Here is a 55,713-nt window from a genome sequence, read left to right as displayed (position 1 = left end):
CCAGGTCGCCAGCCGGCCGCGCTGCGCCGCCTCGCTGTCACGCGCACAGGCCGCAAGCGCCGCCAGACACAGCACCGCGCCAAGGGGGCGGATATGGCGCTGCAGGGCGGTCATCCCCTCACTCGAACTCCATGATCACATCGTCCACGGCAAGGCTGTCGCCCGGACCCGCGTTGATCCTGGCCACCACGCCCTTGCGCTCGGCGCGCAGGATGTTTTCCATCTTCATCGCCTCCACGGTGCAGAGCGCCTGCCCCTCCTGAACCTCCTGCCCCTCCTCGACATTGATCTTCACGATCAACCCCGGCATCGGGCAGAGCAGCAGTTTCGATGTATCAGCGGCAAGTTTCTCGGGCATTAACGCCGCCAGTTCCGCCTGACGCGGTGTGCGCACATGCACCTTGAGATCGGCCCCGCGCGCGCGGATGCGGAACCCGCCCGGGATCTTGCCGACCTTGAGAACAAGCGGCGTGCCGTCAACGTCAAGCCGCGCCAGTTGATCCCCCGGCGTCCAGTCACTCGTCACCCGCATCCCGGTCCCGTCCGCGAACCGGATGGTCGAGCCGTCGCGGTCGGCGGCGATGGTCACCGGATAGCTCTCGCCCTGAAGGGTCACCACCCAGTCCTCGCCGACGTGGCGTTCGTGGTTGTCCATCCGCCCCGAAACCCGCGTGCGTCGGATTTCCGCCACCCGGTGCATCGCGGCCGAGGCGGCAGCGATGCGGCGCAGCATGTCCTCGGGCAGGGTCACGCCCTCGAACCCTTCGGGATATTCTTCCGCGATGAAGGCCGTGGTCATGTCGCCCGCGACGAATTTGGGATGGTCCATCACCGCGCTCAGGAACGGCAGGTTATGGCCGATCCCCTCCACCTCGAAAGCGTCGAGCGCCACGCGCATCCCCTCGATGGCCGCCGCGCGATCCTGCCCCCAGGTGCAGAGCTTGGCAATCATCGGATCGTAATACATCGAGATTTCGCCGCCCTCGTAAACACCGGTATCGTTGCGCACGGCCCCGTCCCCGGCGGGTGCATCGCCCTGCCATTTGCCGGTATCCAGCAACGGCCCGGCGGCCACTTCGGCAGGCGGGCGATAACGGGTAAGCCGCCCGATCGAGGGCAGGAAGCCGCGATAGGGATCTTCGGCATAAAGGCGGCTTTCCATCGCCCAGCCGGTCAGTGTCACGTCGTCCTGGGCAAAGGACAGCTTCTCGCCCGCCGCCACGCGGATCATCTGTTCCACAAGGTCCACCCCGGTGATGAGTTCGGTCACCGGATGCTCCACCTGAAGGCGTGTGTTCATCTCGAGAAAGTAGAAATTCCGCGCGCCATCGACGATGAATTCCACCGTGCCCGCGCTCGCATAGCCGACCGCATGGGCCAATGCCACGGCCTGCTCGCCCATGGCGCGGCGGGTGGCCTCATCCAGAAACGGGCTCGGCGCCTCTTCGATCACCTTCTGGTTGCGACGCTGGATCGAGCATTCGCGCTCGCCCAGATAGACGCCGTTGCCATGGGTATCGCACAGCACCTGAATCTCGATATGACGGGGTTGCGTCACGAATTTCTCGATGAAGATGCGGTCATCGCCGAAACTGCTGGCCGCCTCGTTCTTTGACGACTGGAACCCCTCGCGCGCCTCCTCGTCGTTCCAGGCGATGCGCATCCCCTTGCCGCCGCCGCCGGCGCTGGCCTTGATCATCACCGGATAGCCGATCTCTCCCGATATTTTCACCGCCTCATCGGCATCGGCGATCAGGCCCATATAGCCCGGCACAGTGCTGACCCCGGCCTCCTGTGCGATCTTCTTCGAGGTGATCTTGTCGCCCATGGCTTCGATCGCCCCCACCGGCGGGCCGACGAACGCCACGCCTTCGGCCTCCAGCGCCTTGGCAAAGCGCGGGTTCTCCGAAAGAAAACCATAGCCCGGATGCACCGCCTCGGCGCCGGTCTCGCGGATTGCGGCCATCACCTTGTCGATCACGATATAGCTCTCGGACGCAGGCGACGGACCGATATGCACCGCCTCGTCGGCCATCTGCACATGCAGCGCATGACGGTCGGCATCCGAATGAATCGCCACCGTGGCGATGCCCATCTTGCGGGCGGTCTTGATAACGCGGCAGGCGATCTCGCCCCGGTTGGCGATCAGGATCTTCTTGAACATCAGACAGGTTTCCTTTCCTGGGCACCGTGCCCCCGGACCACCGGGTCCGGGATCACAGGATTGAGAGTTTTTGTGACGAATGTGTGAAAACACTTTTTAATCAAGCGCTTACAAATATTCGTGCAGCACGGCCTCGTGATGCCCGCGTGATCGAAAGCCCTGCCAGTCTGCGCATGGGCACATGCGGAGGCCACTCTCCGGAACCGATGCCCGTCAACAGCAGCACTATCGTGAGGAGAGACCCAATGAAACGAGGAATACCGGCCCTGCTCGGGGCCGCGGCAGTGATCGGCCTTGGCCATGCCAGTCCGGCGCTCGCACAAAGTGAATCGGACCTGCGCGACCAGGTGCGCGAATTGACCGATCGTCTGGAAAAGCTGGAAGGTCGCGGTCATGTCAACGTCGCCCCCGGCACGACACTGACCTTCGGCGGCTATACCAAGCTCGACCTGATCTTCGACGTCGACCAGGGTATGGGCGATACCACCAACGTTCTGGGCCTCAATCCCGACGCAAGGGACGATGGCGGGTTCCGGGCACATGCGCGGCAAACGCGGTTCAACTTCAAGTCCGAAACCCAGACGGAACGCGGCCCGCTGATCACGTTCTTCGAGATCGACTTTTTCGGCACCGCCAACAATCAGGTGTTGTCCAACTCGAACGAGCCGCGCCTGCGCCATGCCTATGGGCAGTGGAACGGATGGACGGCGGGCCAGACATGGTCCACCTTCATGCCGATCGAGGTTTATCCCAACACGGTCGATTTCCAGGGTCCGACCGGCCTGCCCTTCATCCGGCAGGCACAGTTGCGCTACACGTTCAACGCGACCCCGAACCTCAAGATCGACCTCGCGCTCGAAAACTCCGAATTCTCGGGCCGCGGGATGGTGTCGGACGGGATGGGCTTCAACGTCCAGAATATCGGGCAAAGCATTCCGGGCACCTTCTCGGGCTTCAACTCGGATTTCGACAGCGCGCCCGATCTCGTGGCGGCCGCCACCTACAAATTCGGCGAAACCATCCTGAAGGGTGCAGCCGTGCTGCGCTTTCTCGATGCGCCCTCGGGTCTGGGCGGTGACGACGAGATCGGCTGGGGCATCAACCTTGCGGCGGGCACGCCGCTCTGGGAGGGCGGGCGCCTTGTCGGCTCGTTCACCTATGGCGACGGGGTGGGCCGCTACATCATCGACGGGCCGGGGCAGGACGGGTTCATCGACCAGAATGGCAACCTCGACACGATCGAGGCGTTTGGCTTCGGCGGGCAGATCACCCATCAGCTCACCGAAAAGGTCAACCTCGGCCTGGCCTATGGCTACTACAAGGTCGATGACACCTTCTTTGCCACCGATACCGAAGAGCTTCAGACCGTGCATGCCACGCTGTTCTGGAAACCGGCCAAACGCGTGACGGTCGGCGCCGAAGTCAGCTGGGTCGAGCGCGAGCTTGCGAATGGCCGCAGTGCCGACGCGACCCGGCTCCAGGGTTCTGTCCAGTTCAGCTTCTGACACCCTGCCGGGGCGCGCCTGCAAGGTGCGCCCCGCACACTCCGGCCGCCAAGCCGACACATCCCTCAGCGGAAAAAACCGGGCGGCCGGTGTCCGGTAACCGAACCGCCCGAGAGGGGAAGGGTAACGGGACAGACCTCTGGGGGAAGGGCCGCCGCTCCACGCCTCAGGGTTGCATGCGCGATACCCCCTGCCAAGCCATGGCACCCGCGCGGTCACGCCTCGGCAAGGTCCCGCGCATCGGGCAGCGCCTTGCGCGGAAACGCGCCGACGAAAGGCGACCGGATTGCTCACCGGGGGGCCTCGTCGCCAAAGATCTCGGGAAAGGAAGCGCGCGCAGACTCGACATCGAGCACCAGCAGCGCCTCATAGCTTTCAGGGTCGAACGGCTCTTGCGCGGGCTTCACCTCGCGCCCGAACAACCAGCTCAGCCGTCCGGCATCGAGGTTGCCGCGCTCAAAGGGCTGATCTCCGAAACACTCCCAGATCGCGCGAAGGAATTCCTTGTCGGCGCGTCGGTCGATGGGCTTTCGATCGCGATACCTCTCTCGCGCGACGAGAGGCGTGACCCCCTTGGGGTTGGCCCTGCGAATCGTGAACTGAAAGTCAGTCCCCGGCAGACGACCGGGAAAACCGCGATGCTTCAGCATGCTGCACCTCCCGGATGACAGAGGCGCGGCGCTGTATCGAGCAGCGAGGCGGGCGCTAGCACCCGCCTCGCGCCAAGCCCAAAGGGCTTACTTGTACTTTCCGGTCTGGACCGGTTCGGTCGTGACCGGCTCGACCACGACGAATTCTTCTTCTGCCGGCTGCGCACAAGCGGCGACGACGGCGATAAAGCCCAGGGCGAGAATGCTCTTGAGGGTCTTGGACATGTAGATCTCCTGTCTCTCGTATCTTCGATAAGCGGCGCGCGCAGGCACAATGCCTTGGCCCGCCAGGTTGGCGAGGTAAAGGTCGCTTTGGTGCGACCTTGATCAACGCTAGCGGAAATCGAGCGATTTGAACATATTGAATGCATGATCGCGCGGAAATGTGTCCGCAAAGCCGCACCCACCCCCGGCTCGGGCCCGCCCGCGACAAAACCCTGTGCGCCCATCTCAGAACATCTCCTGCATACAGGCCCCGCCCTTTGGGCGATAGGCCTCGAAAACCTGTGTCACATCAGGATCATAGACCCCGAAATCCGCCTCGCGATCCGCCAGCGAGATTACCACCAGCCCCGGCTGCGGCCCGATATTCGAGATCCGCGGCAGCACATGGTTCTCGCAAAGCCAGCTCAGGTCCGCGTCGAGCCACTCAAGCTGCTCGGGTCCCGCATCAAACCCCGCGGCCACATAGCGGAACCGGTAGATCAGACCGCCCCCCTCGGGCCGGTCGGTCAGCACCTCGAAAAGCCGCGCGGCAAGCCCCGAGGGCAGCCGCAGCGCCTCCTCCTGCGCTGCGGCTGCAAGGCCAAGCACAAGAGCGGGCACGAGCGCGGCCCCCCTCATCGCGCCTGCCCCATCCAGCGTGCCCGAAGACCGGGATCGGCCAGCATGTCGGCGATCCGCGTCGCGGCCAAGGGCGGCACGCGCCCCGGAACGGCCCCGCCCGCCACAACATGCACCCCGTGCCCGACGCGCCGCACACGCACTGCGGGCGCAAAGCCTCGGAGATGCCTCAGCATGCGCCACAGGTCCTGCCGAACCAGATGCGCCAGCCTGCGCCGCCCGACCGCCCCGGCAAGCACCGTCTCGGCGGCCAGATCGAACCGCACGGGCAGCCGTCGCGCCAGCGTCAGCGCCCCATCCTCCTCGATCACATGCCATCGGTCGCGACCCATCCTCGTGCAGCCTCCGGTTTCATCTTGCCCGAAATACTCCGGGGGTCGCCAGTGCCGCGCCATCGGAGACAGCGACAAAGGCGACGGGCTGTTCCCCGATCCGCCCTGACCGCTCAGAGCGGAATGTTGTCGTGCTTCTTCCAGGGGTTGGTCAACTTCTTGTTGCGCAAGGAGGCAAAAGCCCGGCTTACCCGCAACCGGGTCGAGCGCGGCTGGATCACCTCGTCGATAAAGCCCCGCTCGGCGGCAACGAAGGGATTGGCAAAGCGGCCCTCGTAGCTCTTCGTGTGCGCCGCGATCTTGTCTGCATCGCCCAGATCGGCGCGATAGATGATCTCGGTCGCGCCCTTCGCGCCCATCACCGCGATTTCCGCCGTAGGCCAGGCATAGTTGAAATCGCCGCGCAGATGCTTGGAGGCCATGACGTCATAGGCGCCGCCATAGGCCTTGCGGGTGATCACCGTGACCTTCGGCACCGTCGCCTCGCCATAGGCAAAGAGCAGCTTTGCGCCATGCTTGATCACGCCGCCATATTCCTGGCCCGTTCCGGGCAGGAAGCCTGGCACATCGACGAAAGTCAGGATCGGAATCTCGAACGCATCGCAGAACCGCACGAAGCGCGCGGCCTTTCGGCTCGAGTCGATATCCAGACAGCCCGCCAGCACCATCGGCTGATTGGCCACGACCCCTACGGTCTGACCCTCAAGCCGGATAAAGCCGGTGATGATATTCTTGGCAAAATCCTCCTGGATCTCGAAGAAATCCCCCTCGTCCGCGACCTTGAGGATCAGTTCCTTCATGTCATAGGGCGTGTTGGGATTGTCGGGGATAAGGGTATCAAGGCTCGGCTCGACGCGCCCGGGCTGGTCGAAGAAAGGGCGCACGGGCGGCTTCTCGCGGTTGCTCAGCGGCAGGAAGTCCACCAGCCGACGCACCTCGGCCAGCGCCTCTACATCGTTTTCAAATGCGCCATCGGCCACGCTTGATTTCTTCGTATGTGTCGAGGCCCCGCCCAACTCCTCGGCCGTGACAACCTCGTTGGTGACGGTCTTGACCACATCTGGGCCGGTCACGAACATGTAGGAACTGTCGCGCACCATGAAGATGAAATCGGTCATCGCGGGCGAATAGACTGCGCCGCCCGCGCAGGGCCCCATAATCAGCGAGATTTGCGGCACGACACCAGAGGCCATGATATTGCGCTGAAAAACCTCGGCATAGCCTGCCAGGCTCGCCACGCCCTCCTGGATGCGCGCGCCTCCCGAATCGTTGATGCCGATCACCGGCGCGCCGTTCTGCACCGCCATATCCATGATCTTGCAGATCTTCTCGGCATGGGTTTCCGACAGAGAGCCGCCGAACACGGTGAAATCCTGCGAAAAGACATAGACCATGCGGCCGTTGATGGTGCCCCACCCGGTCACCACCCCGTCACCATAGGGGCGGCTCTGCTCCATGCCGAAATCGGTGCAGCGATGCGCCTTGAACATGTCGAACTCTTCAAAACTGCCCTCGTCGAGCAAAAGCTCGATGCGCTCGCGCGCGGTCAGCTTGCCGCGCTTGTGCTGCGCCTCGATGCGCGCGGCGCCCCCGCCAAGCCGCGCGTCGGCACGGCGGTTCTCGAGTTCCTGAAGGATGTCTTTCATGGCGCTCCCCTAGCATCTGTGGCGCGCACCATAGGGCGGCGAAGGCAAGTAACCAAACAGATTTCCGCAAATTTGCAAAAAATTGGAAACTATATTTTGAAAATTTGTAAACCCGCAAACACATCGACGGAACAACCCGCTCTTGTGCCCGCACGTCTGGACATTGCACCGCACCGCGCCTAGCCATGATCCATGACACCCGAAGGCCCGGTCCGTTTTTTCGACCGCACCACCCCGCCACATATTGCAACGCTGATCCTCATGGCAGGGCTTTCGGCGCTCGCAATGAACATATTCCTGCCCTCGCTGCCGGGGATGGTGGCGCATTTCGACACCGAGTATCGCCTGATCCAGCTTTCGGTGGCACTCTATCTGGCGGTCAATGCCGGGCTGCAACTGCTGATGGGGCCACTCTCGGACCGCTGGGGGCGTCGCCCGGTGGTGCTCTGGGGGGTGGGGCTGTTTCTTGTGGCTACGTTGGGCTGTCTTTTCGCCCCCGATGTGACCACTTTCCTCGTCTTCCGAATGTTGCAGGCGAGCATCGTGGTAGCGATGGTGCTTTCCCGCGCCATCGTGCGCGACATGGTTCCGCAGGACCGCGCCGCCTCGATGATCGGCTATGTGACCATGGGCATGGCGGTGGTGCCGATGATCGGCCCGGCCTTTGGCGGGATTCTTGACGAGATCTTCGGTTGGCAGGCGAATTTCTGGGCGCTTTTCGTGCTGGGCGCGGGGCTTTTCTGGCTATGCTGGCGCGATCTGGGAGAAACCGCGCCGCTTTCGGGGCGCACGCTGATACAGCAATTCCGCGATTACCCGGCGCTGCTGACCTCCTACCGCTTCTGGGGCTATGCGCTGGCGGCGGGTCTGTCGTCAGGCTCGTTCTTCGCCTATCTTGGCGGCGCGCCCTTCGTGGGTGATCAGGTCTTCGGGATGACGCCTGCGGCGCTCGGTCTCTATTTTGGCGCGCCCGCCATCGGCTATTTTCTCGGCAATTTCGCTTCGGGGCGGTTTTCCACACGCATCGGCGTCAACCGGATGGTGCTCTGGGGGGCGCTCTTCAACGCGGGCGGCATCGGCCTGAACCTCTCGGTCTTTCATCTCGGCCTCGGCACACCGCTCAGCTTTTTTGGTCTGATGGCGCTCATGGGGCTTGGCAACGGCATGGTCATTCCCAACGCGACCGCCGGCGCGCTCTCGATCCGGCCAGACCTCGCGGGCACGGCAAGCGGCCTTTCGGGCGCGCTCATGATCGGGCTTGGCGCGGCGCTCTCGGCACTCGCGGGGCTGCTGCTCACGCCGGGCAGCGGCGCCTTCCCGCTTTTGTGGCTGATGTTTCTCACCGGGGTGGCCGGGGTGGTGACGATCCTGCTGGTGATCCACCGCGAACGGCGACTGCGCATGGAGTGACGGAAATCTCACGCTCTCTCACATAAGCTGCAGCTCCTCTGGCCCTTCCCGCAGCAAGCCCCCACCTCGGGAGAACAGCCACAGAAAGGAGCCACACCATGTCCCGCCGCAAGACCGACCCGCGCTTTCCCCGCCCCCCCTGGCATCGCCGACCACTGCCCTTCCGCTTTACCGACTGGGCCGCAATCTGAGCGAAAAGGCCACACTTGCGGATTTTCACCGTGCTCTCACCGCGTTTTGATTTTCGCACCCGACCATCGGCATCTTTAATCGAGACCAAGGACTTTCGGAGGCCAACACAATGATTCATCGTCGTTCCTTTGTCATCACCGGCGTCGCCGCGCTGGCCGCACCGTCGCTGACCCCAACCCGCGCCCGTGCCTTTGCCCTCGACCCCAAATTCTTACCGCAGGACGTGCGCTTTGCCGGGGCCTACGGGCCCGGCCACCTCGTCGTCGTGCCGCGCGCGCATTTCCTCTACTTCGTCACCGCCCCCGGCGAAGCCCGCCGCTATGGCGTGGGCGTGGGGCGCGCGGGGCTGGAATTCACCGGCACCGCCACCATCGACGTCAAGAAGAAATGGCCCACATGGCGGCCCACCAACGAGATGATCGCCCGCGACCCCCGCGCCTATGCCAGGTTCATCGACAATGATTATGTGCAGCCCGGCGGACGCGACAATCCGCTCGGTTCGCGCGCGCTTTACCTGTTCCAGAACGGACGCGACACCTATTACCGCATCCACGGCACGACCGAGCCGCAATCCATCGGGCGCTCGGTTTCCAACGGCTGCATCCGCATGATCAACGAGCATGTGCAGGACCTCTACGAGCGCGTTCCGATCGGCACCGTCGTCACCGTTCTTTGAAATCAACATGCCCGCGCACGATCTGCCCTTGTGTTTGGCGCGCGCAGGCTCCATATTGTTTTCGCTAACGTTAAAGCTATCGACTCTCTGTCCTCCTACGGCTCAGTCACTCGATCTAACTTGACGGGCCGGGCTGCCGCACTTCCGCGGGCAGCATATCTAGAGGAGTTCAGAGCTATGGCATCTGGCACCGTAAAATGGTTCAACACCACCAAAGGCTTCGGCTTTATCGCGCCTGATGGCGGCGGCAAGGACGTTTTCGTTCACATCTCGGCAGTCGAGCGCGCCGGCCTCACCGGCCTCGCTGATAACCAGAAGGTGAATTTCGACATCGAGGCAGGCCGTGATGGCCGCCAGTCGGCAAGCAATCTTTCGCTCGCCTGATCATCGATCCGATATGCCGGAACCGGGCCCCTTTCGGGGCCCGTTTTCATTGGGCCCCCTCGATGAGTTCCACAACATGCGGCCCCAGACTCTCGACAATCCGCGCCACGCCTTCGGCATTGGGATGGATGCGGTCGGGTTGAAAATACGGCTGAAGCACCGCCGGATCGCCCTCTCCCAACCCCTCGAAGAAGTCCGGCGCATAAAGCGCGCCATGCGCCGTGGCAAGCTCGGGGAAGATCGCGTCGAACGCCGTCTTGTACTCTGCCCCGTAATTGCCCGGCGCGCGCAGCCCCACGAGCAGAACCCGCACCTCTCGTGCTGCCGCTTCCTCCAGAATGGTCGCGATATTGCGGCGGCTTTCCGCCGGGTCGATCCCTCGCAAGAGATCATTGCCGCCAAGCGCCACGATCATCGCGTCCACCTCGGGGGTCAGGCTCCAGGCCACCCGCGCCGCACCGCCCGCCGTGGTATCGCCCGAGACGCCGCCATTGATCACATCCGCCGCGATGCCCCGCGCCGCCAGCCAGCCGCGCAGCTGCGGCACGAATCCCGCCTCCTTCGGCAGCCCGTAACCCTGTGTCAGGCTGTCCCCGAGCGCCAGCACCGTAACCTTCTCCCCTGCCATCGCAGGGCTGACAAGCCACAGAAAACATGCCACCACCTTGCCCAGCCAGCGGGCGGCCCCATATGTCCGAAAACCGATGCAAAACAGGCGCAAATCCATGAGCTCTCCCCTTTTGTCCCTCAATGATGCGCGTCTTGCGCTTGAGGGCAATGCCGGTCTCATCGAGATACTTCACGGGATCACGCTCGATGTCCACAGCGGCGAGACGGTCGGGCTTGTCGGCCCCTCGGGTTCCGGCAAATCCTCGCTCTTGATGCTCATGGGCGGGCTGGAGCGCGCGACGGGCGGCACGGTGCGCGCCATGGGCCAGGATCTCGGCGCGATGAACGAGGATGCGCTCGCGCGGCTCAGGCGTGCGCATGTCGGCGTGGTGTTCCAGTCCTTCCACCTCATCCCGACCATGACCGCGCTTGAAAACGTCGCAACCCCGCTTGAGCTTGCCGGTCGCCCCGATGCCCGCACCCGCGCGCTGGAGGAACTGGAGGCTGTGGGGCTGGCCACCCGCGCGAACCATTACCCTTCGCAGCTTTCGGGTGGCGAACAGCAGCGCGTGGCGCTCGCCCGCGCCGCCGCCCCGCGCCCCGCGCTCATCCTCGCCGACGAGCCCACGGGCAATCTCGACAGCGCCACCGGCGCAGCCATCGTCGATCTGCTCTTCGGACTGCGCGACCGGCACGGCGCGACACTGGTGCTTGTCACCCACGATCCCGTGCTTGCGGCGCGCTGCGACCGGGTGATCGCGTTGCGCGACGGGCGGATCGAAACGGCGGCGGCGGCATGAGCCTGAGGATCGCGGCACGGCTTGCACGGCGCGAATTGCGCGGGGGGCTGAGGGGTTTTCGCATCTTTCTGGGCTGCGTGATCCTTGGCGTCGCCGCCATCGCCGCCGTCGGCACCCTGCGAGAAAGCGTGCGCGCGGGGCTGGCCACCCAGGGGGCCGAGCTTCTGGGCGGCGATGCCGAGATTGAATTCACCTACCGTTTCGCCACCGAAACCGAACGTGACTGGATGGAGGCGCATGCCACCCGCGTCTCGGAGATCGCCGATTTCCGCTCCATGGCCGTATCCGGAGACGGGCGGCGCGAACTCACACAGGTCAAGGCGGTGGATGCGTCCTATCCCCTTGTCGGCGCCGTCGGACTCACGCCTGACATGCCGCTGGCCACGGCGCTGGCCGGGGCGGACGGCCTTCCCGGCGCGGTGATCGAGCCGGTGCTCGCCAACCGCCTCGGCATCGCGCCGGGAGAGACGTTCCGCCTCGGCGAGCAAGGCTTTCGCCTGATGGCGCTGATAACCCGCGAGCCGGACCCCTCGCGCGCGGGCTTCGGCCTCGGGCCGCGCTCGATCGTGGCACGCACGGCGCTTGACGGGTCGGGCCTGCTCGCCCCCGGCTCGCTTTTCACCTCGCGCTACCGTCTGACCCTGCCGCAAGCCAGCGATCTCGACGCGCTCGCCGCCCGTGCCGAGGCCGCGCTTGACGGCACCGGCGCGCGCTGGAACGACGCCCGCAACGCCAGCCCGCGCGTCGCCGAATTCGTCACCCGGCTGGGGGCCTTCCTCGTACTCGTGGGCCTCTCGGGCCTCGCTGTCGGCGGGGTCGGCATCTCGGCGGCGCTGCGCGCCTATCTCGCCACCAAGGTGCAGGTCATCGCCACGCTGCGCACGCTCGGCGCCGATCAGCGCACGATCTTCCTGACCTATTTCCTTCAGGTGGGTCTGCTTGCGCTCCTCGGTATCCTCGGCGGGCTGCTCCTCGGCGTGGGCCTGCCGGTGGCGCTCGGGCCGCTCATCTCGGCCCGCCTGCCCGTTCCGGCGGTCTTCGCCCCTTACCCCGCGCCGATGATCGAGGCTACGCTCTACTCGGTTCTGAGCGTGCTCATCTTCACTCTCTGGCCGCTCGCCCGCGCCCGCGAGGTCCGTGCCGCCGCGCTTTACCGCGAGGCGGCAGGCGCGCGCCACGGCTGGCCGGGCTGGCCCTGGGTCGTCCTCACGCTTGCGCTGCTCGCGCTGCTTATCGGCGCGGCGGCAGTCTTTTCCGGCAATCTCAGGCTCACGCTCTGGACGGCGGCCGGCATCCTCGGGGCGCTCGCGTTCCTCACCCTCGCCGCGCTCGGCATCACCCGCGCCGCCCGTGCGCTCCGCCCTCGCCTCAGGGGGCAGCCCGCGCTGGGCTGGGCACTCGGCGCCATCGGCGGCCCCGGCAGCACGGCAGGCCCGGTCATGCTCTCGCTCGGCCTCGGCCTCTCGGTGCTTGCCGCCGTGGGACAGATCGACGGCAACCTGCGCCGCGCCATCGCGGGCGACCTGCCCGAACGCGCGCCCTCCTTCTTCTTCGTCGATCTGCAAAAAGAACAGATTCCATGGTTTCTCGACCGCCTCGCCACCGACCCGGAGGTAAGCCGCGTCGATCATGCACCGATGCTGCGCGGCTTCATCACCCGCATCAATGACCGCCCCGCGCGCGAGGTCGCCCCCGGTCATTGGGTGGTCGAGGGCGACCGCGCCGTGAGCTACGCAGGCGCGCTCCCCGCCCGCACCGAGATCACCGAGGGCACATGGTGGGGCGAGGGCTATGACGGCCCGCCCCAGATCAGCTTTTCCGCCGAAGAGGCGGCAGAAATCGGGCTCTCTCTTGGCGACGCAATCACCGTCAACATCCTCGGGCGCGATCTCACCGCGCCGATCACCTCGCTGCGCGAGGTGGATTTCTCCAGCGTCGGCATGGGCTTCGTCATGTTGATGAACCCCTCGGCGCTGGCAGGCGCGCCGCATACCTTCATCGCCACCGTCTATGCCGACAGCCCCGGGGCCGAAGAGGCGATCCTGCGCGATGTCACCGACCGCCACGCCAATATCACCGCCATCAGTGTGCGCGACGCGCTTCTGCGCGTGAGCGACCTTCTCGCCAGCCTCGCCTCGGCCACCTCCTGGGGGGCCTCGGTCACGCTTCTGACCGGGTTCCTGGTGCTGATCGGGGCCGCAGCCGCCGACCAACGCGCCCGCAGCTACGAGGCCGCGATCCTCAAGGTTCTGGGCGCCACGCGCGCCCGCATCCTCTGGGGGCTTGCGCTGCGCGCCCTCCTCCTCGGGGCCGTGGCCGGGCTGGTCGCACTCGGCGCAGGGATTGCCGGGGGCTGGGCGGTCAGCCATTTCGTGATGGACACGCCCTTTGTGGTGATCTGGCCCTCCGCGCTCGCCATCGTTGCGGGCGGCATAGCCGTCACGCTTCTCGCCGGACTCGCCTATGCCATCGCGCCACTCGCAACCCGCCCCGCCCGCGTGCTGCGGGGCCGCGAATAGCCGGTTCACTGTTCGTCAAATACTCCGGGGGTCCGGGGGGAACCCCCGGCCTCGGGTCTGGCGACCCGCGTTGAAATCGTCACGTCGCGGTGGCACTTACCCCTCGACACCGAATGGAGAGGCCATGACCGATTCGCTGCCCATCCCGCTCTCGCCGCCGCTCAGCCCCGCGCAACAGGTTGCTCTTGTCAATCTCGTGCGCCGCGCCGCGCGAGCCGAGATCCTGCCGCGCTTTCGCACCATCAGCCGCGCCGAGGCCGACACCAAATCCGGGCCGCATGATCTTGTGACCGAGGCCGACCATGCCGCCGAGGCAATGATCGCACGGGGGCTGCAACGGCTTTTCCCCCATGCCCTCATCATCGGCGAAGAGGCGGTGGCTGCAAAGCCGGAGTTGCGCGACAAGGTCTCCGATGCAGAGCTTGCCATCATCATCGACCCGGTGGACGGGACATGGAATTTCGTCCATGGCCTGCCGCTCTTCGGCGTCATCATCGCGGTCACGCGCTTTGGCCGCCCGGTTCTTGGCCTGCTCTATGACCCCATCGCCGACGACTGGATCCTCGCGGACGAAACCGCACGGGCCCGCCTCGCCCCCGCCCTCGGGGCCGAGCGCCCCATCTTCACCGCCGCCACAAAGGCGTTGGCCGAGATGCAGGGCTATGCCCATGTCTCGCTCATGCCCAAGGCGCAGCAGGAACGTCTGGCCCCCCTCGCCCCGGCGCTCGCGCGGCTCACCGCACTGCGCTGCTCGTGTCACGAATACCGGCTTCTGGCGCAGGGGGCAGTGGATTTCGTCCTGTCGGGCCAGCTCAACCCGTGGGACCATGCGGCGGGGGTGCTGATCTGCCGTCAGGCGGGGGGCGTCGCGCGGATGCTCGACGGGCGCGAGTATGACACGAGCGTGACCGAAGGCATCCTGCTTGCAGCGGCCAACGACACCGCCTGGCAACGCCTTGCCGAGCATTTCGCGCCGATCACCGAAGCTCAACCCACCCGATAGGGCAACACCCCGCGCTCGTCCGGCGTCACCTGAAGGCGACGTTCCAGCGGAGGGACCGAGCGTTGGTGGCACTCGGTGCGTTCGCAGATGCGGCACGAAATCCCGATCGGCTCGAACGCGCGGGCATTGCTCACGTCGAGATCGTCGGCATAGACCAGATCGCCCGCATGGCGCACCTCGCAACCAAGCGCTATGGCGAAGCGCCGCACCGGTGCGCCGAAACTGCCGCCCGGTTTCGAGACATCGCGCGCAAGGCTGATATAGCGCACCCCGTCCGGCGTCTCGGCCAGTTGGCGCAGGAAGCGCCCCGGCGTCTCGAACGCGCGATGCACGTTCCAGAGCGGACAAGCGCCGCCGAAGCGCGCAAATTGCAGCCGCGTGGCGGAATGGCGCTTGGTGATCGTGCCCGCCTGATCGACCCGCACGAAAAAGAACGGAATGCCCTTGGCGCCCGGTCGTTGCAGCGTCGAAAGCCGGTGACAGACCTGCTCGATCGAGGCCCCAAAGCGCAGCGCCAGCACTTCCAGATCGTGCCGCACCTCCTGAGCCGTGGCCAGAAACGCGCCATAAGGCATGAGAGCCGCCCCGGCAAAGTAATTGGCCAGCCCCATCTTGGCGATGGCGCGCGCCGCCTCGGACTGGAACCGCGCGAAATCAAGCGTTGCCTCCAGTAACTGATCCTGCATCAAGAGCGCCAGTTGCAGCAGCAGTTGAAAGCGCCGCGTCTCTGGGGCCGCTCGCGCCGAGAGGGTGAGCGTGCCCCTGGCGCGGTCAAACTGACGCAAAACGGCCGTGTCGGCCTCGGTCACGCTGATCCCCATCTCCGAGAGACGCTGCCGCGCAAGCCCCTCCACCCCGCCGCGCGCCGCCCCTTCGGCAAAACGTTCCGCAGCGCGATCGACCGCGTCGATATAGTTGTCGCAGTAATGGAAGAAGTCGCGCACCTCGTCCCATGGGCTCGACTGGCTGCGCGCATCCTCGCGCCCCAGGGCCTCGTCAAGGCTCGCCAGCCGCTCGTGGGTCTGGCGATAGGCACGGTGCAGTTCCAGAAAGGCCCGCGCCAGCGCCGGCGCGTTCGACGCCGCCAGCCGCAGATCGGCCAGCGGCGGCGGATCGTCGCCAAAGACCGGATCGGCCAGCGCCTCGCGCATGTCCGAGACCAGCCGCTCGGCATCGCCGGTGGAAAGCTCGGTCACGTCAAAACCGAATTCCTGCGCCAGAGCCAGCACCACCGTCGTCGAAACCGGGCGGTTGTTGTTCTCCATCTGGTTGAGATAGGGCAGCGACACGCCCAGCTTGGCCGCGAAATCCTTTTGCGTCAGCCCCAGCCGCTGCCGCGTCTCGCGCAGCTTGGCCCCGGCATAAAGTTTGCGCGTGGCCATGGCGGCGGCCTCCTGTTTGCAGATTAGCTTTTCCCGATCCTATGTTTGCAAAACATGTGAGGCAAGAGGGTTGCCTCTCGAAAGCTGGCGTATGTCGCAGCTGTTCAGAGTCACGATCGGGACGGGAAATTCCAGGTCAACGCAGCACGCTAGTGTTCGCCCCCTGACGCAATATACCCGGTGCAAAGCGGCTGCAAAGTGTCCGTTGATGACCCGCATGGACATTCCCAATTGAGGGATGAGCCGCGCGAGCGCCCGCACGGGGGGCAGGAGGCCAGCGTCAGCGCAAGGCCATTCAACGCCCCTGGCATTCTAGATTCCGCCAACATGGCGCGCCTGCTCAATACCAGGTAACTTATGTCAGGTGGCGAACACTAGACCCCGATTTCCGGCCCCTGACACCAAAGCGGCTCGCGCGAGCGGCGCAGTTCGTAAAGGTCGGTGAGGGTGGTCTCTGCGTCAAACCGCGCCACGAGCCGCCCGTCCAGCCGCTCGAATATCCAGCACTGCGGCTCGGGTCGGTTTTCATAGACAAAACAGATGCGTCCCGCCTCCTCATACCAGGATCCGTCGATGCATTCCCCATCGAGAAAGGACCATCGCACGCGGCGGTTGTCGAGATACTCCTCCGCGCCGTAGGGCGCAGCCCCGTCAGCCCCATAATAGAAGGTCTGCCCGCGTGTGAGCGCATCGAATTCCGCAGCGCCCATCTGGCCAAGGGCCGGCGCGGCAAGACCACACGTGGCCATAAGGACAAGGGAAATCCGGCGCATGCCCTACCCTGCCAGATCGCGTGCCCCCCCGCCAGAGGATTCGCGCCAGCGCGCCGCGCGCCCGTCCATCACCCGCCGCCAGACAGGCGGCACCAGCGCCAGCACCGCCATCACCGGCAGCGAATGGGGCAGCACCGGCATCGCCGCCGGGACAAGTTGCAGCGCCGGATATGGGCGGCGGGGCGTCACATGATGATCCGAATGGCGCGGCGCGTTGAGCGTCATCGCCGAGGAATACCAATGCGGCGCATTCCACGAATGAGCCGGCCCCACCGGCACGAATCGCCCGTCGGCGCGCCGTGCGCGATGCAACCCGTAATGTTGCACATAATCCGCCAGCAGGATCTGGATCTGCGCATGGCCGGCAATCAATCCAAGCGCGCCGATACCGCGCCAGTCCCAAAGCACCGCCACACCCGCCACCATCGCCGCTGCTCCACCCATGTAGAGCGCGTAAGGATGCCGCCAGAACGCGCGCCCGTGCCGCCTTGTCTCGGCCCGCAACCCGGCAAGATACGCCCCCGGCCAGGCCCGCAGCATGTAGCGGTAAAACCCCTCGCCGGGGTGCGCGCTGCTTGGATCGGCGGGCGTCGCGACAAGGGCGTGATGGACATGCAGGTGCGCGCTCGCGTGATGGCCAAAAAGAAGCGACGTATAGATCAGCCGCCCCAGCCACCGCTTGCCCCGCGCACCGCAATGAATGAGTTCATGCGCCACCGGATGCGCGATCTGCCCCGCCACCAGCCCCACCGCAATCGCAAGCATCACCCGCTCGCCCCCCGCAAGGCCACCCGCGCCCGACACGCCCCGCAGCGCCAGCGCCAGCACGACGAAATACCCCAGCCCCAGTGCCACCAGAAGCGTATCGGCGGCGGGAAACTCCGTCTCGGGGTCGGGGTTCGCGACTGCCCGCGCGATCAACCGGTCCAGACAAAACACCAGCGCCGTCGCATACCCGACCGCCAACCACCCCCAGACACCGCCGAACAGCGCGGCAAGCGCGGTCAGCGCCAGCGGCGGGATCGTGGCGAAAGCAAACAGGTGCATACTCTTGGCTCACTTGTCAGGGCGTTCCCATCCGTTATGGTATACCAGAAACCATGGCAGTCCCAAGGCGTAACCGGACAGGATTTGCGACATCGCTTGCGGCGCAACGCATCCAGCGCAGCAAATGTCGCTTTTGATCCGCCCAACCCGCGCAAGGCGCTCTATGGCTTGAGACAACAAAGGCGGGGGGCAACACATGGCACTCGACGAACGCAAGGGCGTGTGGAAATCGGGCAAGGGCAAGGGGCGGCGCACGCCGAAGGGGCGGCAGCTTGACGATACGGCCTGGGACGAGGTGCGCGCGCTTCTGGGTGACGGGCCCCGGCGGCGCGATCTGCTGATCGAATATCTCCACCTCGTCCAGGACCGATTTGGCCATCTCTCCGCCGCCCATCTGCGCGCGCTGGCCGAAGAGATGCGCCTCTCGCAGGCTGAAGTCTACGAGGTCGCCACGTTCTATGCCCATTTCGACGTGGTGAAGGAAGGCGAGCGGCCGCCACCCGCACTGACCATCCGTGTCTGCGACTCGCTCTCCTGCGAACTCGCCGGTGCGCAGGCGCTCAAGGCGGCACTGGAGGACGGGTTCGACCCGTCAGAGGTGCGCGTGCTGCGCGCGCCCTGCATGGGCCGCTGCGATACCGCGCCGGTGCTGGAACTGGGCCACAACCATATCGACCACGCCACCCCGGACAAGGTGCGGGCCGCAATCTTGGCGGGCGACACTCACGCACATATACCGCAATATCAAAAGCTTGCGGACTATCGTTCAAGTGGCGGCTACGACACGCTGCGCACCCTGCGCGCGGGCGGCGATTTCGAGACGGTGCAGCAGACCCTGCTCGATGCCGGGCTACGGGGCCTGGGCGGGGCAGGTTTCCCCTCGGGGCGCAAATGGGGCTTCGTGCGCGCCGAACCCGGCCCGCGCTACCTTGCCGTCAATGGCGACGAGGGCGAGCCGGGAACCTTCAAGGATCGCTTTTATCTAGAACGCTACCCCCATGTTTTCCTTGAAGGAATGCTGATCGCGGCCTGGGCGGTAGAGGCCGAACGCTGCTTTATCTACATGCGCGACGAATACCCAGCCGTGATCGAGATATTACGGCGTGAAATCAAGAATCTGGAAGGCGAAGATGTGATTTCGCCCGGCTTTGTCGAGCTGCGCCGCGGCGCGGGCGCCTATATCTGCGGCGAGGAATCGGCGATGATCGAATCGATCGAGGGCAAGCGCGGCTTGCCACGCCACCGCCCGCCTTTCGTCGCGCAGGTGGGCATCTTCAACCGGCCCACGCTCGTCAACAATGTCGAAACGCTCTACTGGGTCACGCGCGTCCTGCGCGATGGCCCCGAGATCCTGAACGCGGTCGAGAAGAACGGGCGTAAAGGGCTGCGCTCCTATTCCGTCTCGGGTCGGGTCAAGAACCCCGGCGTGCACCTGCTGCCCGCAGGCTCCACCATCCTTGACGTGATCGACGCAGCCGGCGGGATGCTCGACGGCCACAGCTTCAAGGCCTATCAACCGGGCGGCCCCTCCTCGGGCATTCTGCCCGCATCGATGGACGATATCCCGCTCGATTTCGACACGCTGCAACCGCATGGCAGCTTCATCGGCTCGGCCGCCGTGGTCGTGCTCTCGGATCACGACAGCGCCCGCGACGCCGCGCTTAACATGCTGCGGTTCTTCGAGGATGAAAGCTGCGGGCAATGCACGCCCTGCCGGGTGGGGTGCGAAAAGGCGGTGAAACTCATGCAGGCCGAGCATTGGGATCAGCCGCTTCTGGAGGAGCTGTGTCAGGCGATGGCCGACGCCTCGATCTGTGGTCTCGGACAGGCGGCACCCAACCCGATCCGCCTGACAATGCGCCATTTCGCAGGGGAAATCTGAGCCGCCCGAGGCTTCCATCTGCCGCCGATCCGCAGTAGGGGTCGGGAAACCGGCATGGAGGACACATGGCGTTTTTCTCGAAACTCAAGGAACGGCTGTTCAAATCCGCGTCGAAACTCGACGAGGGGCTGGAGGCGATCGTCGAGGACGCGGTGGAAACCGCCCCCGCGCCAGCGCCCGCCCCCGAACGCCCCGGCATTCTGGGACGCCTTGTCGGGCGCGATCCCGCCGAGGCCCCGCGCCGGGTGCTCGACGACGCCATGCTGGAAAGCCTCGAAGACCTGCTCATCAGCACAGACATGGGCGTGAAAACCGCGCAGCGCGTTATTGCCAACCTCGCTGAAGGACGCATGGGCAAGCGCCTTTCCTCTCGCGAGATCAAGGCGTTGCTCGCGCATGAGATCGCCCGCATCATGGCCCCTGTGGCGCGCCCGATGCCACTCTACCCCTCGCGCCCACAGGTGGTGCTGGTGGTGGGCGTGAACGGCTCGGGCAAGACCACCACCATCGGCAAGCTCGCCAGTCAGTTCAAGGCCGCCGGAAAATCGGTGGTGATCGCCGCCGGAGACACCTTCCGCGCCGCTGCCGTCGAACAATTGCAGGTCTGGGGCGACCGGGCGGGCGTGCCGGTGCTGACCGCGCCCGAGGGCTCGGACCCTGCAAGCCTCGCGTTCGATGCCATGACGAAGGCCGAGGCCGAGGGCGCGGATCTCCTGATGATCGACACTGCCGGGCGGCTCCAGAATCGCGCCGACCTGATGGAGGAACTGGCCAAGATTGTCCGCGTCATCCGCAAGAAGGATGCGCAAGCGCCGCACAACACCCTTCTGGTGCTCGACGCCACCACCGGGCAGAACGCGCTGTCCCAGGTCGAGATTTTCCAGAAGCTCGCCGATGTCACCGGGCTTGTCATGACCAAGTTCGACGGCACCGCGCGCGGCGGCGTACTCGTGGCGCTGGCCGATCGGTTCGGCCTGCCCATCCATGCCATCGGCGTGGGCGAGCAGATAGACGATCTGGCCCCGTTTGATCCCGAGGAATTCGCCGCCGCCCTCACCGGCCTTGACAGCGAATGACCCCGGCCCCCGTTTCTTCTGGCCTGAAATATCCCGGGGGGTTTGGGGGGCTGGCCCCCCAATTCTACATGCGGTTTGGGGGGCTGGCCCCCCAATGAGCGCCTGGCTCATCTCGCTCGAAGGCACCGAGGCCGGGCGCACGCTCGCCACGGGTCTTGCGCTTCTCGCCGCAATCCTGCACGCGGTCTTTGGCGCGCTGCAGAAGGGGCGGCACGATCCCTGGCTCAGCCGGGGCGCCATCGACGCCAGCTACTGCCTCATGGCCGCGCCCTTCGCCCTTTTCGTGGTGCCCTGGCCAGAGCCGCATATGTGGCCCATCTTCGCGGGCGCGGTGGTGATCCATGTGGGCTACAAGGTGCTACAGGCCATGGCCTATTCGCGCGGGGCCTATACAGTGGTCTATCCGGTCGTGCGCGGCACCGGGCCGCTTTTCACCGTGATCGGGGCATGGCTCATCTTCGGCGAGCGGTTCACGCCCGTGCAATGGGGCGGCGTCGCGGTGTTGCTGACCGGCATCTACGGCCTCGCCCTCTACAATCTGCGCCATTACGTGCTGCAACGCGAGACCATGCCGCTTGCCCTTGGCCTTGCCGTGGCCACCGGGGTCTTTGTCGCGCTCTATACCACCTATGACGCCTATGGCATCCGCGCCGCCGCCGATCCCTTCACCTTCCTTGCGTGGTTTTTCATGTTCGACGGGCTGTCGATCCTGCCCATTGCCTATGCCCGCTGGCGCGCCATGGCGGTGCGCCCCGCACTTGGGCCGCTGATGGCGCGGGGCGTGACGGGCGGCGTGGTGGCGTTCTTCTCCTTTGGCGCGATCATGCTGGCCACCCGGCTCGACAAGGTGGGTCAGGCCGCCGTCCTGCGAGAGACCTCGACCGTCTTTGCCGCGCTGATCGGCTGGCTGGTGCTCAAGGAGACGGTCGGGCCACGCCGCATCGCCCTCATGGGGTTGATCGCAGCGGGCGCGGTGATAGTTGAGTTCGGTGGCTGAGAAAGGACATCGCATGACCGAGACCCCTGCCCCGAAATGGGCAAAACCGGCGCTGGAATTCGGACCCATCCTCGCCTTCTTCGCGGCCTATCTCTGGCTCAAGGACCACACGTTCGAAATCGGCGGCACCGAATACGCGGGCTTCATCGTCGTCACCGCAGGCTTCATCCCCGTGTTTCTTCTGGCCATGGCTGCGCTCTGGCGGCTGACCGGCCATCTGAGCCGGATGCAGGTGGCGACAGCGGTGCTGATCGTGCTGTTTGGCGGGCTTTCGGTCTGGTTCAACGATCCGCGCTTCTTCAAGATGAAGCCCACGCTCATCTACCTGTTGTTTGGCGGGCTGCTGGGGATCGGTCTCCTGCGCGGGCAATCCTGGTTGCAGGTGGTGATGGACGGCGTAATGCCGCTCACCGACAAGGGCTGGACGATCCTGACACAGCGCCTGACGGTGTTCTTCCTCGGGCTGGCCGTTCTCAACGAGGCGATCTGGCGCACACAGTCCGAGGAAATCTGGGTCTATTTCAAGACCTTCGGCCTGACGGCGGCGATCTTCGTGTTCTTCATGACCCAAGGCAGCCTTTTCCGCGATCATGCGCTGGCCGAGGAAGAGACCGGGGACGACAAGGACGACAAGGAGGGCGAGACATGAGCATTTTCGACGAGGATCTGTTTCTCAAGGGGCTCGCAGAGCGCAAGGCCACGCTCGGCGCCGAGTATGTAGAGCAAAGCCTCTCTGCCGCCGACGATTTCACCCGCCCCTTTCAGGAGGCGATGACCGCCTGGTGCTGGGGGTTCGGCTGGGGAGATGACGCCATCGACGCAAAGACCCGCTCGATGATGAACCTCGCCATGATTGGCGCGCTCGGCAAGATGCACGAATGGGAGTTGCACTGCCGGGGCGCGCTCAACAACGGCGTCACCCCAGAGGAGATCCGCGCAATCATCCACGCAGTCGGGATCTATTGCGGCGTGCCGCAGGCGCTGGAATGTTTCCGCGCGGCGCGCAAGGTGCTGACAGAGGCCGGTCGGCTGTAGCCGCCCGGTCCCGCCGCCCGCGACGCTTAAGCGTGTTTCATCTGCCGCGCGGGCAGGCTAAACACGGGCCATATCAAGGCCGGAGAACCCATGTCCAAACCCGTTGTCCTGTGCATTCTCGATGGCTGGGGCCTGAGCGACAGCCCCGAGGCCAACGCGCCCCACCTCGCGCGCACCCCCACCATGGACCGGCTGATGGCCAACTGCCCCCATGCGACGCTGATCACCCACGGGCCGGATGTGGGCCTGCCCACCGGGCAGATGGGCAATTCCGAGGTGGGCCACACGAATATCGGCGCGGGGCGCGTGGTGGCGATGGATCTGGGCCAGATCGACCTTGCGATCGAGGATGGCAGCTTTGCCGACATGGCGGCGCTGCAAGCCTTCATCGCGCGGCTGAAGGAAACGGGGGGGCGGGCGCATCTGCTGGGCCTCGTCTCGGATGGCGGCGTTCACGGCCATATCACCCATATCGCCGCCGCCGCGCGGACCATTGCCGAAGCAGACGTGCCGGTGGTGCTGCACGCGATCACCGACGGGCGCGACGTGGCCCCGAAATCGGCGCGCGCCCATCTCGACCGGCTAGGCGAGATACTGCCCGAAAGCACCACCATCGCCACGGTCACGGGGCGTTATTTTGCCATGGACCGCGACAACCGCTGGGAGCGGGTCGATGAGGCGTATCAGGCGATTGTCTCCGCGCGCGGACAGCACGCGCGCGACGCGCGTATGGCCGTCACCAACGCCTATGCGCGCGGCGAGACCGACGAATTCATAACCGCCACGGTGATCGGCGATTATGCGGGCGTGGCGCCGGGCGACGGCCTTTTCTGCCTCAATTTCCGCGCCGACCGCGCGCGCGAGATCCTGAGCGCGCTCGCCGATCCCGCCTTCACCGGATTCGCGCGCGAGGCCATGGCCGACTGGTCCGCGCGCCTTGGCATGGTGGAATATTCCGAGGCGCATAACGCGCTTTTCGAGACCGTCTTTCCGCCTCGCGTCATCGTCAACACGCTCGCGGAATGGGTGAGCCGCGCGGGGCTGCGCCAGTTCCACCTCGCCGAGACCGAAAAATATCCCCATGTCACCTTTTTCCTCAACGGCGGGCGCGAAGAACCCGAACGTGGCGAGGATCGCTACATGGCCCCCTCGCCCAAGGTCGCGACCTATGACCTGCAACCCGAGATGTCGGCCGCCGAGGTCACCGATCAGCTTTGCGGCGCGATTGCCGAGGGTTATGACCTGATCGTGGTCAACTATGCCAATCCTGACATGGTCGGCCATACCGGCGATCTGAAGGCTGCCATAGCCGCATGCGAGGCGGTGGATGCGGGCCTTGGCCGCGCGGTGGCGGCGCTGGAAAAAGCGGGCGGCGCAATGATCGTGACGGCGGATCACGGCAATTGCGAGGTGATGGTCGATCCCGAGACCGGCGGGCCGCATACCGCGCATACCACCAACCCGGTGCCGGTGATCCTTGTCGGCGGACCTGCGGGTGCGCGGCTGCGCGCGGGCGGGCGGCTCGCGGATCTGGCCCCAACGGTGCTTGCGCTCATGGGACTGGCGCAACCACAGGAAATGACCGGGCGGAGCCTTCTGGCATGAGGCTTGCCGCCGCCTGCCTCGCCCTTGCCCTCGCGCTTCCGGGCATGGCCCCGGCGCAGAGCGGCGACCCCGCCACCAATGCGCGCGCCGCTGCCGAGACGCTCGGGCTCGCCGCCGAGGCGCTCGACCGGGCCGAGGGCGCGCGCAATCGCGTCAAGGCGCTGACCGAGGTGATCCGTGCCTATGAAAGCGGGCTCGAAGCGATGCGCGAGGGGCTGCGCCGCGCCGCGCTTCGCGAGGAGGTTCTGCAAGCCGAATTGCGCGCCCGCGAGACCGAGACCGCGCAGCTTCTGGGCGTGTTGCAGACCATGAGCCGCGCGCCCGTGCCGATCCTGATGCTGCACCCGTCCGGCCCGGTGGGCACCGCACGGGCGGGGATGATCCTGTCGGAGGTGGCCCCCGCGCTCGACGCGCGCGCGCTCTCGTTGCGCGAAAAGGTGCAGGATCTTGCCGTCTTGCGCGCGCTTCAACAAAGCGCCGCCGAGACGCTGTCCGAGGGGCTCGAGGGCGTGCAGGACGCACGAACCCGGCTCAGTCAGGCCATTGCCGAGCGCAGCGACCTGCCCCGCCGCTTTACCGAAGACCCGGTGCGCACCGCGCTGCTGATCGCCTCGACCGAGACGCTGGAGGGCTTTGCCTCGGGCCTGAGCGAAATCGCAATGGACGAGGCCCCCGGCAGCCTGCCGGGCATCGAGGCGCGCAAAGGCAGCCTGCCCTTGCCGGTCGAAGGGCTGATCCTGCGCCGCGCCGGCGAGGCGGACGCAGCGGGCGTCACCCGCCCCGGCATCGTCGTGGCCACGCGCCCCCGCGCCCTCGTCACCACGCCGGTGCCCGCGACCGTGCGCTATCGCGGCCCCTTGCTCGACTACGGAAATGTGATCATTCTGGAACCGCAGAGCGGGATTCTTCTGGTATTCGCCGGGCTAGACATTGTCTATGGTCGCATGGGCGAGGTGCTTCCCGGCGGAAGCCCCGTAGGCCTTATGGGTGGTCCCGGCGATGGCAGCGACCTGCTTGCCGCAAGCGCCGCGCGCGATCAGGGGGGTGCCATGCGCAGCCAGACGCTCTATATCGAATTGCGTCAAGACAATGAACCGGTGGACCCGCTTGCGTGGTTCAAACCCGACAAGGAAGGTTGAGAGATGAAGAAGATCCTGATGGCCACAGCCGCCGGCATCCTGACCGGGGCGGTCGTGACAACGCAGGTGGCCGCACCGCTTCTGGCACAGGAGGGGCGGTCAAGTTCTGTCTATGAGCAGCTTGACCTATTCGGAGACATCTTCGAGCGGGTGCGCGCGCAATATGTCGAAGAGGTCGATACCCGCAAGCTGATCGAAGCGGCGATCAACGGGATGCTCACCTCGCTCGACCCGCATTCCAGCTACCTTTCTCCCGACGATGCCGAGAACATGCAGGTACAGACGCGCGGTGAGTTCGGCGGGCTTGGCATCGAGGTCACGCAGGAGGACGGCTTCGTCAGGGTAGTCTCGCCCATGGACGGCACACCCGCCGATCTCGCGGGAATCGAGGCGGGCGATTTCATCACCCATGTGGACGGAGAGAGCGTTCTTGGCCTCACCCTCAACGAGGCGGTAGAGCTGATGCGCGGCCCGGTGGGCAGCGAAATCGTCATCACCGTGGTGCGCGAGGGCACGGCGGAACCCTTCGACGTGTCGATCATCCGCGACACGATCAAGCTCACGGCGGTGCGCGCCCGAACCGAGCGTGACGCGGTGGTGCTGCGGCTCACCACCTTCAACGACCAGACCTATCCGAATCTCGAATCGAACCTGAAGGAAAAGATCGAGGAACTCGGCGGCATGGACAAGGTCAGCGGTATCATTCTCGACCTGCGCAACAATCCCGGCGGTCTGCTCACACAGGCGATCAAGGTCTCCGACGCCTTTCTCGACAAGGGCGAGATCGTGAGCACGCGCGGGCGCAACGTGCAGGATGGCGAGCGGTTCAACGCCACGCCAGGCGATCTGGCACAGGGTAAGCCCATCGTCGTGCTGATCAACGGTGGCTCTGCCTCGGCCTCGGAAATCGTGGCGGGCGCGCTTCAGGATCATAACCGGGCGATCGTCGTGGGCACCAAGAGCTTTGGCAAAGGCTCGGTGCAGACGGTCATGCCGCTGCGGGGCAATGGCGCGATGCGGCTGACGACCTCGCGCTATTACACGCCCTCGGGCCGGTCGATCCAGGCGCTCGGGGTCAGCCCCGATATCGTCGTCGAACAGCCCCGCCGCAGCGCCCAGACCGAGGAGACGGAAGAGACGACACCCCGCCGCCCCGGCCGCTCCGAGGCGGATCTGCGCGGACGGCTCAGCAATGACAGCCTGAGCGAGGACGAGATCAAGCAGATCGAGGAAGAGCGCAAACGCGCCGAAGAGGTGGCCCGCCTGCGCGAGGAAGACTATCAGCTTGCCTATGCGGTCGATATCCTGCGCGGCCTTGCCGTGATGGGCAACGGCAACAAAGAGTGAGCCGAGGCTGACTTTCCGGAAAACCCCGCCATCGCGCGGGGTTTTTCATTGGGCCCGCCGGGCAACGCCTGCCTGGGCGGGCGCTCTCGCGCAACGTCGCCACACGCACGGAGAGCACATAAACCCCACCGGACCAAAAAGCGCCACCGCTTGAAAAACACCCGCAAGGCCGCGCGCCTCTCAGCCGGTCTCGATGACAAAGGCGCAAGCCGACGCGCCCCGCGCACAACAGCTCACCTCGCGCACGGTGCTGCGCGCGCTCACCAGCCGCCGGAATAGCGCCTCGAACACCGCGCAATGCCACGCGCAGCCCGGCACGGCCAGCGGGTTGGCCCGGATCGTCAGGCGTGCGGGTGCGATGCTCACCTCCCCCGACCCGGCGAAGGTCCAGGCATGGGTGGCCATGGCGCGCAACAAAAGTGGCGCGGCAAGGCGCGCGGGCAGCGCCCGCAGCACCAGTTGCGCAGGCACAGGGATTCGGTGACGCATGATATAGTCGCCCGTGCGTGCCCCCGCATCGCGCGCAACCGCGCGCGCCTCGGCCTGCGCAGCGGCCAGATCGGCCTTCTTCGCCTTGATCTGTTCGCGCACGCTTGCCTTGCGCTCCTGCGCGCGGCGCTTGCGGTCCGCCATCGCGTCCCAATCGGCCATTTGCGCATCGGCGATGCCGCGCGTCTCGTCAAAGTGGTAATGCAACAGCGCCTTGTTCATGTAGAAGCGCCGGTAATTGTGCATCATCCGGTCCAGAAGCGTCGCGCGGTCCATTGCCGCGGGCTTCATGATCGGGGTGACGAAATTGTATTTCTCAAAGTCGAACACCTCGACCTTGTCGCGCAATTCCTGAAAGAGCGGCGTGAACGGCCAGGGCGTATACATCGTCCAGTTGGCAAGATCCGGGTTCCCGTCGCGGGCGAAACGATAGGTCTCCTCCAGCGTCTCCTCGGTCTCGTTATCAAGACCCACGATGAATTGCGCCTCGGTGAAAATATCCGCCTCGCGCAGCAGGCGGATGACCTCCTTGTTCTCCTCGACGCGTGTTTCCTTCTTGAAAAGGTCAAGTTTCATCTGCGCCGCCGCCTCTGTGCCAAGACTGACATGCACCAGCCCCGCCTCGCGCGCGATCTCCAGCACCCGCTCGGCGCGATAGATCGCGGGCGTGATCGCGGTGCAACCAACGATATCGGGTTGCAGCGCGGTGATCCGCGCGCGCAATTCCTCCTCGTTGATATGGTGGGTCATCGCGTCGATGAAATGGATGTCGGTGTAACCGGCGGCCTTGAGCGGCCCGGCCAGATAGGCCACCCAGGCGGGCGGCCAGTTGCCGGCAATCTCCGCCCCGCCGGAATGATAGTTCGGATGAATGAGAACCAGTCGCCTGAGCGCCCCTGCTGTCAACTAAGATTGACAGACGGAGAGATTCAATAAATTGACATTGATCAATCAGGCGCGGATTTCAACCTTGTTTCAAGCCTCGGCAAAGATCTGCGCGGCGTGACGCTCAAGGTAGATGCGCAGCCAGGGCGTATAGGCACCGGGGCTGTTGGCGATCCGCACCGTCAGCGCCGCACGGCTCACCCAATCCACGGCCATCACCTCCTCGGGGTTGGGGCAGGTGGCAATGCGGCGGGCGACATGGGCGACAAAGACCTCCACCACTTCATGCTCGATCAGACCGCCGCCCACATCGGCGCGATACTCCACTTCGCCACGAGGGTGCATGTCCAGCCCGGTGATGCCCAACTCCTCGTCAAGCCTGCGGCGCGCGCACGCCTCCCCCGCCTCGCCCCAGCGGGGATGGGTGCAGCAGGTATTCGCCCAAAGGCCCGGCGTGTGATATTTCCCGAGCGCCCGGCGCTGGATCAGCACCTCGTCGCCATGCAGCACGAAGACCGACACCGCCTTGTGCCGCAGCCCGCGCCGATGCGCCTCGAGCTTTTCCACGGCCACCAGATCACCGCCAAGCCAGGTGGGGATCATCTCGCTCATGTATAGCCTGCCGGCACCAGCCGCGTCAGATGCGCAAGGTTCTTCAGGCCGATCTTGACATGCGCCATGGGCCGCGCGCGCACCAGTTTCTTGTTCATATACGCCTCGCAAGTCAGTCACTGCACGTCGATGTCATGGCAAAGCGAGACAAAGCGCTCGCGCCGCTCGTCGGATCTGTAATATGCATTCTGCATCGAGGCCAGCACCCGGAACACGGTCTTGTGCTCGCGCATGAAGAGGCTCCGCGCCAGCCGCAGGTCGCGCGCGCGGCCAGAGGCAAGGCAGGCGCTTGCCGCCGTCGCCCCCGACGGCCCGCCGCCTATGATCACCACATCGAACATCGTCATTCCCCCGGCACAAGCGCCGCGCCTCGCGCGCGGCCATGGTCGATCACCCGCAGCGCCAGCAGCGCCGCAAGCACGAATAATCCCGCCTCGGCATAGAACACCGCGCCAAAACCCGCCGCGTCATTGCCAAGCACCGCGCGCAGCACATCCGCCGCCGCCGCGCCCACCAGCCCGCCGAAACCCGCCGCAATTGCCTGCGCCGCGCCCCAAAGGCCCATCCGCGTGCCTTCGCGCGCCGCGCGCCCCTGGCCCGCCAGCGCCATCATCGCGCCGATGGCCGCGACCGCGAACATGCCGTTGAAAACGCCAAGCGCCACCACCGCAGGCACCAGCGCCGCCGCCACCCCCGCCGCGCCGAGAAAAGCAATGACCGACAGCGCTGCGGCCGAGCCAAGACACCCCGCCACCACCCAATGCCGCAGCGAGCCAAGCCGCAGCCCGGTGGCGGCAATGCCCACGATCAGCATTCCAAGGAACACCCCCCCGTTCTGCGCGCCCGAAAGCTGTGTCGATTGTCCCGGCGTCATGCCGAAGACAAGGCCCGCGTAAGGCTCGAGGATCAGTTCCTGCATGAAATAAGCGGTCATCGACAGAAACACGAAGATGGTGAAATTGCGCGCCGCAGGCTCTGCCCAGATCTCGGCCAGCCCCTCGCGAAAACGCATCGGCGTTGATTCGGGCACGGGTGCTGCCCCCGCGCGCCGCTCGATCCCGGCAATGGCAAGCGACGTGACCAAGACCGCGCCGACGCCTACGATCCCTACGATTTCCAACAGGCGCGCGGGCGTGTAGGGGTCAAGGAAATGCCCCACCATCGTCGCCGTCACCGCGATCCCCGCGATCATCATCAGCCAGGTGATCGTCGCTGCCGCCGCCCGGCGGCGCGGTGCGCAAGCGCTTGCCAGAAGCGCCAGAAGCGAGGTGCCCGAGGCCCCCGCCCCCAAGCCAATCAGCGCATAGGCCAGCACCGACAGTGCAAGGCCCGCGGCAAACTGCGTCGCCATCAGCACCACGCCCAAGGCCGCAAGCCACGCACCACCCCCCAGCACCGCCATGCCGCCGATGATCCAGCGGGTGCGATGCCCGGACGTGTCCGACAGAAAGCCCCAGTTTGGCCGCGTGATCTGAATCCCGTAATGCAGCCCCACCAGCAGCCCCGGCAACACGGCAGGCAGCGCCAGTTCCACCACCATCAGCCGGTTGAGCGTCGAGGTCGTGAGCACCACCACCGCGCCAAGGCACATCTGCACCAGCCCCATCCGCACGATCTGCGCCCAACTCAGATTCATCCCATCCCTCCAAGCCCGCGCAGGGCGAAGGCGGCCACCATCATGCCGCTCACATAGGCCATCACGCCCGTGCTGTTATACCACGGCGCACGGCGCTTGGGATCGGATAGAAGGACGCGCATCGCAAAACCCTGCGCGATGACCAGCACCGCAATCGCCCCCGCGTGCCAGACCTGCCCAAACGCGAGCAAAAGCGCGATCACGGCAAGCTGCGGCATGACCATGACGACACAGGCCACCCGCGCCGCCCTCTCGGGGCCAAGCGTTACCGGCAGAGAGTTGACGCCGGTGATCCGGTCGCCCTCCAGTGCCTTGAAATCGTTGAGCGTCATGATGCCATGCGCGCCAATGGCATAGAGGGCTGCCACCGCCACCACCTCGGGTGCGGGCGCACCCGCCGCCAGAACCGCCGCGCCGGTGAACCACGGCCCGAGCGCAAGCCCCATTACCAGCGCCAGCGCGCTCATCACCAGCGCCACCCACAGCCCCCAGCGCCCCGGCACCCGGCCAGAGGGGATCGGGCGGTCCGGTTCGTTGATCGCATCCACATGCCGGTCACACCAGTCATTCACCGCCTGGCTCATCCCGCAGACCACGGGCCCCGCCAGCACGATGCCCAGCAGCACCAGCCACGGGGCAGAACCAATCAGAACACCGGACGAAACCACGTCGCAGAGATAGGCCCAGATCGGGGTAAACCACGTCACCGGCTTGAGCAGCGTCAGCAGCGCGCGCGGCTCGGGATAGCGGCGGAGGAAATGTAAAGTCGAAGAGACGCTTATGGTGTTAATTAAACTATACATTACGAGTCGCAGAAAGGGTTTTCTCGGGGTCTCGCGCCGCCGCTCATTCGGAACTTTTGAGCAGCCCGTATTTGCGCAGCTTCACATAAAGGCTCTGCCGCGACAGGCCCAGCATCTCGGCGGCGGCAACCCGGTTATTGCCCGTCAGGCGCACGGCAGTCTCGATGCACATCTTCTCGACCACGTCCGAGGTGGCCGAGACCAGTTCCTTGAGCGAGGCGGTGCCGACAAGATCCATCACGCTCCGCATCGCCTCGTCGCTCACGCCGACCGCATCGACCGTCACCTCGGCCGTATCGCGCGCCGCGCTCTCGCGGATGATGAAGCCAAAGCCCAGATCCCCCCCCGCTGCCGCAGTCGCGTCACCGAAATCTCGACCGGGGCGCGCGTGCCCACCACACTTTGCAGCTGCGCGGCATAGCGGCGCATCCGGCCGCGTTTCGTCGCGCCCTCTATCAGCAGCTTGAGATCGACCGAGCCGCGCACGAGAAAATCCGCCAGCGATTCTCCCTTGAGATCGCGCAGTTGCGCCGCGTCGGCCAGCACCAGAAACGCCTCGTTCGCCTCGCGGATCATGCCCTTGCCATCAGTCAGCACGATCGCATCCCCCGCGTCGGCATAGAGCGTGGCCAGCGCGCCCGCGAATTCCGGCCCGCCACCGTCGCTGTCATCCATCGGCGCAATACGGCACAGCATGTAAAGCGTCCCGGCAGCCCGGAAATATTCCGGCAGCACCTTGAGCACGCGCCCGTTACGCCGCGACACCGTGTCGATGCCGCGCATCTCGTCAGCCACGGCTGCCGCCTGAAGCGCGTCGGCAAGTTCGGCCCGCCTGCGCCCCTCGAAGACCTGCGCAAAGGACGTGCCGCGCAGCCTATCGACCTTGCTGCCCAGAAGCTGCGCCGCGGCGGAATTGATGTCGCGAATGCGCCCCGGCTCCGGCTCGATCAGCACAAGCGGGGTTTCGGATGCCTCCAGCACCACGCGATAGAACGTCTCGGTGCCGCGCAATAGCTGCCCGTCGCGCTCGCGCGCGGTCTGTTCGGCGACAAGCCGTTTCTGCACCTCGGCATAAGGCTGCATGTCCCGTCCGAGCAGCAAGAGCGCGCCGCTCTCGCCCACGCGATGCAACGTATAGCGCACCGACGCTTCCCAGTTGGCGTTGTCCACATGGTTGATTTCAAGCGGTCGCGGCTCGTACTGCGGCTCGCTGCGCACGAGCGCCGTGCGCTCGGCGAACGTCTCCCGGCTCTCTGCCGCAAGAAAATCCAGAAAGCTGCGCCCGACCCAATGATCGAGGCACCCCAGCGAGGGACTCTCGGGATTGGTGGAGATACCGTCGACAATGCCGTCGGGATTGAGAAGCACGGCCATGTCCGCCGCCTGTTCGACCAGCCCCGGAATATCCATCACGTCGAGCAAATGCCCGGCCCGCAGCCTCTGGGATGTCTGCTCTATCTTGCTCACCGTCTCAACCCATCCCCAGCCCTGCCGTCGCGGGATTATGCACGGTGTCCTGCCTCAATTGATGTCTTGTGACATCAAAGGCTCCGATACCGCAGCCAATCCGCATCGCTCTACCGCTTCGCGAACCGATTTAACGGCGAAATCCGCGCCCGTGATCCTTTCCACCGGCGCTCGTTCCGACACGATCCTGCCTCCTGCGACGACCGGGGGCAAGTTGTCCACATGCGTTCGCAACGAATGTGTCCAAATGTCCAGCATTTTCAACCGTTTTCCACGCCGCCAGCGACAGCGCCACCATGGAAAAGCGGTTCGCCCGCAAGACTTCCGCCAGCTCACGATCATCAAGCCCGATGCAAAGCCGCACCCAGACCCCGTTGCGCCGAAAGTTGTCGGCAGCCACGAAGGCCCCGAGCGAATGCTCTCAAAGGCCGGAATAACCAGAAGCACCGATTGGCCAAGCGGGATGCTGCGATCAAGCCTGTTGCCCTCCCGCTTTTCGCCGCCTGACCGAAACAATGCCTGAAGCCGCGAGGCGGCAAGTGTCACTTCGATGAAACTCGCTCGGTCCGCAATCCACATCTCGCCCAACCGATGCGCGGCGGCGGGCACATAATCCTGATAGAACCTCTGGGACGAGACGCCGCCCGCCATCAGCGCGGAAATCACCGAATGGTGACTTGTCTCTGCCTCCGACATCAACGCCTCGCAGAACCGGTCGACCCATTCGTCGCGGTTGCGCGGGCGGTTGTCGATATAATTCGAAGCCACCTTGCGGAATGGCCGATTCCACGAAATAGCGGATCGCCTGGCCTTGCGGGTCACATCATCAATGCCCATGTCTGGCGGCCCTTCGCGCCCACCTCTGAAATCGAGGTGGATCTGGAGGCGCATGGCTGGCAATGGCGCGGGCATGGCTATTTCGACGCCAATTTCGGCACCCGCGCGCTTGAGGCCGATTTCAGCCGCTGGACCTGGGGCCACTTTCCGCGCGCGGGCGGAAGCACCTGTTTCTACGATGCGACAAGGCGCGACGGCAGCACGCTGGCACTTTGCCGGATCCTCGGGATAGGGTCGGTCACGGAAGTGCGGACGCGAGACGCGGCACCGACCAGCCCCAAAAGCGCACCAGCATGAACGTGCCCGCCAGCGCCAGCCCCGCCGCCAGCCCCAGCCAGATGCCGGGGCCGCCGAAACCCAGGACAAAGCCCAGCAGATAACTCACCGGCACGCCGACGGCCCAGTAACTCAACGCGGCGATCACCATGGGCACGCGCGTGTCCTGCACCCCGCGCAACAGGCCAAGCGCCATGACCTGCGCTGCGTCCACCACCTGAAACAGCGCCGCCGCCGCCAGAAGCGTCACACCGATGGCGATGACTGCCGCGCGATCCGGTTCATCGGGCGAAAGAAAAAGGCCGATCAACACCTCGGGCAAGGTCAGGAACATGACGACGGTCAGAAGCGCCACCGTGCCAGAGACCGCCAGCACCACCCTGGCCCCGTCGCGCAAGCCCTCGACATCGCCGCGCCCCTGCGCCTGCCCCGCGCGCACCGTGGCCACGTTCGACAGGCCCACATGGACCATGAACATCACCGACGTGACCTGAAGCCCGATGCCATGCGCGGCCAGCGGCAGCGTACCGAGCCAGCCCATCATCACAGAGGAGGCCGCGAACAGGCCGACCTCGGCGAGGTTGGTCAACCCGATGGGCCAGCCAAGGCGAAAGACCCGCGCGAGCGCCTCCCAGTCGGGCCGCCAGAGCCGCTGAAAGATCGCGTGTTCGGGCGTGGCGCGCCCAACATAGACCACCAGCGCCACCATCGAGGCGAGGTTGACCATCAGCGAGGCCACCGCCGCGCCGCGAACGCCCATCTCGGGCAGGCCGAAATTGCCGAAGATGAGCGCATAGTTGATGACGATATTCAGCGCCACCGCCGCCAGCGTCACCCAGAGCACCACGGCCGTGCGCTCTAGCGCGGCAAGGTAGGATTTGAGCACCATCACCATGAGCGCGGGCAAGATGCCCCAGCCCGCGATGCCCAGGTAATCGGCGGCCAGCACCGAGGTGGCACGTTCCTGCCCAAGCCAGCCGAACACCGCCTGCGCACCCAGCATCGCAGGCAGCGTGAGCAGGCCGAACAGGGCCGAGGCCCAGAGCCCCATCCGCGTCACCCGCCGGACCTGCGCGCCTTCGCCCGACGCCGCGGCAGAGGCCACCAGGGGCATCACCGCCCAGGCAAAGCCCGACCCCATGATGAAAAGCACGAAGAACAGCGTGCCGCCCAGAACCTCTGCCGCCAGCGCCTCGACCGAATACCAGCCCAGCATCACCGCATCGCTGAGGGTGATGGCGAACTGCGCCACATGGCTGCCAATCAGCGGCAGACCGAGGCCAAGGATGGCGCGCAGATGCTGGCGATATGTGAGGCGGACAGACATGGAAACCGCCTATGCCGGGGCCGCGGCGGGCGCAAGGGGGCCGGTTGCACCCCTCTCAGAGTGTGGCGCGCATCAACTGAATCGCCAGTGCCGCGATCACCAGACCCGCACCGATTTCCAGAGCGGTAAGCGCGCGCACGACCCCTCTGCCCTCGGTGGTTGCCAGCCGTGCAAGCGCCCCCTCGCGCAGCGTGACCGAGGCCAGCGCCACAACAAGCGTCACGCTCGCCGTGCCCATCCCCATGGCGAAGGTGCCAAGGATACCCGCCATCTCGATCCCCATGCGCCATGTCAGGATCAGCAGGAACAGCGCGCCGGTGCAGGGCCGGATCGCCACCGCGCCGATCAGCATCGCCGCATCGCGCCAGCCGCGCACGCGCGCGGCCTCCTGCGGGCTGGGGCCGTGGCTGTGACCGCAACCGGCGCAGGTGCGATCCCCGCGCGGGGCACGCCACCAGCGCCGAAACCCGCGCAGCGCCAGCCAAAGCCCCACCAGCGCCACCGCGCCATAGCTGACCGGGGCCAGCAGATCTTCGGCTAGGCCGGTCATCTGCTGGCGGGTGAGATCGAAAAGGAAAACACCCGCATAGACCAGCGCCACAGCACTTGCCGCCTGCGCAAGGCTCGACCCGAGCGCCAGCGCAGAGAGGCGCAGCGCCCCCACCCGCGCCGCCATGCCATAGCCGCCGATCAGAATCTTGCCATGCCCCGGCCCCGCCGCGTGAAAGAACCCGTAGGCGAAACACAGACCGAGCAGCCCCACCATCGCCCCCGGCTCGCCCGCGCGAAGGCTGCGCAACAGCCGCGCCATGGCCTGTTGGGTTTCGGCCTGCCCTGCGCGCGCCCAGGCGCCAAGGCCCGCCGCCCCGCCAAATCCCCAGAGCCAGAGCGCCAGCGCCAGAACCGCCAGCGCCCCGAGGCTCAGGACCGCGCGCGGCACGAAATCACCATGGTCTCGGAAAACAGATTGCCCACCTCGACGCCGGTAAACTGCTCTTCGGCCGTCATCTGCGCCAGCATGTCGCGAAACGCGCGCTGGCTTTCGTCAAGGTCCGGCTCCTGGATCGTGTAGGCGCAGCCCGACGGCAGCGTGACCGGCCCGGCAAGCGTGTAGGCGACGTAATAGGTCGGATCATACGGATCGACCCGCAGCCCCTCGGCCAGCACGGGACCAAAGCTGCGGGTATGGGTAGCGACAATCCGGCCCTCCTCCAGGCGCACATCGGTCGGCACCGGGTGGTCCAGCGCGATCTTCTCCTCGCCCGCATGGATGTATAAATCGCCCTCGAACCCCTCTGGCCATTCCGCAAGGTCGAACCCCTTGAGCCGCACCAGTTCCTCCTCGGTCAGCACCCCGTCGCCATCGGGATCAAGCCCCATATCGGTCAGGATCAGCAGCGAGAAGAAATCGTCATAGGTCCACGTCACCTCGACGCCGGTCAGGTTGCCCGCGCCGTCATCCGCAAACCCGAGCGCCACATCGACGAACACATGCGGATGCGCCCCGGCCTGGGACACGGGCAGCGCGGCGATGAGGGCGGCAAGGGCGAGGCGTTTCATGAGCCCACAGATAGGCCACCGCGCATCGCCCCGCAAGCGCGCGGACGGCCTTCGGCAAGGATCGGCGCAGATCAGAGCGCGAGATCGTCGCGGTGGATGAGCGGGCCACGCGGCGGATAGCCGAGCGCGGCCTCTATCTGGTCCGAACGCAGCTTTGCAATCCGCGCCGCATCGCCCGCATCATAGCGCGTGAGGCCCTGCCCCAGCACGCGACCCCGGTCATCGACCACCTCTACCGGATCGCCGCGCCCGAAAGCCCCCGACACCGCGCTCACCCCCGCCGACAGCAGGCTGCTGCCAGAGGCAAGCGCCCGCGCCGCACCCGCGTCGATGGTCACGCGGCCGCGCGGCTTCATCGCCGCGATCCACGCCTTGCGCTTTTGCTGCGGGTCGCCCTGCGCCGCGAACCACGTGGCGCGCGCGCCCTCGCTCAAGGCCCGCACCGGGTGCATCCGGTCGCCGCGCGTGATCGCCATGGCACAGCCGCCTGTGGTGGCGGTGCGCGCGGCCATCACCTTGGTTTTCATACCGCCCTTGGACAGGCCAGAGCCCGCATCGCCCGCCATCGCCTCGATTTCTGGCGTGATCTCAGCCACTTCAGCAAGGTGGCGCGCACCCGGATCGGTCTGCGGGTTGGCGGTGTAAAGCCCGTCCACATCCGATAGCAGAATGAGCAGATCCGCCCCCGCCGTCACCGCCACCTGTGCGGCCAGCCGGTCATTGTCGCCATAGCGGATTTCGTCGGTGGCCACGGTGTCGTTCTCGTTGACGATCGGCACCACGCCGAGGCGCAGAAGCTGCTCCATCGTGGCGCGGGAATTGAGATAGCGGCGGCGGTCCTCACTGTCCTCAAGTGTCACCAGCACCTGCGCCGCCTGAAGCCCGTGGCGCGCCAGCGCCACCTCATAGGCCCCCGCAAGCTTGATCTGTCCGACCGCCGCTGCGGCCTGACTTTGCTCCAGCGAGAGCGCGGCAGCGGGCAGGCCAAGCACCCCGCGGCCAAGCGCGATCGAGCCGGACGACACAAGGATCACATCCGCCCCGCGCGCGCGCAGCCCTGCCACATCCTCGGCCAATGAGGCAAGCCAGTCGGCGCGCAAGGCCCCTGTGGCGCGGTCCACCAGCAGGGCCGAGCCGATCTTGACCACCACCCGGCGCGCGTCGCTCAGGGTTGCCACGGGGCCTCCTCCTCGGCCGTCCTTTCGCGCAACCGGTTCGCGTCGATGCGCCCGCGCAGGGCGCGCAGCACCTCGGTCACGCCCTCACCGGAAACCGCCGACATGAGCATCACCGGCCCGCCACTTGCCGCCTGCAATTCGTCGCGCAGAAAGGCGCGTTCCTCATCGTCGAGCGTGTCGATCTTGCTCAGAACGGTGAGGCGCGGCTTGTCGGCCAGCCCCGCGCCATAGGCGCCGATTTCCTCGATGATCGTTTGATAATCCGCCACCGGATCGCCCGACGATCCGTCCACGAGATGCAGAAGCACCGCGCATCGCTCCACATGGCCAAGAAACAGATCGCCCAGGCCGCGCCCCTCGGACGCGCCCTCGATCAGCCCCGGAATATCGGCCACGACGAATTCCACATTGTCCACGCCCACCACACCAAGATTGGGATGCAGCGTGGTAAAGGGATAATCGGCGATCTTGGGCCGCGCGTTCGACGTGGCGGCAAGAAACGTGGATTTCCCGGCATTGGGCAGACCCAGAAGGCCCACATCGGCAATCAGCTTCAGCCGCAGCCAGATCGTGCGCTCCACGCCCTCCTGCCCCGGATTGGCCCGACGCGGCGCCTGGTTGGTCGAGGTCTTGAAGCGCAGGTTGCCCCAGCCGCCATTGCCGCCGCGCGCCAGCTCGACGCGCTGACCCACCTCTGTCATGTCGGCGATCACCGTCTCCTCATCCTCGTCAAGGATCTCGGTGCCGACGGGCACACGCAGCACGATGTCGCCCCCGTTTGCCCCGGTCTTCTGCCGCCCCATGCCGGGGCGCCCATTGTCGGCAAAGAAATGCTGCTGATAGCGAAAGTCGATCAGCGTATTGAGTCCGTCCACCGCCTCGGCCCAGACCGAGCCGCCATGCCCGCCATCGCCGCCGTCTGGGCCGCCGAACTCGATATATTTCTCGCGGCGAAAGCTCACACAGCCCGCGCCGCCCGCACCCGAGCGGACATAAACCTTTGCGAGGTCGAGAAATTTCATCTGTTGTTCCTCTGGCACAAGGCCCCGCGCGCGGGGCCTCAGCGCATCTTGCGGCTATAGGTCCAGGTGGGCACGTTCGCGCCGCGCGCCACCGAATGGGTCTCGGCATCTCCAAGATACTGAAAGCCGCAATTCGTCAAGACCCGGGCCGAGGCCGGGTTGTCCTGAAACACGCTGGCAAAGATGGTGCGCGCGTCATGCGGGTTGGCCGCGATCAGTGCCTCCACCGCCGCCGAGGCCACGCCCGTGTTCCAGAAGGCCGGGGCCACCCAATAGGCAATCTCGGACTGGTCACGATCGACGCGGGCAAGGCTTACGAGGCCCATCACCTCGGCTCCGCCGACCCTGGACGCATCGATTGCCCAGACGTCCTCGGATCGGTTCTCGGCCTGTGCACGCGCAATGAGCGCCTCGGCGGCGCCGGGCGGATAGGGATGCGGGATCGTCGCGGTGGCGCGCGCCACACGCTCGTCGCCCGCATTGAGCGCGATAAGCCCCGCATCCGACACCCGAAGCGGGCGCAGGTCGAAGCGGTCTGTCTCGATCACCGGTTGGGTGACGATGGTCTCGTATTTCATGCGCTCCTCCTTCGCATGATGGCGGTCCTTCCCACATGGGGGCTTGCACCGATGTCGCAAGCGCGCAAACCCTGCCTTACACCGCAAAGTGACGCGGATTTGACAGATGGACGGCACAAAATAACAAGGGGACCGGCCCGCGCCGATCCCCTCTTGTTCGAAACCTTCGAGGTCGGCTTACTCAGCGGCCTCCGCCACTGGCAGAACCGAAATGAAGGTGCGGCCCTTGAGACCCTTGTGAAAGGTCACGGCCCCCTCGGTCACGGCGAAGATGGTGTGATCCTTGCCCTGCCCCACGCCATTGCCCGGCCAGAACTTGTTGCCGCGCTGGCGCACGATGATGTTGCCGGGAATCACGGCCTCGCCGCCAAATTTCTTTACGCCAAGGCGACGGCCCGCAGAGTCGCGACCGTTGCGGGACGAACCGCCTGCTTTTTTGTGTGCCATTTCGTCTCTCCTTAGCCCTTGGCCAGTTCCTTGGCCTGTTCGATCCAGCCCTCACGCTCGATCCGACCCTTGAAATTCAGCTTCTCGTCGAAGGCCGCCACGTCCTCGGGCGTCCAGGCGGCGATCTGCGCAAAGCTGGTGACGCCCGAGGCGAGCAGCTTCTTCTCGAGCGCCGGGCCAACGCCCGACAGCCGCTTGAGATCGTCGCCACCGGCCGGCTCGGCACTGATCGCGGTGGCGCCGCTCACGGAGCCGGCACCGATCGCGGCCTTCACGCCCGTCGCCTCTGCGCCGCTGGCGAGAATATCAGTGACCCGCACCAGCGTCAGTTTCTGGCGATGGCCACGGGTGCGCTGCGAACCGTGCTTGCGCCGGCGCTTGACAAAGCTGATGACCTTGTCACCCTTGACCTGGTCGACAACCTCGGCCTGGACCGCAGCCCCTGCAACCAGAGGCGCGCCGATGACAAGGCTTTCGCCGCCCAGCATCAGAACCTCGTTGAACTGTACTTTCTCACCGGCATCCGCCGCAAGCTTTTCCACCCGGAGCACATCGCCCGCATGGACCTTGTATTGCTTGCCGCCGGTCTTGAGGACCGCAAACATGGGCATTTCCTTTCGCTTCCGCGTCCTGTGGTCCCCGCGACTGCGGGCGTTTCGGCCTTCGGGCCACCTCGAACAGCGCACCCGTTCCGGGTGTCATTCAAAGACAAAACCGGCGAGCCACCCCGCCGGTCCGTGGGCATATGCTCCAGACGCGGCCCCGAGTCAAGCCATTCCCGCCAGGTTGCGTCGTCACGCACTCACAGATCCTGCGCCGGCGGCACCTCGGCAAGCCGCAGCGCCAGCGCCTCGAACCGGTCGGCCATGATCTCGTACTGCACGGCATTCATCAATTCGTAGACGCGCGCCATGACCGGATGCGCCAGTGCCTCGGCATAGGCGCGCAGATCCCCGGTCGGGATATCCTGATAGGTCTGCGCCGCGTTGGCCAGCGCCGAAGCGCGCATCGGCGCGCGCATCTCCTCGGCCCCTTGCGCCAGCATCAGGCGCAGCAACTCGGCATCGAGCGCCCCCTCGGTCAGCCCTGCCGCAGACGCCGCCATCAGAAAGCGAAACTGGATCGCCTGAACCGCCAGAAGCGCCTGCCCGGAGGCGTCGACCGCGTCGGTCATCCGTTCCAGCACGGCCCGCCGCCCGGCCTCCATCGTCGCCAGCAGCGCCTCTCCCTCGGCACGCCTGGCCTCGTCGTCGCTTCGCATATGCGCGGCGTTCTCGACCTCGACCAGCCGCTGCCCGAGATCGGAGGCATAAAAGGCGGCGGCATGGCCCAGCATCGCGTCATCCATCGTCTCCGCAAGGATATCGAGCGCGCTCCGGCGCATCGCGGCGGTGTCGAAAACCTCGGCGGTGATGCGTGGCCAGGCCAAACCGAAATCCTCGGGGGCAAGATCGATCATGGCCGGAGCGTCCGCCGCGCTCAGCGCGATACTGTCCAGCGCCACGTCAAAGCCTGTCACCGCCAGAAACGCCTCCAGCCGGTCGCGATCGGCCGCAAGCGCCGCTCCGTGCCACAGGGACAGCGCCGCCACAAGCCAGAGCACGGGCAGTCTCGGGACGGTCGGCAGAACGGACATGGCGCACCTCGTCATCGGGTTTTCCCCAACCTAGGCAATTTCCCGGCACAAACAATCCATAACCCCCTTGCCCCGCCCGCCAAAGCCAAGTAAACGCGCTCACCAGACCCCCGCGGAGAGGTGCCGGAGTGGTCGAACGGGGCGGTCTCGAAAACCGTTGTGGGCGCAAGTCCACCCAGGGTTCGAATCCCTGTCTCTCCGCCATTTTTCCCACTCTTAAATTCCCCGTAATAGATTGAAAATGAAGGGTTTATGTCGCTTTCGACAGCCCTTCGCCAGATCATTCCGCTTGTTTTGCTGCACATATTGCTACACAATCCGCTGCACACGGCCATGGCGGGAGTCAGTCCATCAGCATCGTTCGGCGCGGTTCTACCTTGCATCTGCGCAAGCGGGTGCCCTTGCGGTATCGACGGGTTGAGCCCCGCGAAACGGTCTGGATCAGCCTGCACACGGATTCGGAGTCCGTGGCCAAGAGCAAGGCCCCGGTGGCGTGGGAACATCTGGTCGAGGGCTGGGAAGCCCGGCTGGCGGGCGACACGGGCGACGCCGAAAGACGGTTCGAGGCTGCGCGCGAACTGGCGGCGGCACGGGGCTTTCGCTACCTGCCAGCCGCGCAGGTTGCCAGCCTGCCCCGCGAAGACCTTCTGGAACGCATAGAGGCCGTGCCCCTGCGCAATGGTCAGCCTGACCGGAAAGAGGCCGCAGCACTTCTGGGCGGCGCGCAGGAACCGAAGATCACGGTCAGCCGGGCGCTGGAACTCTACTGGACCCTTGCCGCAGATCGCACCATCGGCAAGAGCGAAGACCAGATGCGCCGCTGGAAGAATCCGCGCATCAAGGCCGTGAACAACTTCCTTGCCGTGGTTGGCGACAAGGCACTGGCCGACATATCGGGCTATGACATGCTGGATTTCCGCAACTGGTGGATCGAACGCATGGCCTCCGAAGACCTGACTCCGAACAGTGCGAACAAAGACCTGATTCACCTTGGCGACGTGTTGAAGACCGTCAACAAGATGAAGCGGCTGGGGCTGGTGCTGCCCTTGTCTGATCTGTCGTTCAAGGAAGGCGAGAAACGGTCCCGCCCGCCGTTCAGCGTGGCATGGATCAGGGACAAGCTGTTGGCACCGGGGGCGCTGGACGGCCTGAACCTTGAAGCCCGCTGCATCCTTCTGGGCATGGTGAATACCGGCTACAGGCCCAGCGAAGGGGCGTGCCTGACGGCGGCCCAGATCAGGCTTGACCACAAGGTGCCGCATATCTCGATTGAACCCGTAGGGCGGCAGTTGAAGTCGGCCTATGCGCGGCGGATCATCCCGCTTGCCGGGGTCAGCCTTGAAGCCTTCCGGCAATGCCCTGACGGCTTCCCGCGCTACGCCGACAACCCGGCCTTGTCGGCCACGGTCAACAAGTATCTGCGCGAAAACGGGTTGATGGAGTCGCCGGGGCATAGCCTCTATTCCTTGCGCCATTCCTTCGAAGACCGGATGCAGGCAGCGGGCATTGATGATCGGATCAGGCGCGACCTGTTCGGCCATCGCCTGACGCGGGAACGCTATGGAAAGGGGGCCGATCTGGACCACCTGTTGAGGATGATTCAGGCGGTTGCCATCTGACGGGCCACGGCACGGGCGCGGGCAATCACGTCGCCCGACAGCATCGCTTCCATATCGGCGATCTCGGCTTCAAGCCGGGTGAAGATCGGCGCATAGACAGGATCGGCCACCACCAGCGCAGCCACCTTCACCTGCGCGCGGCGCAGGCGGTCAAGCTGGGCTTTGATGGTGGCCGGGCTCATGGTCAACCCTTGAGGCGCACGTTGACGCTGGCCGACGGGTTCGGGGCGGCGGTGACGGCATGGCCAAGGAAGGGATTGGCCCCGGAGTCGTCATCGGTCGTCACCACCCCCCGGCCAGATAGACCGACGCCCCGATGGTGATTGCGGCGGTCGAAACCTTCGGCAGAACACCATGACCGACAAGGCCGATATTCCCACGCTGAAGGCCGCGATCCTAAAACGCAAGCGCGAGGTCTACGAACCCGTCGTGCCCGAGATGCAGATGGGTTTCATCCACAACAACGTCGATTGCATCGGCTGCCGCGCCTGTGAAATCGCCTGCAAGGACAAGAACGGCCTGCCCGAAGGCCCGGGCGCGCACCTCGGACCTCCTGCAGTTTCTCTCGGCCTTCATTGTCGAAATCCCACCCCTGCGCGACCGGCGGGCCGATATTGCCCTGCTCGCACAGCGTTTTCTGGAGAGCCGCAATTTTCAGCGCGGCATCGCAAAGGAATTCACCCCGGCAGCCTTGCGGGCGATGGAAAGCTACAGCTGGCCCGGCAATGTGCGGGAACTCGGCAACGTGGTCGAGCGCGCAATCATCATGTCGCATGGCGCGCGCCGGATCGAACCGGACCACCTTAACCTGCCGCCGGGTGATGACAACGCCCGGCGCAATGCAGGGGTCACCCTGCGGTTTGACAACCTTCCCACGGTGGATGAACTGCGCGAAAAATACCTTGCCGAACTGACCCGACGGTTCAACGGCAACCGCCGCCTGATTGCCGATGCCGCCGGGGTTTCGGAACGCAATCTCTATCGCATGCTGGGCAAACGGGATGACGGCCCGCAATAGCCGTGCGAACCGAAACTCTCTGCATGCCATGGCGGCACGCGACCTGTCCGCCGCATCGCCCTGCCCCCGATGCCCTGAGGCGCAGGCGCAGGTTCAAGGGCGGTAGGCGTCTGGCGGTTCGCTTCAGGCCGCCCCTGCCCGGTCCAGTTCCTCGAAAAGCCGCGCCACCGCCTCGGCGCCCGGATCGTTGTGCCCGGCCAGGCTCTCTGCGGCAAGATAGCTTGCGCGCCCGGCACGCGCGCGGGTGATCGCGGCCGTGGCATCCGCCCCCTGCCGTGCCGCGCCTGCCGCCGCCGCCAGACCATCGCCCAGAGCGTCAAGCGCGGGGGCGAGCGCGTCGATCATGGTGCGATCGCCCGGCCGCGCGCCTCCCACCTGCATGATCCGGTCCAGACCCGCCCTCAGCGCCCCGATCATGTCTTGCCCGCTGGCCGAGGCATCGCCCGCCGCGGCAAAGAAGATCGCCAGAAGCACCCCCGACGATCCGCCCATGGTCTGGCTCAGTTCCAGCCCGATGGCGCGGTAAAGCTGCGTCTGATCCGCAAGCGGCAGCCGGTCGAGCGCTCCGATCAGCGCCCGCGCGGCCGTGGCGAGCGTGCTGCCGGTGTCGCCGTCGCCCGATTTGGCGTCGAGCGCATTGAGCGGCCCCTCCGCCTCGATGAGAATCGTGCAGCACCGTTCGATGAGCGCGCGCATCTCGTCATCGGGCGACGGAATCGGCCTGATCGGCGCCAGCCCGTCGGGCAGCGCCACCACCTCCACGCCCCCCACGGGCAGACAGCCGGGCCAGGCCCAGGGCGCCACCGGCGCGGCCATCGCCGCTTCCTCCGCCCGCCCCGCAGGCAGGAGAGAGACGGAAAACCCCTGCATGTCGAGCGAGGTCATCATCGGCGCCGGCCCCACCAGCCAGCGGACCTGCCCGCCGATCCGCGACGTGAGCAACTCCTCTGCCAACACGCCCATTTCCAGCGGCGTCGCCCCGCCCAGATTGTTCAACAGGGCTACATGCGGCCCCGGCCCCATGCGCGGGGCAAGTCGGTCCACCACCATTTCCATCGCCGCGCGCGCGGTCGAGAAATCGACCTGCTCGATCCCTGCCTCGCCATGGATGCCAAGGCCAAGCTCTGCCTTGCCGGGCTTGATCCGGGCCTCCTTGGGGTTGCCGGGAATGGTGCAGGTATCAAGCGACATGCCGATGGACACCACGCCCCTGATCACCCGTTCCGCCGCTTGCGTCACCGCATCGAGATCGGCCCCCTGTTCGGCCAGCGCGCCCGCGATCTTGTGCACGAAAAGCGTGCCCGCCACGCCGCGCGGCTGCGGCAGGTCCGGAAGTGCTATGTCGTCATCGACGATCACCATGCTGACCCGCAGCCCCTGCGCGCGCGCGCGTTCCGCCGCCAGCCCGAAATTGAGCCGGTCGCCGGTATAGTTCTTGACGATAAGAAGGCACCCCGCCTTGCCGGTCACGGCAAGAATCGCCGCCAGCACCGCATCGACCGAAGGCGAGGCAAAGACCTCGCCACAGACCGCCGCCGTCAGCATCCCCTGGCCCACAAAACCCGCATGGCTCGGCTCGTGCCCCGAGCCGCCCCCCGAAATAAGCGCCACGCGCGAGCGATCCCAGTCGGTGCGCATCACCACCTTGATATGCGGATAGCCGTCCAGCCGCGCCAGCCGCCCACCTGCGGTGCGCAACATCGCGTCGATCGCCTCGGTGACGAGGGTTTCCTTCGTGTTGATGAATTGCGGCATGGGGATCTCCTCAGGACAAACGGTTGCCGGACGCGTCGAAATAGAGCGCATCGCGCGGGGTGATGGCGAGGCTGTCGCCGGTTTCAAGATCGGAGTGTGGGTCGGTCAGGGTCACGATGTCATGCCCGTCAAGCCGCAGGTGCAGCCGGGTCTGATCGCCCAGCCGCTCCACGCGCACCACCTCCGCGTCGCGCCCCTCGCCCAGCCGGATATGTTCGGGGCGCAGGCCGATGGTCTTTGCGCCTCTGGGCGCGCCGCCGAAAAGACCGGCGGGCAGGGCGTTGATGCGCGGCTGCCCAAGCCGCGCGGCGACATAGAGGCTCACCGGGCTCTCGTAAATCTCGCGCGGGGTGCCGAACTGCACAAGGCGGCCCTGATCGAGCACACCCACCTCGGTCGCCATGGTCATCGCCTCGATCTGATCATGGGTGACGTAAAGCAGCGTGCGCCCAAGGCTTGCATGGATGCGCTTCAACTCCACCCGCAGATCGGCGCGCAGCTTGGCATCGAGCGAACTCAGCGGCTCGTCCATCAGGAAAAGCTGCGGCGCACGCACCAGCGCGCGGCCGATCGAGACGCGCTGCATCTCGCCGCCCGAGAGCGCGGTCGCCTTGTTGTCAAGCTTGTGGGAGATGTGCAGCACCTCGGCCACCTCGGCCACCTTGCGCGTGATCTCGGCTTCGGGCGTGCGCAGCGCCGGAGAGCGCAGCGGAAAGGCGAGATTGTCGCGCACGCTCAGATGCGGGTAGAGCGAATATTGCTGGAACACCATCGCCACGTCGCGCTCGGCCGGCGTGTCACGCAGCACCGACCGGCCCCCGATGAGGATGTCGCCCCCGTCCGGTGCCTCCAGCCCTGCGATGAGGCGCAGCGTGGTGGTCTTGCCCGCCCCGGTCGGCCCCAGCAGCACCACGAACGCCCCGTCCGCCACCGTCATCGACATATCGTCAAGCGCCGCCGTCTCGCCATAGTGTTTCGACACGCCACGCAGCACCACCTCAGCCATGCGACAGCACTCCCTCGTTCAGGTCCGAGCGCAGCGCGCGCCCGCTCTGCCGGTCAAACAGCGTCACCGTCGCGCCGTTGAAGGTAAGGCCCACGGTCTCGCCCATGCGGGCGGGCTGGTCCGAGGGGATGCGCGCCTTGATCTCGCCATTGGGCGTGGCCAGCGTCACGATCTGCGTGGTGCCGAGGTATTCGGAGGCCAGCACCTCGGCGCGGTATCCGGCCCCGTCCGAGATGTGGACATGTTCCGGGCGCACCCCGTACACCATGTCCCCATCGAACGGCTCGCACAGGGCGGGCACGGGCAGCGCCTGATGGTGCAGACTGACGTCGGTCGCGCCCGCCTCGACCGCACCATGAAAGCGCAGGAAATTCATCGGCGGCGCGCCGATGAAATCGGCGACGAACATGGTGGCAGGCTTGTCATAGATGTCCTGCGGCGTGCCGAACTGTTCCACAACCCCATGATTCATCACAACAATCTTGTCGCCCATCTGCATCGCCTCAAGCTGGTCATGGGTGACATAGACCGTGGTCGCGCCCATCCGGTCATGCAGCGCGCGCAACTCCTCGGCCATATGCTCGCGAAACTCGGCATCGAGCGCACCAAGCGGCTCATCCATAAGAAAACACTTGGGATTTCTGACAATCGCCCGCCCCAGAGCCACCCTTTGCCGATCCCCACCCGACAATCCGCCCACCGGCCGCTCAAGCATGTCCTCGATCCCCAGGATACGCGCAACCTCGGTCACGCGGCGGCTGACTTCCGCACGCGGCAGGCCCTCGCTCACCAGCGGATAGGCGATATTGCGGCGCACGTTCATATGCGGGTAAAGCGCGAACATCTGGAAAACAAAGGCAATATCGCGCTGGCTTGCCGGTTTGCGGCCCACCTCCTCGCCGTCGATCCAGACCTCGCCAGAGGTCGGGATCTCCAGCCCCGCGATCATCCTGAGCGTCGTCGTCTTGCCGCAGCCCGAAGGCCCCAGCAACATGAAGAACTCACCATCCTCGATCCTGAAGGACGAGGATTGCACAGCGGTGAAACTGCCATATTCCTTGCGCAGATTGCGGATGACGATCTCGGCCATGCCTACTCCGGGAAATGGCTGGTGATGAGAAACATCACCGTGCCGGTTAACGTGACAAGGAAGGACCACGAATAGGCCCAGAGCGCGAAAGGCTGCATCAGCATGACCACGCCAACCGCGATGAGGATCGAGGCGACCATCTCCCACGGGCCTCGGCGCAGGCGGATCAAGCCATTGATAAACCGCTTCATTTCCGCACCGCCCCAAAGGTTATCCCGCGCAGAAGATGCTTGCGCAGCAGGATCGTGAACACCATCACCGGCATCAGGAAGATCGTCGCCCCCGCCGCCACGGCGGGCCAGTCGCGCCCGCCCACGCCGATGATCGTGGGGATGAACGGGGGCGCTGTCTGCGCCGTTCCACTGGTCAGAAGCACCGCGAAGGCATATTCGTTCCAGGCGAAGATCAGGCAGAAGATCGCGGTCGAGGCGATGCCCGTGGCCGCCTGCGGCAGCACCACCTTGCGAAACGCCTGAAACCGCGTGTAGCCGTCGATAAGGGCCGCCTCCTCATATTCGCGCGGGATCTCGTCGATGAACCCCTTGAGCAGCCAGACCGCCAGCGACAGGTTCACCGCCGTATAGAGCAGGATCATGCCCGCATGGGTGTCCGACAGGCCAAGTGACCGAAACATAAGGAAAATCGGGATCGCCACGGCAATGGGCGGCATCATCCGCGTGCTGAGGATGAAAAACATCAGATCATCCTTGAGCGGCACCCGGTAGCGCGAAAAGGCATAGGCCGCGAGCGTGCCCAGAAACACCGACAGGAAGGTGGAGCCGAACCCGATGATCACCGAATTCATGAACCGTTCGCCATAGCGCGACGGGCCGGTGATCACCATGCCCTTGTCATGCACGATCCGCTCATACCATGTCTCGGGCGTGCTCACCTGCCCCGCCACCTGCCGCGTCTGCGTGGTGAAAAGGTTGACATAGCCCTCCAGCGACGGCTCGAACAGAACCTTGGGTGGATAGGCGATGGCATCCGACGAGGTCTTGAACCCCGTCGCCATGATCCACAGAAGCGGCATCAGCGTGATCAGCGCATAGACCACCACCAGCACGCCGGCGATCCATTTGAGGCGGGCGGACGGCCCGGTGACAGAGGCGGTGCTCATCGTTCCTTCACCTTGTTGAGGGCCTTCACGTAAATCGAGGCGAGACCAAACACCGTGACGAACAGGATCACCGCATAGGCCGAGGCATAGCCCGTGCGCCATTTCTCGAACGCCTCGCGCTTGAGGTTGATCGAGGTGAGTTCGGTGGTCGATCCCGGCCCGCCACCCGTAAGCTGCACCACCAGATCGAACATCTTGAAATTTTCGATGCCCCGGAACAGCACCGCCAGCATCAGGAACGGCAGCACCATCGGCACCGTGATGGTCCAGAACTGCCGCCATTTCGAGGCACGGTCACATTCGGCGGCCTCGTAGATCGATTCGGGGATCGACCGCAGCCCGGCAAGGCAGATGAGCATGACAAAGGGTGTCCACATCCAGGTATCCACGATCACGATGGCCCAGGGCGCAAGCGGCACATCCCCGATCATGGAAAAGCTGGTGGGATCGGCCCCCGAGACGAAGGCCACCACATAATTGAACAGGCCGATCTGCGGCTGGTAAAGGAAGGTCCAGAAATTGCCGACCACGGCAGGCGAGAGCATCATCGGCAGCACGATCACCGTGGTCCAGAAATTCGAACTGCGGAACTTGGCGTTGATGAGCCACGCGAGCGCAAAGCCGATCAGCACCTGAAAGAACAGCGTCCAGAACAGGAAATGTGCCGTCGCCTGCATGGTCTGCCAGATTTCCGGGTCGCTCAGGATGCGCTGATAATTGCGAAGCCCCACCCATTCGACATCAGCATTGGGCCGGTTGGCACGAAAATTCGTGAAACTTAGCCGAATCGTCCAGATCAGCGGAAATATGTTGATGGCCAGAAGCAGAAAGATCGTCGGCGCCACGAAAAGCCACGCAATGGCGCGATCCGAGAGGCCGCGCACCCTGCGCGCGATCCCCGGCGGCGTGGCGCTCGCGGCTCGATCCATCGCTGTCTCCGGCATGAGACCTCGTCCTTCTGGTTGAATGGGAAAAGGGGCCGCCGACAGATCCGGCGGCCCGGGGGCGGCTCAGAGTTTGCCGTCGTCCTCGAACACCTCGGTCCAGTCACGCACCAGCGCATCCAGCGCCTCCTGCGCCGTGCCCTCACCCGCGATCACATAGCGGTGGACGCGGTTCTGCATCGCCAGCAACAACTCGGCATAGGTGGGTTCGGCCCAGAAATCCTTGACGATGGCCATGGAGTCGAGGAAGGCCTGCGCATAGGGCTGACTCTCGGCGAAGCCGGGTGCATCAACCACCGCTTGCAAGGCGGGCGCGCCGCCCATGTCCCACCAGCGCTGTTGCACCTCGGGCTGCGCAAACCACTTGATATACTCAAGCGCCGCGTCCTGATTGTCGGAATAGGAGACCACCGAAATCCCCTGCCCGCCCAGTTGCGCGAACTGCCCGGCAGGCCCGGCGGGATTGGGGAAATAGCCCGAACGATCCCCGCCCACATTGGGATCGGCATTCACCCCCGGCCAGATGAAGGCGAAATTCATCTGAAGCGCGGCCTGCCCGGATTTGAACGCGTCGATCGTCTCGGACATATACCAGTCCGACGAGCCCGGCGGCGTGCAGCAATCGTAAAGCGCCTTGTAGAATTCCAGCCCCTCGACCGCGCCGGGCGAATTGACGAAACCCTCCATGTCATAGGGTTTTTCAGGGTTCTCATAGAGAAAGCCGTAATTGTAGAGCGCGTTGGTCACGCCCATGGTGATCCCTTCCGAGCCGCGCTCGGTATAGATCGCCGCGCCATAGACCGTGGTGCCGTCGATCTCTCGGCCCTGGAAAAACTCGGCGATGTCCTTCAACTCGGCCTGCGTCTCGGGAACGCGCAGATCGCGCCCGTATTTCTCCTTGTATTCGGCCTGCAATTCGGGCCGCTCGAACCAGTCGCGGCGATAGGTCCAGCCTACCACGTCGGCATAGGCGGGCAGCGCCCAGTAATTCGGCGTGCCCTTGGGCCATTCGGCATAGCCGGCCACGGTAGCGGGAATGAAATCGCCCATGTCGATGCCGTTTGCATCGAAAAAGTCGTTCATCTTGACGTAATGGCCCGCCTCCGCGCCAAGCCCGATCCACTGGCTGTCACCGATCATCAGATCGCACAGCTTGCCGCGCGAATTGAGTTCGTTGAGCATCCGGTCGGCGAAATTGGGCCAGGGCACGAACTCGAAACTCATCGAGTGGCCGGATTGCGCCTCGAAATCCTTGCTGAGTTCGACCAGCGCGTTGGCCGGGTCCCAGGCGGCCCAGCACAGTGTGAGATTGGCCGCGCGCGCCTCGCCGCCCGCGAACGCGGTCGCGGCGGCAAGTGCTGTGCCAGCCAGAAGAGCGTTTTTCTTCATGGGGTTCCTCCTCCCGTATCGGAAATGCGCCCTGTCACCGGCGCAGCACACCGCCGGATGAGTCTCGGGGTGTCGCAAGATTGGTATATGAGGAACGTGCCTCAAATCAAGAAAATAATCCACGCAGATCGTCCGCCCCGTGCGCCACGGTGCCTTAGCCGATGTTTTCCCGCAGAATTATCTCGATGCGCACACGCTCCTGCGCCTCGTAGATCGACAGCCCGTCGCACAGAGCGCGCAGCACCCTGAGCGCGCTACGCGCCAGATGGCCCACGTTCTGCGCGATCACCGCCGCCAGCGCCCCCTCGCGCAGCGCCGCCTCGGTGGTGGGGGTCAGTTCATGCGCGATGCTGACCAGATCGCCGATGCGCCCGCTCTCGCGCAGCGCGTCCAGGAGTGCGGTATTGCCAGAACCCATCGAATAGACGCCCACCACGTCACGCCGCCGCGCCAGCACCTCGCCCACCACCGCGCGCATCCGGGCCGGATCATCGAAGGATTCCACCGATGGCAGCACCTTTAGCCCCGAAAACTCGCCCGCGATCACCGCATCAAACCCAAGTCGCCGCTCGAGGCTGTCGCGCGCACGCATGGAGTTGGAGACGACGAGCACCTCGCCCGACCGTCCTGCGAAGCGTCCCATCAGAAGGCCCGCCGTGCGCCCCGCCGCCACGCTGTTGGTCCCGATGAAATGGTCACGCCGCGAGTTCGGCAGATCCGAGACCAGCGCCACCACCGCCACCCCCGCCGCCTTGAGCCGGGCAACCGCGTCGCGCACCTGCGGCGTTTCCGGCACCATCAGCGCCACGCCATCGAGTGTTGTCACGTCAAGCTGCTGCAATCGGCGCACGATGGCGTGCGGATCGAGAAACGGCACGCGGAGAATTTCCAGGACGGTCCGATCGGCGATCTGGGCCGAATAGGCCTCGTCTATGGCCGCCTTAAGGGTTTCGGCAAACTGATTGGGGCCTTCTGGAAGGATGAAAACAAAGCGGAACAGCCGTTTGCGCGCGAGATTAGCGGCGTAGGTGTCGCGCACATATCCCAACCGGCTGACCGCGTCCTGAACCTTGGCGATGGTTTTTGCGCGCACACCCGGACGCGCGTTCAAAACCCGGTCAACGGTGGCAAGGCTGACGCCGGCCTCTTTCGCGATATCGTGGACGGTGGGCCTGTTCACGCCTTGCTCCTTCTGGGCAAGGATAGGGTGTCCAGGCGACATACGTCAACGTAGCCGCGCGCCCGAACCGGGGCTGCACAATGGGCGCCCCGGTCCGGGGACAACGGGTTTCAGCCGTTCCAGGGCCGGTCGCCATCAGCATCCTTGACGCGCGTCGGCAGGCCGGTCCGGTCCAGCACCTCAAAGAAGGGCGTGGGGTCAAGTTCCTCGACATTGACCATGCGGCCGGTATCCCACACGCCCTGCGCGATCAGGATCGCGGCGGCCACGGGCGGCACGCCGGCGGTATAGCTGATCCCCTGGCTGCCCACCTCCAGATAGGCCTCCTTGTGGTCGGCGACGTTGTAGACAAAGGCCTCGGCCGGCTGGCCACCACGGGTGCCCCGGACCAGCGTGCCGATGCAGGTCTTGCCGGTGTAGTCGGGCGCAAGGCTTGCCGGATCGGGCAGCACGGCCTTGACCACCTTGAGCGGCACAACCTCCAGTCCCTCGGCTGTCGTGACCGGCTTTTCCGACAGCAACCCGAGATTCCTGAGCACCGTGAAGACGGTGATGTAATGATCCGAGAATCCCATCCAGAAGCGCACATCGGCCTGCGGATAGTTGGTGGCAAGGCTGTGCACCTCGTCATGGCCGGTCATATAGGCCTTTTGCTTGCCCACGACCGGCAGATCCCATTCCTTGCCCACCTCGAACATCCGGTTTTCCTGCCACGCGCCGTTCTGCCAGCTGTAAACCGTTCCGGTAAACTCCCGAAAGTTGATCTCGGGATCGAAATTGGTGCTGAACCAACGACCATGGCTGCCGGCGTTGATGTCCACGATGTCGATGGATGTCACCTCGTCCAGGAAGGTGTCGATCCCGTATCGCGCATAGGCGTTGACCACGCCCGGATCGAAACCGACGCCCAGGATCGCGGTCACGCCCTTTTGGGCGCAACGCTCCCTGCGCTTCCATTCGTAGTTCGCATACCAGGGCGGCGCCTCGCAGATCTTCTCGGGCTCTTCATGGATAGCCGTGTCCATATAGGCCACGCCGGTCTCGATGCAGGCATCGAGGACGGGCATGTTGACAAAGGCCTGAGCCACGTTGATCACGATCTGCGCTCCGGTCCGGCGGATCAGATCGGCCACCTCGGACGTGTCGCGAGCGTTGACCTGATGTGCCTCGATCCGGCCGTCGATCTTCATGGCCCCCTTGTCGCGCACGCTTGCGATGATGGCCTCACATTTCGCAAGCGTCCGGCTGGCGATATGGATATCGCCCAGAATATCGTTGTTCTGGGCGCATTTATGCGCTGTGACCTGTGCGACGCCCCCGGCGCCGATGATGAGCACGTTCTTCTTCATGTGGTCCCTCCAAGTTCGGGGTAATCCGTTCAGGACAGCGCTGCGGCAAAATCCTCGTAGTCGAAGTCGCGCACAAGGCGCACGGTTCCATCGAGGTCGCGCACCGCGATGGCGGGCATCTTCACGCCGTTAAACCAGTTCTTCTTGACCATTGTGTAACCGGCCGCATCCTGGATCGACAGGCGGTCCCCGGCCTTGAGCGGCTCGGGGAAACGGAACTCTCCGAAGATATCCCCGGCAAGACAGGACTTGCCGCAGATCATCCATTCATGCGGGCCGCTGTCGGGCAGCATCTTTGCGCGGGTGCGATAGATCAGCAGATCAAGCATATGCGCCTCGATCGAGGAATCGACAATCGCCAGATGCTTGCCGTTGAACAGTGTGTCCAGAACCGTCACCTCGAGCGTTGCCGCGTTGGTGATCGCGGCCTCGCCGGGTTCAAGGTAGACCTGCACCTCGTTTTCGCCGGCAAACCGCTTGAGCCGCTCGGCGAAACGATCCAGCGGATAGTCGGGACCGGTGAAATGGATGCCGCCGCCAAGCGATATCCAGCCCATTTGACGGATCAGAAAGCCGAAACGTTGCTCGATATGACCAAGCATCCGGTTGAAACGGTCGAAATCGGCATTCTCGCAATTGTTGTGAAACATGAAGCCGGAAACGCGCTCCGCGACCGTCGCGATACGCGCGGGGTCGTGCTCTCCCAGCCGCGAAAACGGGCGCGCGGGATCGGCCAGATCGAAATCCGAGGTCGATACCCCCGGATTCACCCGCAGGCCGCGCACATGTCCGGCGCTTTGCTCCTCGAATCGTTCGAACTGGCCGATGGTATTGAAAATGATCTTGTCGGCATGCCCAAGCACCTCGTCGATCTCGTAATCGGCATAGGCCACCGAATAGGCATGGGTTTCCTTGCCGAATTTCTCGGCCCCAAGCCGCACCTCGAAAAGCGAGGACGAGGTCGTGCCGTCCATGTAGGGTGCCATGAAATCGAACACCGACCAGGTTGCGAAACATTTCAGCGCCAAGAGCGATTTCGCGCCGGAGACCTCGCGCAGCCAGGCGATCTTTTCCATGTTCGGCAGAAGCCGAGCCTTGTCGATAAGGTAATAGGGGGTCTTCGGCATCTCGGGCCCTCCGGCATCCAGGGTCGCAAGGCGCGTTTCATGCGCGCGCGCTTGATATCGCCTGGCCTCCTGCTGAACAACCGTTTTCTCGCGGATTTGTCAGACAGTGCGCGACGTTGCACCGGCCGTGCCCTGAGCGCGCGCCCGGCGCCGGATCGCTTGCACACCCAGCAGATGCCGACGCGCCAGCCAGATCACGACCGGCGGGATCACGATCCACTGCGAAAGCGGGCTCAACCCCGTTCCGAACGGTGGCACCAGCGGCATCGCCTCTGCATAACTCCAGCGCAGGCTGACAGTGGTGTGGTAATATTCCAGCCCCACCGTCAGGATCACGCCCACGGCCA

At 65.3% G+C, this 55,713-nt stretch carries 55 protein-coding genes, 1 tRNA gene and 3 pseudogenes (1 of these 59 only partly in view); 19 read left to right on the top strand and 40 right to left on the bottom strand.

What is annotated here, in order from left to right; translation table 11 throughout:
• Nucleotides 1-114, bottom strand: partial view of a hypothetical protein gene (locus KAK09_RS11260; protein WP_210879038.1) — the start only. Its footprint begins 402 nt before the window's first position; only the first 114 of its 516 coding nucleotides appear in the window; its start codon is at nt 112-114; its stop codon lies beyond the left edge, outside the window.
• A gap of 4 nt (nt 115-118) precedes the next feature.
• A complete protein-coding gene (locus tag KAK09_RS11255) occupies nt 119-2,164 on the bottom strand; it encodes an acetyl-CoA carboxylase biotin carboxylase subunit (protein WP_210879037.1) in 2,046 nt (681 codons plus the stop codon).
• 245 nt (nt 2,165-2,409) lie between these two features.
• On the opposite strand from KAK09_RS11255, the gene KAK09_RS11250 reads away from it, so the two are divergent.
• Entirely contained in the window at nt 2,410-3,669 is a 1,260-nt protein-coding gene (locus KAK09_RS11250; protein WP_210879036.1) for a DcaP family trimeric outer membrane transporter, read from the top strand.
• 290 nt (nt 3,670-3,959) lie between these two features.
• Here the strand turns inward: KAK09_RS11250 and KAK09_RS11245 are convergent, their stop codons facing one another.
• From KAK09_RS11245 to KAK09_RS11225, 5 genes are all read right to left on the bottom strand, one after another.
• Nucleotides 3,960-4,319, bottom strand: a complete 360-nt coding sequence (locus KAK09_RS11245; RefSeq protein ID WP_210879035.1) for a hypothetical protein — start codon at nt 4,317-4,319, stop codon at nt 3,960-3,962.
• Between the two features lie 87 nt (nt 4,320-4,406).
• Complete coding sequence (locus KAK09_RS11240) at nt 4,407-4,544, bottom strand: hypothetical protein (RefSeq protein ID WP_210879034.1); 138 nt, start codon at nt 4,542-4,544, stop codon at nt 4,407-4,409.
• A 225-nt stretch (nt 4,545-4,769) separates the two neighbouring features.
• The gene (locus tag KAK09_RS11235; RefSeq protein WP_210879033.1) at nt 4,770-5,162 is read right to left on the bottom strand and encodes a DUF6497 family protein; all 393 of its coding nucleotides are present in this window, start codon (nt 5,160-5,162) and stop codon (nt 4,770-4,772) included.
• Nucleotides 5,159-5,494, bottom strand: a complete 336-nt coding sequence (locus KAK09_RS11230; protein WP_210879032.1) for a hypothetical protein — start codon at nt 5,492-5,494, stop codon at nt 5,159-5,161. The genes KAK09_RS11235 and KAK09_RS11230 overlap by 4 nt, the downstream gene beginning before the upstream one ends.
• 113 nt (nt 5,495-5,607) lie before the next feature.
• The gene (locus KAK09_RS11225) at nt 5,608-7,140 is read right to left on the bottom strand and encodes an acyl-CoA carboxylase subunit beta (protein WP_210879031.1); all 1,533 of its coding nucleotides are present in this window, start codon (nt 7,138-7,140) and stop codon (nt 5,608-5,610) included.
• A 192-nt stretch (nt 7,141-7,332) separates the two neighbouring features.
• Between KAK09_RS11225 and KAK09_RS11220 the strand changes: the two genes are divergently transcribed.
• The 3 genes from KAK09_RS11220 (at nt 7,333) to KAK09_RS11210 (ending at nt 9,802) form a co-directional block, all read left to right on the top strand.
• Entirely contained in the window at nt 7,333-8,550 is a 1,218-nt protein-coding gene (locus tag KAK09_RS11220; RefSeq protein WP_210879030.1) for a multidrug effflux MFS transporter, read from the top strand.
• A 301-nt stretch (nt 8,551-8,851) separates the two neighbouring features.
• Nucleotides 8,852-9,418 carry a L,D-transpeptidase gene (locus KAK09_RS11215; protein WP_210879029.1) on the top strand — a complete coding sequence of 189 codons (567 nt, stop codon included), beginning with the start codon at nt 8,852-8,854 and terminating at the stop codon, nt 9,416-9,418.
• Between the two features lie 177 nt (nt 9,419-9,595).
• On the top strand, nt 9,596-9,802 hold the full coding sequence (locus KAK09_RS11210) for a cold-shock protein (protein WP_210879028.1): 207 nt from the start codon (nt 9,596-9,598) through the stop codon (nt 9,800-9,802).
• A 46-nt stretch (nt 9,803-9,848) separates the two neighbouring features.
• Here KAK09_RS11210 and KAK09_RS11205 read toward each other — a convergent pair whose 3' ends face one another.
• On the bottom strand, nt 9,849-10,529 hold the full coding sequence (locus KAK09_RS11205) for an arylesterase (RefSeq protein WP_210879027.1): 681 nt from the start codon (nt 10,527-10,529) through the stop codon (nt 9,849-9,851).
• On the opposite strand from KAK09_RS11205, the gene KAK09_RS11200 reads away from it, so the two are divergent.
• The 3 genes from KAK09_RS11200 (at nt 10,528) to KAK09_RS11190 (ending at nt 14,733) form a co-directional block, all read left to right on the top strand.
• Nucleotides 10,528-11,211, top strand: a complete 684-nt coding sequence (locus KAK09_RS11200) for an ABC transporter ATP-binding protein (protein WP_210879026.1) — start codon at nt 10,528-10,530, stop codon at nt 11,209-11,211. The genes KAK09_RS11205 and KAK09_RS11200 overlap by 2 nt on opposite strands.
• Complete coding sequence (locus KAK09_RS11195; protein WP_210879025.1) at nt 11,208-13,730, top strand: ABC transporter permease; 2,523 nt, start codon at nt 11,208-11,210, stop codon at nt 13,728-13,730. Before KAK09_RS11200 ends, KAK09_RS11195 begins: the two co-directional genes overlap by 4 nt.
• Before the next feature lie 124 nt (nt 13,731-13,854).
• Nucleotides 13,855-14,733: an inositol monophosphatase family protein gene (locus KAK09_RS11190; RefSeq protein WP_210879024.1), complete on the top strand. Its 879-nt coding sequence runs from the start codon at nt 13,855-13,857 to the stop codon at nt 14,731-14,733.
• On the opposite strand, the gene KAK09_RS11185 is transcribed toward KAK09_RS11190, so the two are convergent.
• The 3 genes from KAK09_RS11185 to KAK09_RS11175 form a co-directional block, all read right to left on the bottom strand.
• A complete protein-coding gene (locus tag KAK09_RS11185) occupies nt 14,718-16,115 on the bottom strand; it encodes a helix-turn-helix domain-containing protein (RefSeq protein WP_210879023.1) in 1,398 nt (465 codons plus the stop codon). The two genes, KAK09_RS11190 and KAK09_RS11185, sit on opposite strands and share 16 nt — an antisense overlap.
• 374 nt (nt 16,116-16,489) lie before the next feature.
• A complete protein-coding gene (locus tag KAK09_RS11180; RefSeq protein WP_210879022.1) occupies nt 16,490-16,888 on the bottom strand; it encodes a hypothetical protein in 399 nt (132 codons plus the stop codon).
• 3 nt (nt 16,889-16,891) lie between these two features.
• Nucleotides 16,892-17,935, bottom strand: a complete 1,044-nt coding sequence (locus KAK09_RS11175) for an alkane 1-monooxygenase (RefSeq protein ID WP_210879021.1) — start codon at nt 17,933-17,935, stop codon at nt 16,892-16,894.
• Nucleotides 17,936-18,131: 196 nt separating this feature from the next.
• Between KAK09_RS11175 and KAK09_RS11170 the strand changes: the two genes are divergently transcribed.
• The 8 genes from KAK09_RS11170 to KAK09_RS11135 all read left to right on the top strand — a co-directional run bounded on the left by KAK09_RS11170 (nt 18,132) and on the right by KAK09_RS11135 (nt 27,016).
• Complete coding sequence (locus KAK09_RS11170; protein WP_210879020.1) at nt 18,132-19,817, top strand: NAD(P)H-dependent oxidoreductase subunit E; 1,686 nt, start codon at nt 18,132-18,134, stop codon at nt 19,815-19,817.
• 65 nt (nt 19,818-19,882) lie between these two features.
• Nucleotides 19,883-20,893, top strand: coding sequence for a signal recognition particle-docking protein FtsY (ftsY, locus tag KAK09_RS11165; RefSeq protein WP_210879019.1), 1,011 nt, complete (start codon nt 19,883-19,885; stop codon nt 20,891-20,893).
• Nucleotides 20,894-20,987: 94 nt separating this feature from the next.
• Nucleotides 20,988-21,890, top strand: a complete 903-nt coding sequence (locus KAK09_RS11160; RefSeq protein ID WP_210879018.1) for an EamA family transporter — start codon at nt 20,988-20,990, stop codon at nt 21,888-21,890.
• Nucleotides 21,891-21,903: 13 nt separating this feature from the next.
• Nucleotides 21,904-22,539: an inner membrane-spanning protein YciB gene (locus KAK09_RS11155; protein ID WP_210879017.1), complete on the top strand. Its 636-nt coding sequence runs from the start codon at nt 21,904-21,906 to the stop codon at nt 22,537-22,539.
• The gene (locus KAK09_RS11150) at nt 22,536-22,925 is read left to right on the top strand and encodes a carboxymuconolactone decarboxylase family protein (RefSeq protein ID WP_210879016.1); all 390 of its coding nucleotides are present in this window, start codon (nt 22,536-22,538) and stop codon (nt 22,923-22,925) included. Before KAK09_RS11155 ends, KAK09_RS11150 begins: the two co-directional genes overlap by 4 nt.
• Before the next feature lie 90 nt (nt 22,926-23,015).
• Nucleotides 23,016-24,530, top strand: a complete 1,515-nt coding sequence (gene gpmI / locus KAK09_RS11145; RefSeq protein WP_210879015.1) for a 2,3-bisphosphoglycerate-independent phosphoglycerate mutase — start codon at nt 23,016-23,018, stop codon at nt 24,528-24,530.
• Nucleotides 24,527-25,669, top strand: coding sequence for a murein hydrolase activator EnvC family protein (locus KAK09_RS11140; RefSeq protein ID WP_210879014.1), 1,143 nt, complete (start codon nt 24,527-24,529; stop codon nt 25,667-25,669). Before gpmI ends, KAK09_RS11140 begins: the two co-directional genes overlap by 4 nt.
• A 3-nt stretch (nt 25,670-25,672) precedes the next feature.
• On the top strand, nt 25,673-27,016 hold the full coding sequence (locus KAK09_RS11135) for a S41 family peptidase (protein ID WP_210879013.1): 1,344 nt from the start codon (nt 25,673-25,675) through the stop codon (nt 27,014-27,016).
• A 180-nt stretch (nt 27,017-27,196) separates the two neighbouring features.
• Here the strand turns inward: KAK09_RS11135 and bchJ are convergent, their stop codons facing one another.
• The 8 genes and pseudogenes from bchJ to KAK09_RS11100 all read right to left on the bottom strand — a co-directional run bounded on the left by bchJ (nt 27,197) and on the right by KAK09_RS11100 (nt 33,745).
• On the bottom strand, nt 27,197-28,411 hold the full coding sequence (gene bchJ / locus KAK09_RS11130; protein ID WP_210879012.1) for a bacteriochlorophyll 4-vinyl reductase: 1,215 nt from the start codon (nt 28,409-28,411) through the stop codon (nt 27,197-27,199).
• A gap of 69 nt (nt 28,412-28,480) precedes the next feature.
• The gene (gene idi / locus KAK09_RS11125; protein WP_210879011.1) at nt 28,481-29,002 is read right to left on the bottom strand and encodes an isopentenyl-diphosphate Delta-isomerase; all 522 of its coding nucleotides are present in this window, start codon (nt 29,000-29,002) and stop codon (nt 28,481-28,483) included.
• A pseudogene (locus KAK09_RS11120) lies at nt 28,999-29,319 on the bottom strand (geranylgeranyl diphosphate reductase); the annotation flags it as partial. The gene idi and the pseudogene KAK09_RS11120, both read right to left, overlap by 4 nt.
• 26 nt (nt 29,320-29,345) lie before the next feature.
• Nucleotides 29,346-30,638, bottom strand: a complete 1,293-nt coding sequence (locus KAK09_RS11115) for a BCD family MFS transporter (protein WP_210879010.1) — start codon at nt 30,636-30,638, stop codon at nt 29,346-29,348.
• Nucleotides 30,635-31,420, bottom strand: coding sequence for a UbiA family prenyltransferase (locus tag KAK09_RS11110; RefSeq protein ID WP_210879113.1), 786 nt, complete (start codon nt 31,418-31,420; stop codon nt 30,635-30,637). Before KAK09_RS11110 ends, KAK09_RS11115 begins: the two co-directional genes overlap by 4 nt.
• A 64-nt stretch (nt 31,421-31,484) precedes the next feature.
• Nucleotides 31,485-31,727 (bottom strand): helix-turn-helix domain-containing protein, encoded by a 243-nt coding sequence (locus KAK09_RS19065; protein ID WP_336244448.1) that lies wholly within the window; start codon nt 31,725-31,727, stop codon nt 31,485-31,487.
• The gene (locus tag KAK09_RS18760) at nt 31,724-32,908 is read right to left on the bottom strand and encodes a PAS domain-containing protein (RefSeq protein ID WP_336244447.1); all 1,185 of its coding nucleotides are present in this window, start codon (nt 32,906-32,908) and stop codon (nt 31,724-31,726) included. Before KAK09_RS18760 ends, KAK09_RS19065 begins: the two co-directional genes overlap by 4 nt.
• A 54-nt stretch (nt 32,909-32,962) precedes the next feature.
• Nucleotides 32,963-33,745 carry a hypothetical protein gene (locus tag KAK09_RS11100; RefSeq protein ID WP_247651200.1) on the bottom strand — a complete coding sequence of 261 codons (783 nt, stop codon included), beginning with the start codon at nt 33,743-33,745 and terminating at the stop codon, nt 32,963-32,965.
• On the opposite strand from KAK09_RS11100, the pseudogene KAK09_RS11095 reads away from it, so the two are divergent.
• A pseudogene (locus KAK09_RS11095) lies at nt 33,740-33,955 on the top strand (carotenoid 1,2-hydratase); the annotation flags it as partial. The gene KAK09_RS11100 and the pseudogene KAK09_RS11095 overlap by 6 nt on opposite strands.
• Nucleotides 33,956-33,983: 28 nt before the next feature.
• On the opposite strand, the gene KAK09_RS11090 reads toward KAK09_RS11095, so the two are convergent.
• From KAK09_RS11090 to KAK09_RS11050, 9 genes are all read right to left on the bottom strand, one after another.
• The gene (locus KAK09_RS11090; RefSeq protein ID WP_210879009.1) at nt 33,984-35,348 is read right to left on the bottom strand and encodes an MATE family efflux transporter; all 1,365 of its coding nucleotides are present in this window, start codon (nt 35,346-35,348) and stop codon (nt 33,984-33,986) included.
• Nucleotides 35,349-35,403: 55 nt separating this feature from the next.
• A complete protein-coding gene (locus tag KAK09_RS11085; RefSeq protein WP_210879008.1) occupies nt 35,404-36,288 on the bottom strand; it encodes a HoxN/HupN/NixA family nickel/cobalt transporter in 885 nt (294 codons plus the stop codon).
• On the bottom strand, nt 36,270-36,908 hold the full coding sequence (locus tag KAK09_RS11080; RefSeq protein WP_210879007.1) for a DUF1007 family protein: 639 nt from the start codon (nt 36,906-36,908) through the stop codon (nt 36,270-36,272). The genes KAK09_RS11085 and KAK09_RS11080 overlap by 19 nt, the downstream gene beginning before the upstream one ends.
• A 71-nt stretch (nt 36,909-36,979) precedes the next feature.
• A complete protein-coding gene (proB, locus tag KAK09_RS11075; protein WP_210879006.1) occupies nt 36,980-38,086 on the bottom strand; it encodes a glutamate 5-kinase in 1,107 nt (368 codons plus the stop codon).
• Nucleotides 38,074-39,108 (bottom strand): GTPase ObgE, encoded by a 1,035-nt coding sequence (obgE, locus tag KAK09_RS11070; protein ID WP_210879005.1) that lies wholly within the window; start codon nt 39,106-39,108, stop codon nt 38,074-38,076. Before obgE ends, proB begins: the two co-directional genes overlap by 13 nt.
• Nucleotides 39,109-39,146: 38 nt before the next feature.
• Entirely contained in the window at nt 39,147-39,686 is a 540-nt protein-coding gene (locus tag KAK09_RS11065; RefSeq protein WP_210879004.1) for a GNAT family N-acetyltransferase, read from the bottom strand.
• Nucleotides 39,687-39,863: 177 nt separating this feature from the next.
• A complete protein-coding gene (gene rpmA, locus KAK09_RS11060; RefSeq protein ID WP_210879003.1) occupies nt 39,864-40,133 on the bottom strand; it encodes a 50S ribosomal protein L27 in 270 nt (89 codons plus the stop codon).
• An 11-nt stretch (nt 40,134-40,144) separates the two neighbouring features.
• Entirely contained in the window at nt 40,145-40,738 is a 594-nt protein-coding gene (locus tag KAK09_RS11055) for a 50S ribosomal protein L21 (RefSeq protein WP_210879002.1), read from the bottom strand.
• Between the two features lie 197 nt (nt 40,739-40,935).
• Nucleotides 40,936-41,769 carry a DUF2059 domain-containing protein gene (locus tag KAK09_RS11050; RefSeq protein ID WP_247651180.1) on the bottom strand — a complete coding sequence of 278 codons (834 nt, stop codon included), beginning with the start codon at nt 41,767-41,769 and terminating at the stop codon, nt 40,936-40,938.
• 114 nt (nt 41,770-41,883) lie between these two features.
• Between KAK09_RS11050 and KAK09_RS11045 the strand changes: the two genes are divergently transcribed.
• Together KAK09_RS11045 and KAK09_RS11040 are read left to right on the top strand one after the other, a co-directional pair.
• Nucleotides 41,884-41,973, top strand: a tRNA-Ser gene (locus KAK09_RS11045).
• Between the two features lie 146 nt (nt 41,974-42,119).
• The gene (locus KAK09_RS11040; RefSeq protein WP_210879112.1) at nt 42,120-43,388 is read left to right on the top strand and encodes a DUF6538 domain-containing protein; all 1,269 of its coding nucleotides are present in this window, start codon (nt 42,120-42,122) and stop codon (nt 43,386-43,388) included.
• Here the strand turns inward: KAK09_RS11040 and KAK09_RS11035 are convergent.
• Nucleotides 43,370-43,570 carry a hypothetical protein gene (locus KAK09_RS11035; protein WP_210879000.1) on the bottom strand — a complete coding sequence of 67 codons (201 nt, stop codon included), beginning with the start codon at nt 43,568-43,570 and terminating at the stop codon, nt 43,370-43,372. The two genes, KAK09_RS11040 and KAK09_RS11035, sit on opposite strands and share 19 nt — an antisense overlap.
• 308 nt (nt 43,571-43,878) lie before the next feature.
• On the opposite strand from KAK09_RS11035, the gene KAK09_RS11030 reads away from it, so the two are divergent.
• Nucleotides 43,879-44,406, top strand: coding sequence for an AAA-type ATPase lid domain-containing protein (locus tag KAK09_RS11030; RefSeq protein WP_210878999.1), 528 nt, complete (start codon nt 43,879-43,881; stop codon nt 44,404-44,406).
• A 123-nt stretch (nt 44,407-44,529) separates the two neighbouring features.
• Here the strand turns inward: KAK09_RS11030 and KAK09_RS11025 are convergent, their stop codons facing one another.
• From KAK09_RS11025 to KAK09_RS10975, 11 genes and pseudogenes are all read right to left on the bottom strand, one after another.
• The gene (locus KAK09_RS11025) at nt 44,530-46,161 is read right to left on the bottom strand and encodes a dihydroxyacetone kinase subunit DhaK (protein WP_210878998.1); all 1,632 of its coding nucleotides are present in this window, start codon (nt 46,159-46,161) and stop codon (nt 44,530-44,532) included.
• A gap of 10 nt (nt 46,162-46,171) precedes the next feature.
• Nucleotides 46,172-47,167 carry an ABC transporter ATP-binding protein gene (locus tag KAK09_RS11020; RefSeq protein ID WP_210878997.1) on the bottom strand — a complete coding sequence of 332 codons (996 nt, stop codon included), beginning with the start codon at nt 47,165-47,167 and terminating at the stop codon, nt 46,172-46,174.
• Nucleotides 47,160-48,257 carry an ABC transporter ATP-binding protein gene (locus KAK09_RS11015; protein WP_210878996.1) on the bottom strand — a complete coding sequence of 366 codons (1,098 nt, stop codon included), beginning with the start codon at nt 48,255-48,257 and terminating at the stop codon, nt 47,160-47,162. The genes KAK09_RS11020 and KAK09_RS11015 overlap by 8 nt, the downstream gene beginning before the upstream one ends.
• Before the next feature lie 2 nt (nt 48,258-48,259).
• Nucleotides 48,260-48,448, bottom strand: a complete 189-nt coding sequence (locus KAK09_RS11010) for a hypothetical protein (RefSeq protein WP_210878995.1) — start codon at nt 48,446-48,448, stop codon at nt 48,260-48,262.
• A complete protein-coding gene (locus KAK09_RS11005; RefSeq protein WP_210878994.1) occupies nt 48,445-49,377 on the bottom strand; it encodes a carbohydrate ABC transporter permease in 933 nt (310 codons plus the stop codon). Before KAK09_RS11005 ends, KAK09_RS11010 begins: the two co-directional genes overlap by 4 nt.
• Nucleotides 49,374-50,321 carry a carbohydrate ABC transporter permease gene (locus KAK09_RS11000; protein WP_210878993.1) on the bottom strand — a complete coding sequence of 316 codons (948 nt, stop codon included), beginning with the start codon at nt 50,319-50,321 and terminating at the stop codon, nt 49,374-49,376. Before KAK09_RS11000 ends, KAK09_RS11005 begins: the two co-directional genes overlap by 4 nt.
• 66 nt (nt 50,322-50,387) lie before the next feature.
• Entirely contained in the window at nt 50,388-51,710 is a 1,323-nt protein-coding gene (locus KAK09_RS10995) for an ABC transporter substrate-binding protein (protein WP_210878992.1), read from the bottom strand.
• Nucleotides 51,711-51,864: 154 nt separating this feature from the next.
• Entirely contained in the window at nt 51,865-52,890 is a 1,026-nt protein-coding gene (locus tag KAK09_RS10990; RefSeq protein WP_336244446.1) for a LacI family DNA-binding transcriptional regulator, read from the bottom strand.
• Between the two features lie 110 nt (nt 52,891-53,000).
• Nucleotides 53,001-54,239, bottom strand: a complete 1,239-nt coding sequence (locus tag KAK09_RS10985; RefSeq protein WP_210878990.1) for a saccharopine dehydrogenase family protein — start codon at nt 54,237-54,239, stop codon at nt 53,001-53,003.
• Nucleotides 54,240-54,268: 29 nt separating this feature from the next.
• The gene (locus KAK09_RS10980; RefSeq protein WP_210878989.1) at nt 54,269-55,366 is read right to left on the bottom strand and encodes a carboxynorspermidine decarboxylase; all 1,098 of its coding nucleotides are present in this window, start codon (nt 55,364-55,366) and stop codon (nt 54,269-54,271) included.
• A 99-nt stretch (nt 55,367-55,465) separates the two neighbouring features.
• Nucleotides 55,466-55,713, bottom strand: a pseudogene (locus KAK09_RS10975) (hypothetical protein); the annotation flags it as partial.

Source organism: Roseovarius autotrophicus, from assembly GCF_018069895.1.
Taxonomy (GTDB): Bacteria; Pseudomonadota; Alphaproteobacteria; order Rhodobacterales; family Rhodobacteraceae; genus Roseovarius; species Roseovarius autotrophicus.
The sequence above is the reverse complement of the archived record's forward strand: the minus strand, read 5'-3'. Positions and strand labels throughout refer to the sequence as shown.

Excerpts from the sequence above, each read along its gene's own strand:
- KAK09_RS11255 (WP_210879037.1), bottom strand. The coding sequence starts at position 2,164 with ATGTTCAAGAAGATCCTGATCGCCAACCGGGGCGAGATCGCCTGCCGC.
- KAK09_RS11250 (WP_210879036.1), top strand. The coding sequence starts at position 2,410 with ATGAAACGAGGAATACCGGCCCTGCTCGGGGCCGCGGCAGTGATCGGC.
- KAK09_RS11245 (WP_210879035.1), bottom strand. The coding sequence starts at position 4,319 with ATGCTGAAGCATCGCGGTTTTCCCGGTCGTCTGCCGGGGACTGACTTT.
- KAK09_RS11240 (WP_210879034.1), bottom strand. The coding sequence starts at position 4,544 with ATGTCCAAGACCCTCAAGAGCATTCTCGCCCTGGGCTTTATCGCCGTC.
- KAK09_RS11235 (WP_210879033.1), bottom strand. The coding sequence starts at position 5,162 with ATGAGGGGGGCCGCGCTCGTGCCCGCTCTTGTGCTTGGCCTTGCAGCC.
- KAK09_RS11230 (WP_210879032.1), bottom strand. The coding sequence starts at position 5,494 with ATGGGTCGCGACCGATGGCATGTGATCGAGGAGGATGGGGCGCTGACG.
- KAK09_RS11225 (WP_210879031.1), bottom strand. The coding sequence starts at position 7,140 with ATGAAAGACATCCTTCAGGAACTCGAGAACCGCCGTGCCGACGCGCGG.
- KAK09_RS11220 (WP_210879030.1), top strand. The coding sequence starts at position 7,333 with ATGACACCCGAAGGCCCGGTCCGTTTTTTCGACCGCACCACCCCGCCA.
- KAK09_RS11215 (WP_210879029.1), top strand. The coding sequence starts at position 8,852 with ATGATTCATCGTCGTTCCTTTGTCATCACCGGCGTCGCCGCGCTGGCC.
- KAK09_RS11210 (WP_210879028.1), top strand. The coding sequence starts at position 9,596 with ATGGCATCTGGCACCGTAAAATGGTTCAACACCACCAAAGGCTTCGGC.
- KAK09_RS11200 (WP_210879026.1), top strand. The coding sequence starts at position 10,528 with ATGAGCTCTCCCCTTTTGTCCCTCAATGATGCGCGTCTTGCGCTTGAG.
- KAK09_RS11205 (WP_210879027.1), bottom strand. The coding sequence starts at position 10,529 with ATGGATTTGCGCCTGTTTTGCATCGGTTTTCGGACATATGGGGCCGCC.
- KAK09_RS11195 (WP_210879025.1), top strand. The coding sequence starts at position 11,208 with ATGAGCCTGAGGATCGCGGCACGGCTTGCACGGCGCGAATTGCGCGGG.
- KAK09_RS11190 (WP_210879024.1), top strand. The coding sequence starts at position 13,855 with ATGACCGATTCGCTGCCCATCCCGCTCTCGCCGCCGCTCAGCCCCGCG.
- KAK09_RS11185 (WP_210879023.1), bottom strand. The coding sequence starts at position 16,115 with ATGGCCACGCGCAAACTTTATGCCGGGGCCAAGCTGCGCGAGACGCGG.
- KAK09_RS11180 (WP_210879022.1), bottom strand. The coding sequence starts at position 16,888 with ATGCGCCGGATTTCCCTTGTCCTTATGGCCACGTGTGGTCTTGCCGCG.
- KAK09_RS11175 (WP_210879021.1), bottom strand. The coding sequence starts at position 17,935 with ATGCACCTGTTTGCTTTCGCCACGATCCCGCCGCTGGCGCTGACCGCG.
- KAK09_RS11170 (WP_210879020.1), top strand. The coding sequence starts at position 18,132 with ATGGCACTCGACGAACGCAAGGGCGTGTGGAAATCGGGCAAGGGCAAG.
- ftsY (WP_210879019.1), top strand. The coding sequence starts at position 19,883 with ATGGCGTTTTTCTCGAAACTCAAGGAACGGCTGTTCAAATCCGCGTCG.
- KAK09_RS11160 (WP_210879018.1), top strand. The coding sequence starts at position 20,988 with ATGAGCGCCTGGCTCATCTCGCTCGAAGGCACCGAGGCCGGGCGCACG.
- KAK09_RS11155 (WP_210879017.1), top strand. The coding sequence starts at position 21,904 with ATGACCGAGACCCCTGCCCCGAAATGGGCAAAACCGGCGCTGGAATTC.
- KAK09_RS11150 (WP_210879016.1), top strand. The coding sequence starts at position 22,536 with ATGAGCATTTTCGACGAGGATCTGTTTCTCAAGGGGCTCGCAGAGCGC.
- gpmI (WP_210879015.1), top strand. The coding sequence starts at position 23,016 with ATGTCCAAACCCGTTGTCCTGTGCATTCTCGATGGCTGGGGCCTGAGC.
- KAK09_RS11140 (WP_210879014.1), top strand. The coding sequence starts at position 24,527 with ATGAGGCTTGCCGCCGCCTGCCTCGCCCTTGCCCTCGCGCTTCCGGGC.
- KAK09_RS11135 (WP_210879013.1), top strand. The coding sequence starts at position 25,673 with ATGAAGAAGATCCTGATGGCCACAGCCGCCGGCATCCTGACCGGGGCG.
- idi (WP_210879011.1), bottom strand. The coding sequence starts at position 29,002 with ATGAGCGAGATGATCCCCACCTGGCTTGGCGGTGATCTGGTGGCCGTG.
- KAK09_RS11115 (WP_210879010.1), bottom strand. The coding sequence starts at position 30,638 with ATGAATCTGAGTTGGGCGCAGATCGTGCGGATGGGGCTGGTGCAGATG.
- KAK09_RS11100 (WP_247651200.1), bottom strand. The coding sequence starts at position 33,745 with ATGGGCATTGATGATGTGACCCGCAAGGCCAGGCGATCCGCTATTTCG.
- KAK09_RS11090 (WP_210879009.1), bottom strand. The coding sequence starts at position 35,348 with ATGTCTGTCCGCCTCACATATCGCCAGCATCTGCGCGCCATCCTTGGC.
- KAK09_RS11080 (WP_210879007.1), bottom strand. The coding sequence starts at position 36,908 with ATGAAACGCCTCGCCCTTGCCGCCCTCATCGCCGCGCTGCCCGTGTCC.
- obgE (WP_210879005.1), bottom strand. The coding sequence starts at position 39,108 with ATGAAATTTCTCGACCTCGCAAAGGTTTATGTCCGCTCGGGTGCGGGC.
- KAK09_RS11065 (WP_210879004.1), bottom strand. The coding sequence starts at position 39,686 with ATGAAATACGAGACCATCGTCACCCAACCGGTGATCGAGACAGACCGC.
- rpmA (WP_210879003.1), bottom strand. The coding sequence starts at position 40,133 with ATGGCACACAAAAAAGCAGGCGGTTCGTCCCGCAACGGTCGCGACTCT.
- KAK09_RS11055 (WP_210879002.1), bottom strand. The coding sequence starts at position 40,738 with ATGTTTGCGGTCCTCAAGACCGGCGGCAAGCAATACAAGGTCCATGCG.
- KAK09_RS11050 (WP_247651180.1), bottom strand. The coding sequence starts at position 41,769 with ATGTCCGTTCTGCCGACCGTCCCGAGACTGCCCGTGCTCTGGCTTGTG.
- KAK09_RS11035 (WP_210879000.1), bottom strand. The coding sequence starts at position 43,570 with ATGAGCCCGGCCACCATCAAAGCCCAGCTTGACCGCCTGCGCCGCGCG.
- KAK09_RS11025 (WP_210878998.1), bottom strand. The coding sequence starts at position 46,161 with ATGCCGCAATTCATCAACACGAAGGAAACCCTCGTCACCGAGGCGATC.
- KAK09_RS11020 (WP_210878997.1), bottom strand. The coding sequence starts at position 47,167 with ATGGCTGAGGTGGTGCTGCGTGGCGTGTCGAAACACTATGGCGAGACG.
- KAK09_RS11015 (WP_210878996.1), bottom strand. The coding sequence starts at position 48,257 with ATGGCCGAGATCGTCATCCGCAATCTGCGCAAGGAATATGGCAGTTTC.
- KAK09_RS11010 (WP_210878995.1), bottom strand. The coding sequence starts at position 48,448 with ATGAAGCGGTTTATCAATGGCTTGATCCGCCTGCGCCGAGGCCCGTGG.
- KAK09_RS11005 (WP_210878994.1), bottom strand. The coding sequence starts at position 49,377 with ATGAGCACCGCCTCTGTCACCGGGCCGTCCGCCCGCCTCAAATGGATC.
- KAK09_RS11000 (WP_210878993.1), bottom strand. The coding sequence starts at position 50,321 with ATGCCGGAGACAGCGATGGATCGAGCCGCGAGCGCCACGCCGCCGGGG.
- KAK09_RS10995 (WP_210878992.1), bottom strand. The coding sequence starts at position 51,710 with ATGAAGAAAAACGCTCTTCTGGCTGGCACAGCACTTGCCGCCGCGACC.
- KAK09_RS10985 (WP_210878990.1), bottom strand. The coding sequence starts at position 54,239 with ATGAAGAAGAACGTGCTCATCATCGGCGCCGGGGGCGTCGCACAGGTC.
- KAK09_RS10980 (WP_210878989.1), bottom strand. The coding sequence starts at position 55,366 with ATGCCGAAGACCCCCTATTACCTTATCGACAAGGCTCGGCTTCTGCCG.